The sequence below is a fragment of the Tateyamaria omphalii genome (genome assembly GCF_019802125.1).
Lineage (GTDB): Bacteria > Pseudomonadota > Alphaproteobacteria > Rhodobacterales > Rhodobacteraceae > Tateyamaria > Tateyamaria omphalii_B.
In genome coordinates, this window is sequence record NZ_JAHVHT010000003.1 from 339470 (window position 1) to 396745 (window position 57276).

Below are 57276 nucleotides of genomic sequence, written 5' to 3' on the forward strand. Positions count from 1 at the left end.
AATCGTGCTCGGACCCGCGACCAACCCTGTACCCAGCTTCGTAGCAGGCAGAGAGCAGGCCTATGGCCAGCCGATCATTGCTGCACAGGATCGTGTCCGTGCGCAGTGCATTGCGGGACAGGATGTCGTGGCCGCCCTTCCGACCGATCTCTTCAAATTCCCACCCGGTGCCGTCGATCTGAAGGACATGCGGCTCCAAGCCTAACCGCTCCATCATATCCAGATAGGCTCTGCGTCTCTTGTTCGCATTCGGGTTGGCAGGGTGTTTCATCTCGAAGAAGCTAGGGGGTTCGCCAGTACGGCTGAGATATTCAACGGTTTGGGACACAAAGCTGTAGTTGTCAGAGCCGACAAAGGCTTCGCCCATCCCTTCGATATTGCTGTCAAAGAGTACAGTTGGCACATCGCGACAAAAGGCTTCGATCATCGACTTGTCCGATGTTCTGCCCAGCGGGGCCAGCAAAACCCCTGCGGGTTTCAGAGACCGCAAAGTATCTAGAATATCGCGCTCTTGCTCCGCTTCACCATGAGAGCTGAACAAGGATGGAGAAAAGCCAGCCTCAATGCAGCGCCGTTCGATGACGCGGGCGATCTCTCCAAAGAAGGGGTCTGCCAGATACGGTACGACAATGCCGATATTCTTGGTCAACTGTCGGTTCTGGTTCATTGCATAGATGTTCGGGCGGTAGTCGTATTGTTCGATTGCCGCTTCGATACGTGCGCGGGTTGAAGCGCGCACGCTGGTCGGGTCATTGAAATACTTTGACACGGTTGGGCGGGAAATGCCGCTCACCGATGCGAACTCTTCCATGTTCCGGATTTTACGCTCGTCCATGTCTTGTCCCATCCACGGCCCGTGTGAGTTTGGGAATACGGGCCATATCTGGCCCGACGGTATTCAAAATTTTTTTCGCGCGCAAATTTTTGCATCGAGGATGGAAAATCGTCTGTGAAATTCCCCGTGGTGGTTAGCTTGTAGTGTTTGCTTCACGCGCCGACACCGGAGCAGATATGCGCCTGCGAGTTCATGCCGCGGGTTGCATCCGAGGCGTAAGGTGCACCGTGAGCGTGTAGTGGAAGTCGGATGACGATTGACTTGCGGTGTTCCGTAGCGCCGCGCGGCTCGGTCGAAATTTTGAATGCAACCGGTTGCAAAATGCAGCGACTCGCATATCATCGCCCCCGGTGTCAGTCGAAGACTCAGTCCGAGGAGAGACGGTTTTCGGTCGGCGGTCCGGCAAAAAACGGCGTGATCCGGACACGCAACTTGGGAGGAAACTATGAACAAATTTGTGACAGTGGGCGCGCTTGCCATGCTGATGGGCGGTACGGCCATGGCCGAAACCATCGGCGTGTCCGTGGCTCGTTTCGACGACAACGGCCTGACCATCATGCGCAACGGCATGACAGATCACGTGGAAACGCTGGATGGTGTGGAACTGATCATGGAGGACGCGCAGGACGACGTGGCGCGCCAGCTTGACCAGATCAACAACTTCATCGCATCGGGCGTTGACGCGATCATCGTCAACGCGGTGGACACCAACGCCACCGAAGCGATGAGCCAGGCGGCCGCGTCGGCCGGTGTGCCGATGGTCTATGTGAACCGTCAGCCGATCAACATGGACACGCTGCCCGAAGGCCAGGCCTTCGTGGCGTCGAACGAGATCGAGTCCGGTACGCTTAAAGCGTTCGAGATCTGCAAGAACCTGCGTGCAGCCGGCAAGTCGGGCGGGGCCACAGCCTACATGCTGATGGGTCAGCTGTCGAACCAGGCCGCGGTGCAGCGGTCCAAGGATGTCGAAGACGTGATCGGTATGGACATGTGCAACTTCATCACCCTGATCGACAAGCAGACGGCCAACTGGTCGCGCGACCAGGCGCAGGATTTGATGACCAACTGGATCTCTTCCGGTGAGCCCTTCGATGCCGTCTTTGCCAACAACGACGAGATGGCGATTGGTGCGATCCAGGCGATGAAAGCTGCAGGTATCTCGATGGACGACGTGGAAGTGGGCGGGGTGGACGCGACGCCGGATGCGCTGGTGTCGATGCAGGCCGGTGACATGGACGTGACCGTGTTCCAGGACCTCGCCGGTCAGGGTGCGGGTTCCATCGACACGGCAATCAAGCTCGCCAATGGCGATGATGTCGACAAGACTGTCTTCATCCCCTTCAAGCTGGTCACACCGGACAACGTGTCCGAGTACCTGCAATAAAATCATGATCGGTCGGGCGGCACTTGCGCGGCCCGACCCCCACACACTGACAAAAGAAGCGGCTCAAGCGGCCGCTCAACCGGGAGGCATCCATGGCCGACGCATCGCACGGCACCGGCGGGCTGACATTCGACAGCAAGCGACGAGCCTGGCCAAACGAGCTCAACATCTTTTTCGCGCTGATCCTGATCATCTTCGCCTTCGAGGCGGCGGGGCAGCTTCTGCCCTACATGAACGGGCAAAGCTTTCTGTTCGACACCCGCGATCGGTTTGACAGCATCTTCAACGAAGCACGCCTGCGCATCATCATCCTGCAGGTCGCCATCATCGGGATCATTGCACTGGGGGTGACGCAGGTCATCATCTCGGGCGGCATCGACCTCAGTTCCGGTCCCTTGGTGGGGGCGACGGCGATGATTGTGATGTCCTTTGCCCAGACCGAGCTGGTCAATGGCGGCCCCAACCCCAAGGCGGTGTTCGGTCCGTGGGCCTTTGATCTGCCTGTTATTGTACCGCTGATCGTGGGCCTCAGTTTCGGCGCCTTGATCGGGGCCATAAATGGCAGCCTGATCGCTTACACCAAGATCCCGCCCTTCATTGCGACGCTGGGCATGTTCCTGATCTGCCGTGGCATCGCGCAGGCCTGGACCCGCGGCCAGCCCGTGTCCTTCCCGACCGAAGCTTATGCTGTGATCGGCAAAGGGATGATGCCTGTCTATCTGTTCTTCGCGCTGGCCATCCTGTTCCACTTCATCCTGAAGTACACGGTCTACGGCAAACACACCTACGCCATCGGCTCGAATGAGGATGCGGCGCGCATGTCGGGCATCAATGTGCAGCGGCACAAGGTGCTGGTCTACATGATCGCCTCGATGCTCGCCGCCTTTGCTGCCATTGTCCTGAGTTCCAAGAACCTGACGGCTCAGTCGGGCATGGGCATCTTCTATGAGCTTTATGCCATTGCCATGGCCGTGATCGGCGGCGTTAGCTTGACAGGCGGGCGCGGGTCGATCATCGGGACGGTGCTCGGCGCAATGGTCTTTGGCGTCATTCAGTCCGGGTTCACCTACATCAAGCTCGACGCCTTCTACCAACTGATGGCCATGGGCGCGATCATCATCGGCGCGGTGGTGCTGGACAAGGTCCGGCAGGAACGCGCGGCCTTGCGAAGTTGACGGGGGGAAAGATCATGAGTGACGATATTGTTCTCGAAACACGCGGGCTGACCAAACACTACGGTGGTGTGCATGCCCTCAACGACGCGAACTTTGCCCTGAAGAAGGGCGAGCACGTGGCGATCATGGGTGACAACGGCGCGGGCAAATCCACCTTTGTCCGCCAGATCACCGGGGTCGAACAGCGCACGCGCGGTGACATCATGTTCTACGGTGAGCCGGTGCATTTCGGCGGACCGCTGGATGCCCGAGAGGCGGGGATCGAAACCGTGTTCCAGACCCTCGCGCTCGCCGATGATCTCGACGTGCCTGACAACCTGTTCCTCGGCCGCGAAAAGACGAAGTTCGACTGGCTCGGTCCCTTCCGCCTGCTCGACTACAAGGCGATGCGGCAGGCCACCATGGACGGGCTGGAAAAAACGGCCGTGAAAATCCCCAACATCCGCAACACCATCCGCAACATGTCGGGCGGCCAGCGGCAATGCGTGGCCATTGCCCGGACAGCGACGTTCCACTCACGTCTCACCATCATGGACGAACCCACCGCCGCGTTGGGCGTTCAGGAAACCGCGCAGGTCGAAAACATCATCCGCACGCTGAAAGATCAGGGAGAACCCCTGATCCTCGTCAGCCACAACATGCGACAGGTGTTTGATCTGGTGGACCGGATCGTGGTGTTCCGACGCGGGCGCATTTGCGCGAACTTGGCCAAGGAAGACACCGATGGGCAGGACGTCGTCGCCTACATCACCGGCGCCAAGACGCAGGAAGGGTACGAGGACGCGGCCTGAGGCAATTCGCTGATGGGCCTCGACCACGAATTCTTTGCCAAACCCTGGCGCAGATACCTGACCGTCGCCGTCTGCGTCCTCTGGGGCCTGTTCGAATTGTCCACTGGCGCCGTGGGATGGGCTATGTTCATTCTTGGCATTGGCGGCTATGCGCAATGGCAATTCTCAAAAGTGGATTGGTCCAAATATGACGACGACGGGGTCTGAGCGTTGGCGGTAACCCTTAAAGATGTGGCCGAACGGGCAGGGGTGTCCCGCTCCGCTGTCTCGCGCTGTTTTACGCCCGGCGCGTCGATCAGCGGCAAGACCCGTGAAAAGGTGGAAAAGGCCGCCGCCGAATTGGGCTACAGTCCCAACGCGCTCGCTTCGTCCCTGACCACAGGGCGGACCAAGCTGGTCGGCGTGATTTCAAACAACTTCCACAACCCGATCTTTCTGGAAGTCTTTGACCTCGTCACCCGCGAGTTGCAGAAACGTGGCCTGCGCCCGTTGCTTGTAAACCTGTCAGACGAAACCGACCCATCGAATTCTGTGCGCCTGCTCCGGCAATACTCGGTCGACGCAGTGATCGTCGCATCCTCGACACTTCCGGTGAGCTTTGCCGAGAGTTTCCATGAGGCAGGAATGCGCGTCGTTCATTCCTTTGGCCGGCTCACGGATGCGCCAAAAATCAATGTCCTCGGCATCGACAACATCGAAGCAGGCCGCATCGCGGCGCGTGAGTTGATCAAGCGCGGTTACCGCCATGTCGGGTTTCTGGCCGGGCCGCTCAGTGCCACCTCGACCCGCGACCGTCACACTGGGTTTGTCGAAGAGTTGGGGCGCCACCCCGATGTGTCCCTTTCGGTCAGCTATGCTGCGGCCTACTCCTTTAGCGCAGGTCGTGATGAAATGGCACGCTTGTTGTCGATGGGACCGGCCGAAGCGTATTTCTGCGGTGACGATGTGCTATCCATCGGTGCACTGTCTGCGATCAAAGAGGCCGGGCTGTCCGTCCCCGACGACGTGGGCATTCTCGGCCTCAACAATATGGAAATGGCAGCATGGGAGCTGATAGATCTCACCACGATCCATAATCCCATCGACGACATTGTGCGCACATCCGTCGATCTGGTCGAAGCGATGCTGGATGGCGAGGAAACGGTTGCGCAATCCCTGACCTTTGATTGCCATGTCGTGGAACGTGGGACCCTTCGCCCGCCCGTTACCTGAGAACAGGTTGAACGCGCCCGTTCTGTATCTTTAGGGCGCGCAAAGACTGTTGTCTGCAACCCGCATCGAACCCGCTTCCACTCTTGGCTTTCCCATCTTTATCCGCAGGTCGGCGAACGAGTGCCCAATCGCGGTGCACTTGCACAGGGTGAGCCCTGTTTCCAATTGGATCAACACAAGGTCGTCTTCCTCGAAGCCCAGCCAGAAACCCGTGCGCTCGAGAGCATCCAAAAGCTCACTCCAGCTTTGCGCGGCGCGGAAGGCCGGGGCGAGGAAACAGGCCAACGCCACCGCCGTTTCACAGTCCAGAACCGACGTGCCCTTGCCACGGCTGGAACTTGTCCATCTGTTTGGCCGAATGTCGCCATCAATACAGGCGGGAGGCGGCGGAGCCCCCGCATATGTGTGTTTTGGAAAGTTGGCGTGTTCAAACATCTCACTTACCAATCCTCTTCTGGGCGTCTCTGTTCCAAAAAAGATGGGCGCATGATGTGAAAGTGTTCCGCTTCCAACGATGAACGGCGGCTGAAGGAGCTGTTAATGGCGGATGTCCGACTTGGTTTACATCGAGCCGCAAACGGAGGGGCGTGGCCGCGACCGTCCACACCTTTTGCAATTAACCCCTAGCGGAACATCGGAGGGCGTGCATCCAGCCAGGTACCGTGCTGCTTGCCGCTTTCGGCGACTGCAAAGACCGCCGCCATGGACCGCAGCCCGTCCTCCGCCCGCGGATATAGGTTCGCCGCCGGATCCATCAATCGCCCCTCCTTGCGCGCCCGGATCGCCTCGGCCAGATCGGTGTAGATATTGGCAAAGGCCAGCGGCATCCCCTCGGCATGGCCGATTGTCACGCGCGTTGTGCGGTCAGCCTCAGGCGACAGGTTCGCCTCACCTCGTTCGATAACCTGCAACCGGTCGTTAAGAGGCATGTAGTAAAGCTGGTTGGGTTGTTCCTGCGACCACCGCAAACCGCCCGTCTCGCCAAAGACCTGAATGCCCAGCCCATGCTGCCGTCCGATGGCCACGGACGATGTCCAAAGTCGCCCGACCGCGCCACCATCCATGCGGAAGTTGACCATCGCGTCGTCTTCGAGCGTGCGCACGTCGATGCAGGACACGGTGTCGGCGCTGAGTTTTTCCACCTCTTGTCCGGTCACGAAGGAGGCCATGTGCAGGGCGTGGATGCCGCAATCGGCAAATTGTGCCGACACGCCCGCCTGTGCGGGGTCGTAGCGCCAGCGGACGCGGGGGTTGTCGGCGTCTGTGGCGTCGGCGTGGTGGCCGTGGGCGAATTCCGCCACGACCAGCCGCACCTTGCCGATGTCGCCGCGCGCCACCATCGCCCGCATGTGCCGCACCAGCGAGTAGCCCGTGTAGCCGTAGTTTACCGCGCAGATATTGCCTGTCTTGCGGGCGATTTCGACGATTTCCTGACCCTCTTCGACCGTCATGGTCATGGGCTTTTCGCAGAGCACGTGAAAGCCCCCTTCCAGGAAGGCTTTGGTGATCTCGTAATGGGTGGCGTTGGGTGTGGCGACGGTGACGAGGTCGATCTTGTCGTCGCGTTTGCGCTCGCCTTCCAGCATGTCCTGCCAGGAGCCGTAGGCCCGGTCGCCGAGCCCGAGCCGTTGGCCGTAGTCGCGCCCTTCCTCGGGGCGGTGATCCAGTGCCCCTGCGGTGAAGTCAAAGAGGCCGTCGAGCCCCGCGCCCAGGCGGTGGGCCGGTCCGATTTGGGACCCTTCGCCGCCGCCGATCATGCCCCATTGGAGTTTTTGCATGGTTTACGCCCCTTCGAAGCCAATGGATTGGAGGTAGGCGCGGTTCAGTTTCGCGTCGTCTATGGGGGAGGTGTCGCCCGCCGGGTCGCAATCCTGCTCGACAGTGCACCAGCCATCGAAGCCATGGTCGAGCAGCACTTGCCGGACGGCAGGGAAGTCCACGTCGCCGTCACCTAAGTTGCAGAAGATGCCTTGACCGCAGGCGTCATAGAACCCGGTGCGCTTGGCGATCACATCCGCTTTCACCTTCGGGTCGATGTCCTTGAAGTGCATGTAGCTGATGCGGCCAATGTGCTTTTGCATGAAGGCCACGGGATCGAACCCGGCATAGGAATGATGACCGGTGTCAAAGCAGATCTTGAGAATATCCTCATCGACCTCGTCCAGCAGTCGTTCAAGCTCCGGCTCAAAGTCGATGAACCCGGCAGCGTGCGCATGCATGCCCACGGTCAGGCCGTATTCTTCGGCCCCCATCTTGGCAACAGTCGCGATGCGGTCGCGGAAGGCGGTCCATTCGGCCTTGTCCATCTGTTCCGCCTCACTCGCGCGGCCAGCGGTGGGCGCGCGCCGTTCCGAGATGGAATCGATCAGCACCAAGTGTTGCGCGCCATGCGCCTTCAGCGCTTTGCAGGTCCGAACAGCACCGTCCATCACGTCGTCCCATGCTGCCGGGTCGTGGAACGGGCGAAAGACAACACCGCCCACCAGCTCTTGCCCGAATTCCTCTAGTGCATCACCGAGCACCGCAGGGTCTTCGGGCATGAAGCCCACCGGGCCCAACTCAATGCCGGTGTAGCCCGCATCCGCGTTCTCCTGCAGCACCTTGCGCCAGGCCGGGTTGCGCGGGTCGTCCGCGAATTCCACGCCCCAGGAACAGGGGGCATTGCCGATCTTGATCATGTCTTGAACCTTTCAGAAATCCGCCACGTTGACCCATGTCTCTGCCCGAGACGATGCAAGGGCCGCAGCCACAACTTGATTGACGCGCAGGCCTTCCTCGAACGTCGGCCAGACGGGCTCACCCGTGTGGATCGCGGTCAGAAAGTCCTTGGCCTCGATGATGATCTGGTCCTGGTAGCCGGTGCCATGCCCCGGCCCCTGGCAAAAGGGCAGGTAATCGGGATGCTCAGGCCCGGTTAGGATTTTGCGAAAGCCGCGCTCGGCCTCGGGCCCCTCGGCGGTGTAAAGCCAGAGCGCATTCTGGTCTTCGCCATCAAAGCGAATGGCGCCGCCCGTGCCATAGATGTCATAGGCATAACCCATCTTGCGCCCCGTCGCGACGCGGCTGATGAACAGGCTGCCGTTGATGCCGGAGGCAAAGCGCAGCGTCAGATAGGCCTGATCGTCATTGGTCACCTCAACGCCACCGCGCATGGGATGCACGGTCTCAACACGGGCAAACAGCGCCTCAATCGGGCCCATGAGCGCCTGCGCACAGTTGATGGGGTGGGGGGCCAGATCGCCCATGCAGCCATTGGCGTCCCCTTGGGCGCGCCAGGTGCCGGGATCGTTCGGGTCGGCAAAAAAGTCTTCGGTCATCTCGCCGCGAAAGGATGTAACCTGACCGATGCGCCCCTCGGCCACCAGCTTGCGGGCATACTGCGTGGCGGGGGTCTTGGCGTAGTTGAAGCCGACCATGTTGGCGACGCCCGCGGCCTTGGCTGCCGCCACCATCTCGCGCGCGTGATCCGGCGTTTCGGCCAGCGGTTTCTCGCAGAGCACCGGCTTGCCCGCGGCAAAGGCGACAAAGGCGATGTCCCGGTGCGTGTCCTGGGGGGAGGCGATGACGATGGCCTCGACCTTCGGGTCGTTGACCAGCGCTCGCCAGTCGGAGGTTGCACGTGCAAATCCATAGGTTGCGCGGTACTTTTCTGCCGACGCCTCGGACGTGGCGCACACCATTTCCAATCTTGGGCGCAGGGCCGTGTCGAAAACAGCGGCGACGGCGCCAAACGCCACCGCATGGGCCTTGCCCATATAGCCGCCACCGACGATCCCGATGCCGATCTCTGCCATCCGGGCTCCTCCCCCAAAAAGTGTTTGCAACCGGTTGCAATACCGGTATCGTCATTCCATCGGACGGGTCAATACAGAATCGTCACACCAGCATATCGCGCAAGCCAAGGGAGGATAGAATGGCGGGCAGCGACACCGTGCGTCTGACAACGGCTCAGGCGATCATCCGCTATCTTGCGGCGCAATACATCGAGATTGATGGCCAGGAATGGCGACTGTGCGGCGGCGGTTTCGGCATCTTTGGCCATGGCAATGTGACCTGCCTGGGCGAGGCGCTCTATGACCACCGCGACGCGCTGCCGCTTTATCGCGGGCAAAACGAGCAAAGCATGGGATTTGCGGCGGCTGGCTACGCCAAGACATGGCTGCGCCAGCGTTTCATGTTCTGCACAGCGAGCGCGGGGCCGGGCACTGCAAACCTGCTGACGGCGTCCGCGCTGGCGCACGCCAACCGCTTGCCGATGCTGATGCTATGCGGGGATACGTTTCTCACCCGCCTGCCGGACCCGGTGCTGCAACAGCTTGAGCATTTCGGCGATCCAACCTTCGGCGTGAACGACGCCTTCAAGGCAGTGACCCGCTACTGGGACCGGATCACGCACCCAGCCCAGATCATCCAGTCCCTGCCCAGTGCGATTGCCACGATGCTGGACCCTGCCGATTGCGGGCCTGCGTTTCTCGGGCTGCCGCAAGATGTGCAGGGCTGGGCCTACGACTATCCTGTCGAGATGTTTGCGAAAAAACTGCACCGCATCCGCCGCCAATTCCCCGACGCGGCAGAGGTCGCCGATGCCGCTGCAGCCCTGAAAGCGGCCAAGCGGCCGATGATCATCGCGGGCGGCGGGGTGCAATATTCCGGGGCTGTTGAAGAGTTGACGGCCTTTGCCGAGGCGACAGGCATCCCGGTGGTTGAGACCATCGCGGGCCGGGCCAACATGCTCGACACCCATCCGCTGAACTGCGGCCCCATTGGCGTGACCGGCTCGGAAAGCGCCAACGCGGTGGCCGAGAAGGCCGATGTGATCCTGTCCGTGGGCTGCCGGCTGCAGGATTTCACAACCGGGTCGTGGACCGCCTTTGCCCATGATGCGCAGATCATCGGTCTCAACGCCGGACGGCATGATGCGGGCAAGCACCGCTCACTGCCCATGGTGGGTGATGCCAAGCTGGGCCTCGAAGCCCTAGGCGCTGCCATAACAGGATATACGACACCGTCCGGCTGGGGCGATTTTGCCAAGGAAGAACGTGCCAAATGGGTGGCCTATGTCGCGGACAACGTGGCCCACGGCAACCGGCCCAACTCCTATGCTCAGGCCATCGGCGTCGTGAACGCGGCTTGCGACCCGCGCGACCGGGTTGTGGCGGCGGCAGGCGGTCTGCCCGCCGAGGTCACGGCCAATTGGCGCACGCTCGACATCGGTACCGTCGATGTGGAGTTCGGCTTTTCCTGCATGGGCTACGAGATTGCGGGCGCTTGGGGGGCACGCATCGCCCAATCCGAGCGCGAACCGGATCAGGACGTGATCACCTTCTGCGGTGATGGGTCCTATCTCTTGATGAATTCGGACATCTATTCGTCCCTTCTGTCACAGAAAAAGATGATCGTGCTGGTCCTCGACAACGGCGGTTTCGCCGTCATCAACAAACTGCAGAACAACACCGGCAATGAAAGCTTCAACAATCTTCTGAGCGATGCGCCCACCATCCCGCAGGCCTTTGCCGTCGATTTCGAAGCCCACGCCGCCAGCATGGGCGCGGCAGCGGAAACTGTCGAAAACCCCGCCGAACTGGGCGAGGCGTTCAAGCGGGCCAAGGCCAGCGACAAGACCTATGTCATCTGCATGAAGGTCGACGCCTATGAGGGTTGGACCGAGGGCGGCCATGCGTGGTGGGAGGTCGGCACGCCGCATGTCACGGACAATGACAAAGTGGCGGCTGCCCATGCAGATTGGGAATCCTCCCGCCCGAAACAGCGCAAGGGGGTGTGATGCGGACTTTCACCGCCGACACTGCCGATCCCGTCGCCATCTGTGACGAGATGCTGAATGGCCCCGGAGCCGTGCGCATCACTGGCCTTTTCTCGGACACGCAGATCGCCGATGCCCGCGCGCTGATCATGGCGCATTCGGACGGCGAGGGTGACAAGGTTACCCACTTTCAGGGCGCCGCCATGGAGGAAGGCCGCGCGAACCTGCAACGCCGGGTCTGGAACCTGCTCGCCAAGGGCGAGGTGTTCTCGGACATGGCCACGCATCCCGTCATCATGGCCGTGCTGCGCCGCTGGTTGGGGTCCGAATTCATCATGGGGTCCATCGCAGCCAACCGTATCCTGCCTGGCGGGCCGGGGCAGGAGCCGCATATCGACTTCCCCTATTGGGATTTCCATGCGCCCGACACGCACCCGATAGGCCTGAACGCCAGCTTTCCCATGAATGCGCAGGTCACTATCGCGCTCGACCCGTTCACCGAAGAAAGCGGGGCGACGGCCTATCTGCCCGGCACGCAAAAGGACATGCGCTATCCCACGGCAGAGGATCACGACCATTTCTATGCCAATTGCGCGCGCATGACGGGCGCGCCGGGCGACACGGTGATCTTCTTTGGCGCGGCCTGGCATTGCGCAATGCCCAACAACGCCGACCACGACCGCAACGCGGTTCTCATCAACTACATCCCGAAATTCGTGAAGCCGCTGGAGGATATGCCGGGCGCATTGCCCCAATCCTTCCTTGATGCGGCGCGCCCCGAGTTGCGCCAGCTTCTGGGCTTCAACTACAAATACCCGGAAATTCTGGACGAGGCGGACGCCGTGAACGCCGAGGGCATCACATGAGTGCGCTTCTGGACGGCATCAAGGCCAATGATTTTGTAATCGTGGGCCGCGCGGGCATCGACTTTTTCACCGATGTGGGCGTACGGGCCGAAGATGCCGAACGGTTGACAGTTGACCTTGGCGGATCGGCGGCCAACATCGGGGCAGGCATCTGCAAGCTGGGCGGCAAGGCCGCGCTGGTCACGTCCGTGTCCGACGACTCGGTTGGCAGTTACTGCATCAACCGCCTTCAACACTACGGCGTAAACACCAATCACGTGCAGCGGGTGGGCGGCGAATACCGCAACTCGCTGGCCTTCTATGAAAGTGTGCTCGAGGGGCACCGGAACGTCATCTATCGCAATGGGGCGGCGGACTTTCAAATGACGGTCGCGGATGTCGAGGCGGTAGACTACACCCGTTACGGCGCGCTGATTACCGCAGGCACAGTCTTTGCCGCCGAACCCTCGCGCAGCGCCACGTTCCGTGCCTTCGAACTGGCCAAGGCGGCGGGCCTGCCCATCATCTTCGACGTCGATTATCGCCCCTATTCCTGGCCGTCGCCGGAGGTGGCCGCAGAGGTGCTCAGTCGCGCGGCAGAGACGTCGGACATGATCGTCGGCAATGACGAGGAATTCGGCTTCATGGCGGGCGGTATGGACAAGGGGCAGGCCAAGGCCCGCGCTCTGTCCGAAACAACTGCAGACATCGTGATTTACAAGATGGGCGAGAAAGGGGCCGTCACCTATGCAGGCGGCGAAGAGATCGCCACAGGCATCTACCCCGTCACTGCCGTCAAACCGAACGGGGCGGGGGATGCCTTCATGGCGGGGCTCATGACCGGCATCGCCGACGACAACGACCTGCGCACGGCCATCCTGCGCGGCTCGGCCTGCGCGTCCATCACCGTCTCGCAACCGGGCTGCGCGCCCGCCATGCCAACACCTGACCTGTTGGATGATTTTCTGACCAATCATCCCGGTCCGACACCAGCTTAAAGGAGGCACGCCGATGCATATCGCGCCTTTCGACAACCAGAACAAACCCATCGTGGACGCCGACGACCCGACCGTCCCGCTGAACTACTTCAACATCGTGAAGTTGAAGAAGGGCGAGGCGTTTGAATACTCCGTGCCCGGCTACGAGACATGCATTGTGCCTGCCACAGGCACCGTTGATGTGAACGTCGAAGGGTTCAAGGCCGATGCCCTGGGCGGGCGCGGTGTGGACGTATGGGACGGTGAGCCCGAAGGCGTTTATGTCCCTACCGCTGCGAAGGCCGAGATGGTCTGTACCTCGGACGAGGCCGAAATCTTCGTCGCAGGCGCGAAATACGACAAGGTGCTCGACGCCTTCGCCGTCCGTAATGACGAGCTGGACCTCGTCCAATACGGCTCGGATGACACGAAAACACACCGCAAGATCAAGCACATCCTCGGCACAAAATATCACGACAAGGTCGGCCGCCTGCTGGTGTCCGAACTCTTCACGGTGGGGCAGGGCGGCTGGTCCGGCTTTCCAAGCCACAAGCACGACACCGACCGCTCGAAGGCGGGCGAGATCATCGAAACCCGCCATGACGAGACCTATAACTTCCGCTTCCGGCCCAACCACGGCTCGGGCGTGCAGATGCTGCAGCGCGAGGATGGCAAGGCGGGCGACGCCTATCACATCGTGGATGGCTCCACGATCTGCCTCGACAACGGCTACCATCCCTGCGCGGTGCTGCCGGGCTACGAGATGTACTATTTCACCATCCTTGGCGGGCTCAGCCAGCGCAGTCTGGTGCAGTATTTCCAGCCCACCCATGCCTACCAGATCGAAACGATCCCGGGCATCAAGGACATGATCGCGAAGTTCAAATGACCCTTGCAACGCTGGCAGAGGTGCTGGGCCCGGCCAAGGCCCAAGGCTACGCCGTGGCGGGGTTGGTCACGCTGGGCTGGGAAGACATGTGCGCCTACGTGGCGGCCGCCGAGGCCGAAGGGTGTCCGGTGATCCTGCAAGCCGGGCCATCCTGCCGCGCGCACACGCCGCTGCCCATCCTGGGCAAGATGTTCCGCCATCTGGCCGAACGAGTATCCGTGCCGGTCGTGGCGCATCTGGACCACGGCTATACCTTTGATGAATGCAAAGAGGCGCTGGACAGCGGCTTCACTTCGCTCATGTTTGACGGCTCGCGTAAGCCCCTGACCGAGAACATTGCCGAGACCAAGGCCATCGTCGATATGGCCCATGCTGCGGGCATTTCCTGCGAGGGCGAGATCGGGTTTGTGGGCTACGACAATGGCGAAGCGTCCGCAGGGACTGACCCAACAGAGGCCGCGCAGTTCGCGGCAGAAACGGGCGTCGATGCCATGGCGATTTCCGTGGGCAACGTCCACCTTCAGACGGATCAGTCTGGCGGTCTGGACGAAGATCGTATTGCGGCCATTCAGGCCGTAACAGATGTACCGCTGGTGATCCACGGAGGCTCCGGCGTGCCATCAGCGCAACGCCGCAAGCTCGCCACCCAAACCAATATCTGCAAGTTCAACATCGGGACCGAGCTGCGGCAGGCTTTTGGCCATGCTCTACGCGAGGCCGTCAACGCCGACCCCGACCGCTTCGACCGGGTGCAGATTTTGAAAGACACGCATGACCCTGTCGTCGCGGCCACGCGCACGGTCCTGAAAACAATGAGAGGCTAAGCCCATGATCAACATCGCACTTCTGGGCTGCGGCCGCATCGGGCAGGTCCACGCCCGCAGCGTGATGGGGCTCGACGGCGCGCAGGTCGCTGCAGTGGCAGACGCTATGCCGGAGGCGGCCGAGGCGTTGGCGAAACGCACGGGCGCAAAGGTGATGGAGGTCGAGGATATCCTCGCCGCCTCCGACATCGACGCAGTGGTGATCGGCACGCCGACGACAACCCACTACGACCTGATCCATGGTGCGGCGCGCGCAGGCAAGGCGATCTTCTGCGAAAAGCCCATCGACCTGAACGCGGCCCGCATCCGGGATTGCCTTGCCGTGGTAGAACAGCACGATGTGCCGTTCTTCATCGCCTTCAACCGGCGTTTCGATCCGAACTTCCGCACCCTGAAAACCCAGATCGACGCGGGCCGCATCGGCAAGGTTGAGATGGTGACGATCCTGTCCCGCGACCCATCGCCACCACCCATCGGGTACATCAAGACCTCTGGCGGTCTTTTCCGTGACATGATGATCCATGATCTGGACATGGCACGGTTTCTGCTGGGCGAGGACCCGGTAGAGATCTTTGCCCACGGCTCTTGCCTCGTGGACCCGGCGATTGGAGGGGCGGGGGATGTCGACACGGCGATGGTGAGCCTGCGGACCGCTTCCGGCACGCTGTGCCAAATCTCCAACTCGCGCCGTGCCGCCTATGGCTATGACCAGCGGATCGAGGTGCATGGAGAAGAGGGCATGTTGCGCGCCGACAATGTCCTGACGTCCACTGTCGAAGTCTCCGATGCGAGTGGCTTCACACGCGCCCCGACCGAGCCGTTCTTTCTTGAACGCTATGCCGCCGCCTACACCGCCGAGATGCAGCATTTTGTCGAGGTGCTGACCGCTGGTACCCCGCCGAACCCGAGCGGGATCGACGGCTACAAGGCCCAAGTGATGGCGGATGCGGCGCAGGCCTCTTACGAGGCAGGGACGCCGCAGGCACTGGTATTCGACTAGATCGCTGCGCTGTAGGTCCGCTTGTCGGTCTGTGCGGTCTGTTCCGTAGCAAAGGTGCCGGCGATCATCCGCACCAGCGGGTGTGCCCAGCGTGTGATTGTCAGCGTCTTGCCGTCCCAGGACACGGCATCGCCGAACCGATCAACGATGTGCTGGATGTTGGACAAGATCGTCTGATCGGCCCGTTGTGACAGTGACAAGGTCGCCGCGTGATAGCACATGAGCTGTTCGACGATGTCGGCGCGCAGGTGATCACTTTCCGTCAGCACGTAGCCGCGCCAAAGGGCGGGTTCGTTGGCTTCCACCTGAGCGGCGTACTTGCCCGTGACGGGGATGTTTTGCGCAAACCCCTGCGGATAGGTCGAGATTGCCGATGCGCCGAGCCCAACCAGGTAAGGGGCGGTGTCGTCCGTGTACCCTTGGAAGGACCGTGTGAGGCGCTTGTTGAAAAACGCTTGCGCCAGCGCGTCGTCGGGGCGGGCGAAGTGGTCAATGCCGATTTGCACGTAGCCGCTTCCCAGCAGCGTCCGGCGCGCGAGATCAAACAGCGCAAGGCGTTTTTCGGGCGCAGGAAGCGCGTCGCTGGGGATCAGGGACTGGCGTTTCGACATCCAGGGCACGTGGGCATAGCCGAAAAGCGCGATACGGCCCGGTTCCATCTCCAGCGCGGACTCCAAGGTAGCGGTGAGCGTTTGTTCCGTCTGGTAGGGCAGGCCGTAGAGCAGGTCGAAATTCAACGCGTTCACGTTCAGTGCGCGCAATTGGTCTACGACGCTGGCGGTCAGGTCACGCGACTGCTCGCGCCCGATGGCCTGCTGAACCTGCGGGTCAAAGTCCTGAATGCCGAGACTGGCGCGCGACAGGCCGTGCTGTTTGAGCATGGCAAGGCGTTTAGGACCAACATCTGTCGGGTCCACTTCGACTGAGAATTCGTCGAGCGCGCTGAAGTCCCAGATGTCGTGCAGCCCCGTCAAAAGGTGATCAAGAACAGGCGCGGGCAGGATCGTCGGCGTTCCTCCGCCCAAATGAAGCCGCCGGGTCTGCACCCCGTTTGAAAAGCCGTTGCGCATTTGCCGGGCTTCGGTCAGCACGCGCTCAACATAGGGCGCGAGGGGGGCTTCGCTGCGCGTGCCTTGCGTACGGCAGGCACAGAACCAGCATAGTCTGCGGCAAAAGGGAATGTGGACATAAAGCGAAATCTTTGCATCCTTGGGCGCAGTGGATTGCCAGGTATGGACGCACTCCGCGTCGACCTTTTCACTGAACCAGTTTGCGGGCGGGTAGCTCGTAAAGCGTGGCACCCGTGCGTCGAAAAGCCCATGTCGGCGGAGTTCGGAAACGTGTTTCATGTGGCGAAGTTGAGTGAAGCGCCTGTTGCGTGCATTGACCCAGATCAACGGAGGGCGGGATGAACAAACCGCTGACGGCCATCGAAAATTGCTCAAGCTGCCCGATCCGCCACAGGGCGGTGTGCGCGCGCTGCGATGATGACGAGCTGGTCGAGCTGAACGCGATCAAGTTCTACAAGTCCTATTCTGCAGGCCAGACCATCGCGATGCGTGGGGATGCGTTGGACGTCGTTGCCTCGGTCGTAATGGGGACAGCGACCCTCGAACGCGCGATCGAGGACGGTCGGACGCAGTTGGTCGGTTTGCTTTTGCCATCGGACTTCATTGGTCGTCCGGGCCGGTCCACGCTCCAATATGATGTCACCGCTGTGACAGACGTGACGCTGTGCTGTTTTTACCGCAAACCGTTCGAGGATTTGCTGGTACGTATCCCGCACGTCCAGGAACGGATGCTTGAGATGGCGCTGGACGAACTGGACGCGGCCCGCGACTGGATGCTGCTTCTGGGCCGCAAGACGGCGCGCGAGAAGATCGCGAGTTTCCTGATGCTGATCGCGAAGCGGACCGTGCATCCAGATGGGCGTGTCCTTGGGGATACCTCGCGAATCGAATTGCCGATCAGCCGCGAGGCGATGGCCAATTTCCTCGGTCTGACCATCGAAACCGTCAGCCGACAATTCACAGGTTTGCGCAAGGATGGCGTGATCGAACTGGATGGCAATCGCAGTGTGATTGTGCCCGATCTTGAAACATTGCTTCTGGAAAGTGGTGACGATTCCGATGGTGGCCCGCTGGTCTGACGTGACCACCTCTTGATCCACATCAACGCAGTCATGTGCATTGCGGCCTATCCCTTTTGACCGAAAGGTCGAAGGAGGGCTGTTTCATGTACAAAAACATTTTGATCCCGGTCGCGTTCGGGGAAGATCGCGATCACCAGCGCGCGGAGGAGGTGGCGAAACACCTGTCTTCAGAGGGCGCGCTGATCACGCTTTTGCATGTCTTGGAACAGATCCCGGTCTATGCGGCCGAGTTCGTTCCCTCCGATCTGGTGATCGGCAACCGCGAGCGTCTGGCACAGCGGTTGCAGGTCATGGCGGCCGAATTGCCAAATGCGCAGAGCGCGCTGATCGAGGGCGCCACAGGTCGGAGCATTACCGACTATGCGCAGAAGCATAGTGTGGATCTGATCGTGATTCCGTCTCACCAACCTGCACTTTCGGACATCCTGCTGGGTTCGACTGCGGCCTGGGTGACACGCCACGCGCCCTGCGCGGTGCATGTCATACGGTAAATGCCGGTGTCTTGATCCAGATCAACGCGCGCAAGGCGGCGCGGGCCTAATCCACCAACATACGAACAGGTCTGTTGTCCCCGCGGGGACAGTGCGCAGACGCGCGCAGGTCCCTCAAGCCAAGGTGATCAGTGCGAATTTGCAAAGGAAAGAGAATGTGGGACTACATTAAACTCATTTTGCTTGGCCTCGTCGCCCTGTTTGCTGCCATCGCAGCGGATTGGGGCCACGATCTGGCCTATAAACTGCACGCCGCGCTGATCTTTGTGATCGCTGCGGGCATGTTCATTTGGCAGGTTCGCCAGATCGACAGCGACAAGCCCCAAGTCGACACGTCCGGTTACATGGACGGTGTGATCCGCGCGGGCGTGATCGCCACGGGGTTCTGGGGCGTCGTGGGCTTTTTGGCCGGGGTGTTCATCGCCTTCCAACTGGCCTTTCCCGCGCTGAACTTCGATTGGGGACAGCCTTTCACAAACTTCGGACGCCTGCGCCCGCTGCACACCAGCGCGGTGATTTTCGCGTTTGGGGGCAACGCGCTGATCATGTCGTCATTCTATATCGTGCAACGCACATGCGGCGCGCGGCTGTGGGGCGGCAACACGGCGTGGTTCGTGTTCTGGGGCTATCAGCTGTTCATCGTGATGGCGGCGACCGGCTACCTGCTGGGCGCGACGCAGTCCAAGGAATATGCCGAGCCTGAGTGGTATGTGGACATTTGGCTGACCATCGTCTGGGTCGCCTTTCTGGCGGTCTACATGGGCACGATCTTCAAGCGGCAGGAAAAGCATATCTATGTCGCGAACTGGTTCCTGCTCGCCTTTATCATCACCGTGGCGATGCTGCACATCGTCAACAACCTGAGTATTCCGGTCTCCCTGCTGGGCTCCAAGTCCGTGCAGGTCTTTTCGGGCGTGCAGGATGCGATGACGCAGTGGTGGTATGGCCACAACGCGGTGGGCTTCTTCCTGACCGCCGGTTTCCTCGGCATGATGTATTACTTCGTGCCGAAGCAGGCGGGCCGTCCCGTTTACAGCTACAAGCTGTCGATCATCCACTTCTGGGCGCTGATCTTCCTCTACATCTGGGCTGGTCCGCACCACCTCCACTACACCGCGCTGCCCGACTGGGCCTCGACCTTGGGCATGGTGTTCTCGATCATCCTGTGGATGCCGAGTTGGGGTGGCATGATCAACGGTCTGATGACGTTGCAAGGCGCGTGGGACAAGCTGCGCACCGATCCGATCATCCGGATGATGGTGATCAGTCTGGCGTTCTACGGCATGTCGACCTTTGAAGGGCCGATGATGTCCATCAAGGCGGTCAACAGCCTCAGCCACTACACCGACTGGACCATTGGTCACGTGCACTCCGGTGCGCTGGGTTGGAACGGCATGATCACCTTTGGCGCGCTCTACTTCCTGACGCCGCGCCTGTGGGGCCGCAAGCAGATGTATTCGATGGCTGCCATCGACTGGCACTTCTGGCTCGCGACCATTGGCATCGTGCTTTACGCGGCATCCATGTGGGTGACCGGTATCATGGAGGGCCTGATGTGGCGCGAAGTCGATGCCCAAGGGTTCCTGGTGAACTCGTTCGCAGATACCGTGAGCGCGAAATTCCCGATGTATGTGGTGCGTGGATTGGGCGGGGTTCTGTACCTGACCGGCGCCTGCATCATGATCTGGAACATGTGGATGACCATCCGGGGCGGCGCGCCCGTCCGTGTGGCCCCGCCGGCAGCCCCTGTTGCTGCGGCTCAACCTGCACAAGCTGCGTAAGGAGAAACAACCATGAAACAAGGATTTCTTCAGCGCCACCAAGTGCTTGAACGCAGTCCGACGCTTCTGTTCGTCTTCTCGCTGCTGACCGTGTCCGTCGGCGGGATCGTGGAGATCGCACCGCTTTTCTACCTCGAAAACACGATTGAGGAGGTGGAGGGCGTGCGGCCCTACAGCCCGCTGGAACTGGCCGGACGCGATATCTACATCCGCGAGGGCTGCTATGTCTGCCACAGCCAGATGATCCGCCCCATGCGGGACGAGGTTGAGCGCTATGGTCACTACTCGCTGGCGGCGGAGTCGAAATACGATCACCCGCACCAGTGGGGGTCAAAGCGGACAGGGCCTGATCTGGCCCGCGTGGGTGGCCGGTACTCGGATGCATGGCATGTCGATCACCTGATGGACCCGCAGTCCGTGGTGCCGGAATCGATCATGCCGAAATATGCCTTCCTTGCCGATGCGGTCATAGATGGCGAGCGGATAGAGGATCTGTTGCGCACCCATCGCTTCGTCGGCGTACCGTATACCGACGAGATGATCGCACAGGCCTCTGCCGATTTCAGGGTGCAGGCCGATCCGGATGGCGACTGGGATGGTCTGGTCGAACGCTATCCCGGAGCCGTGGTGTCCAACTTCGATGGCCAGCCCGAGCTGACCGAGATGGATGCGCTGATCGCTTATCTGCAGATGCTGGGCACGTTGGTCGACTTCTCGACCTTCACCCCGGACCCGACCCGATAGGAGGCTGACATGGAAACGACATATTCCATTCTGCGAGAATTTGCGGGCAGCTGGGCTTTGGTTGCAATGATGCTCTTCTACATATCGGCCTGCCTTTATGCGGTCCGACCTTCAGCCAAGGCGGCCAATGACGAGGCCGCTGGCATCCCCCTGCGAAACGACACTGACGCGCACCTGGATGCGCAAGAACCGGAGGCCAAGCAAGATGGCTGATGAGAACAAAGACATTGATCAGGTCACCGGGACGGACACCACCGGACACGAATGGGACGGGATCAAGGAGTTGAACAATCCTCTACCGCGCTGGTGGCTCTGGACCTTCTACGGCACGGTGGCCTGGGGTCTCGCCTATACAATCGCCTATCCGGCATGGCCGCTTGTCAACTCCGCGACGCAGGGATTGTTGGGGTATTCCACCCGTGCAGAGGTTGCCGAACGGATTGCCGAGGTTGACGCCCGAAATGCCGAGGTGTCGGAACGTCTGGCGGCTGCCGATCTGTCGACGCTGGCGCCGGACGATCCGGCCCACCGCTTCGGTGTTGCCGGTGGCGCATCTGTGTTCCTTGCCAATTGCTCGCAATGTCATGGTCAAGGTGCGGCCGGTGTGCAGGCGGCGGGCTATCCCAACCTGCTGGACGACGCATGGCTGTGGGGCGGGACGCTGGAAGAGATCGAGTACACGGTCCGCCACGGTATCCGGAACGAGACCGACCCCGACGCCCGCTGGTCCGAGATGCCTGCCTTTGGCGACATCCTGTCTGACGAGGAGATCGGCCAGACAGTCGAATACGTGCTTGCCATATCAGGTCAGGAGCATGACGCGGCCATGGCTGAGCAGGGCATGGTCTGGTTCGAAGAACAGTGCAGCGCCTGTCACGGTGTCAATGGTGAAGGGGACCGGTTGCAGGGCGCGCCGACGCTCAACGATGCCATCTGGCTCTATGGCGGGGATCGCGAGACCCTGACCGAGACGGTCACTTACTCCCGCTTCGGCGTGATGCCTGCCTGGGGCGAGCGGCTGGACGAGTACGAGATCAAAGCCGTCACGCTCTACCTGCACCAGTTGGGAGGCGGCGAGTAACCCTCGCGGTCTTCTCACCACGCCGCGCGTCGGGCGCATTTACGCCCCTTTGGAGGCGATGCGCGGCGGTCCCGGTCTCTGTCCTGTTCGTACCATGCAGAGACCGGGATTTCCCTTTCATGCTTGATCCAGATCAAGGCTGTGCGACCCGGCGATGTGCAGGGTACGCTTACGAACAGGACAACCGAAAATGACACAGTCTCCGGCTACTCCGCCGCCGCTCTATGCGCCGCGCGAACCGATCTTTCCCCGCAGGGTGAAGGGCACGTATCGCACGCTCAAATGGTGGATCATGGGCGTGACCCTGGCCATCTACTACCTGACCCCCTGGATCCGTTGGGATCGTGGCCCGAACCTGCCTGATCAGGCGGTTCTGGTCGATCTGGCGGGGCGGCGTTTCTATTTCCTTTGGATCGAGATCTGGCCGCATGAATTCTATTTCGTGGCCGGTCTGCTGATCATGGCGGGCCTTGGCCTGTTTCTTTTCACCTCGGCCTTGGGTCGTGTGTGGTGCGGTTATACCTGCCCGCAGACCGTGTGGACCGACCTGTTCATACTGGTGGAGCGCTGGATCGAAGGCGACCGCAACGCCCGTGTGCGCCTGTGGAACGCTGAGTGGTCTTTCACCAAGTTTCGCTTGCGCATGACCAAGTGGATCGTGTGGTTTTTCATCGCGCTCGCTACCGGCGGGGCCTGGGTGTTCTACTTTGCCGATGCGCCGACGCTGGCGCGGGATCTTGTCACCTTTGACGCACCGCTGGTCGCGTATTCGACCATTCTGATCCTGACCGCGACCACCTTTGTCTTTGGTGGGTTCATGCGGGAACAGGTCTGTAACTACATGTGCCCCTGGCCGCGTATCCAAGCGGCCATGATGGATGAGAGCACGCTGACCGTTGCCTATCGCCACTGGCGGGGCGAGCCGCGCGGCAAGCACATGAAGGCCGAGGATGCTGATCAGCGGGGCGACTGCATCGACTGCATGGCCTGTGTGAATGTTTGCCCTGCGGGCATCGACATCCGCGACGGGCAGCAGATGGAGTGTATCACCTGTGCCCTCTGTATCGACGCCTGCGACGAGGTGATGGAGCGGATTGGTAAGCCGCGTGGTTTGATCGACTATCTGGCGCTTTCGGATGAAGAGGCCGAGACCAACGGAGCGCCGCCGCGGCCGATTTGGCAGCACGTTCTGCGCCCGCGCACGATGCTGTATACCGCCATGTGGTCGCTGATTGGCGTAGCGCTGGTCTACGCGCTGTTCATCCGTTCCGACATCGACCTGACGGTCGAGCCGGTGCGCAATCCGCAATTCGTGACCCTGTCGGACGGGTCGGTGCGCAACGCCTATACCCTGCGTATCCGCAACCTGACGGCAGAACCGCGAGAATTCCGGGTCATGCTAACCTCGGAAGACATTCTGCGCATCGACGTGGAAAGCGACGGAGCCGTCGCCAACCATGTAACCGTGCCTGCAAACGAAACGCTGCAGGCACGCGTGTACGTGATTGCTCGGTCGCAAGACCCGGCTGCCGATGCCGAAACCACCGACCTGCGTCTATGGGTCGAAGACGTCGAAACAGACGACCGTGCTGGCGTTGCCACCATATTCAACGGAAAGGGCTGAGACATGATCAAGGAACTCAAGGGCTGGCACGTGCTTGCAATCTTCTGCACCGGTTTTGCCATCATCATCAGCGTGAATCTCACGATGGCTTTTCAAGCGGTCAGCACCTTTCCGGGGCTGGAAACCAAGAACTCCTACATGGTCAGTCAGGTCTTTGACGAAGAGCGGGAGGCGCAAGAGGCGTTGGGCTGGGATGTCCGATTGGAAACCAACGGTGACATGTTGGCTCTGTATATCGACGACGACATAGGGCCGGTTGTTCCGACCCTCAAGGCGGCCACGCTGGGCCGCGCCACTCATGTGGGCGAGGACATGATCCCTCTGTTCCGCCATGACGGAACGCGGTTTGTTGCAACCATTCCCGAATTGGCACCGGGGAACTGGAACCTGCGTCTGGCCGCCGTGGCGCCTGATGGCACCGACTTCCGTCAACGCGTTGTGCTGCGGGTGCGTCAATGACGGTCGCATCCTGCCCCGGCTGCGTTGCCGCAGGTCCCGTTGCCGAAGGGGCCGGGCGTGACGCAGGCCTGCCCACGCACGAGCTGATCCTGCCCGGCATCCATTGCGCGGCTTGCATCCGCTCGGTCGAGGGGTTGCTGAACACCCGCACTGACATTGCCGCAGCCCGTGTGAACCTGAGCCGCAAGCGCGTCGCCATCACCGCTGAGCCCGGGCTGGACCCATCCCCGTGGATCGCGGCCCTGGCCGAGATCGGGTTCGAGGCGCATGAGGCCCGCGATGCGGGCCGTCATGCCCAGGACGATGGGCTGACCATGCGCCTTGGGGTTGCTGGCTTTGCCATGATGAATGTCATGTTGCTGTCCGTGGCCGTCTGGTCCGGCGCGACCGATGCAACGCGCGACTTTTTTCACTGGATTGCCGCCGCGATTTCGTTGCCGGCCGCTGTCTATTGCGCCCAACCGTTTTTCTGGTCGGCCTGGTCGGTCCTGCGTGTCCGACGTCTGAACATGGACGTGCCGATTTCGCTGGCGATCCTGCTGGCCTGTGGCCTGTCGCTTTACGAGACAACCCAGGGCGGGGAGCACGCATATTTTGATGCCGCGTTGTCCCTGACCTTCTTCCTTCTTGGCGGGCGGGTGTTGGAAAAACGTATGCGGCAGGCGGCACGCTCAGCGGCTGCGGATCTTGCCGCTTTGGAACCTTTGCGCGTCACGCGGTTGGAAGGCGACAAGCGTGTGACGGTGGCAGTCGATGAAGTGGCAGCGGGAGACACGCTTTGGCTTGCCGCCGGATCGCGGGTGCCTGTCGACGGTGTGCTGGATAGTACTGGCGCGCAGGTGGATCGCAGCGCGCTGACCGGCGAAAGCGACGAGATTGCCGTTGCACAGGGAGAAGCGCTGACCGCAGGGGAGGTCGTGTTGACTGGTCCGGTGACCATGCACACGACCGTGGCGGCCAAAGGGTCGACCCTGCGTCGTCTGATCCAGATCGCAGCACAGGCAGAGGGCGCGCGGAGCCGGTATACGAGCCTTGCTGACCGCGCAGGGGCGATCTATGCCCCGCTGGTCCATGGTTTGTCCTTCGCTGCCTTCGTGGGCTGGTCGGTTGCGACGGGGGATTGGTACAACGCGCTGAAGATCGCCATCGCCACGCTGATCATCACCTGCCCGTGTGCACTGGGGCTGGCCGTGCCTGCCGTGGCGACGGTCGCCACAGGCCGCCTGTTCCGCATGGGGCTGTTGGTGAAGTCCGAAACCGCGCTGGAGCGGTTGGCGGAGGTAGATACCATCGTCCTCGACAAGACCGGTACGCTTTCGGCAGCCGCTTTGGTTCCACCAGCTACCATGCAGGACGATGCGCGCAGTGTTCTGAAGGCGCTTGCACAAGCATCGGCACACCCGCTCAGCCGGTCGGTCCTGCCACTGTTTAAGAGTGTTACGCCTGCGAAGCTGGAACAGGTGTCGGAGCATCGTGGGAACGGTGTCTCTGGCGTTTGGCAAGGCACAGAAGTCCGCTTTGGCAATGCGGCCTGGGCCGGTGTGGGGCAGGGGACTGTTTTGCGCATTGGTGATGTGCATCACTTGCTTGAGCGCCGGGAGCAGGTCTTTGACGACGCGGACGAGACGCTGGTGCGATTGCGCGCGATGGGGTTGGAAGTCCACATGCTGACAGGCGACAGCGCGCAGAACGCATCGCGCGTCGCTGCCGAACTGGGTGTGGACCATGTTCATGCCGAAGTAGATCCAGAAGCGAAGCAGGACCTGATAGAAGCGCTGCAAGCCGACGGGCGCAAAGTGGTCATGGTCGGCGACGGGTTGAATGACACGCTGGCCTTGACTCGCGCCTGGGCCTCCATGGCGCCGGGCAACGCGCTTGAAGCAAGCCAGAACGCCGCCGATGTGGTGCTTCTGGGTCAACACCTGTCTGGTATACCCGATGCCATCGGCATTGCCCGCAGCGCGCGGCGTCGGATTCTTGAGAACTTCGGGCTTGCGGCGTGCTACAATGCTGTGGCGATCCCGCTGGCGCTGGCTGGCTTTGCCTCGCCCCTGATGGCGGCGCTGGCCATGTCCACCAGCTCGATCACGGTGACTGTCAACGCCCTTCGCACAAAGGCAAAAACATGAACGTGCTTGTCATACTTGTTCCGTGTTCGTTGATCCTGGGTCTTGGGGCGCTTGTCGCCTTTGTCTGGACGCTGAAAAACGACCAGTATTCAGATCCCGATGGAGACGCACATCGCATCCTCCTGGATGACGACTAGAACGCGACCTTGTCGCCGCCCTTGAGGTCGAGCATCTCGCGGGCCTCGTCCGGGGTGGCGACTTCGCATCCGAGGTCTTCGATGATCCGGCGAATTTTGGTGACCTGCTGGGCATTGTTTTTGGCAAGTTGCCCGCGGCTGATGAACAGGCTGTCCTCCAGCCCCACGCGGACATTGCCGCCCATCTGGCTGGCCGTTGTTGCCAGCGGCATCTGCGCCGCCCCGGCGCCGAGCACCGACCAGCGGTAGTCGGTGCCGAACAGGCGGTCCGCGGTACGTTTCATGAAGATCAGGTTGTCTACCTCGGCCCCGATCCCGCCCAGCACGCCGAACACGAACTGCAGGAAGATAGGGGCTTTGAACAGACCTATCTCCATGCAGTGTTTCAGGTTGTAGAGATGGCCCACGTCGTAGCACTCGTGCTCGAACTTGACGTTATGCGGCGCGAGCGCGGTCGCGGCTTGCTTGATGTCGGCGAACGTATTTCGAAAAATGTTGGCTTCCGACCCGGCGATATAGTCCTTTTCCCAATCGTGTTTCCACGTGTCGTAGCGATCGGCGAGCAGGTGGAACGCAAAGTTCATCGACCCCATGTTGAGCGAACACATCTCCGGGCTAAAGCGTAGGGCTGCCTGAATGCGCTCTTCGATCCGCATGGTCGGTGCGCCGCCCGTAGTGATGTTCAGAACGGCATCCGTCGATTGCTTCACCCGTGAGAGGATGCCGCTGTAGTGATCCGGATCGACCGACGGACGGCCATCCTCAGGATCACGTGTATGCAGGTGGAGGATTGCCGCACCTGCATCGGCGGCGGCGATGGCGTGCTCTGCGATCGCGTTGTGTGTTGCGGGTAGGTGGTCGGACATGGTTGGCGTGTGGATGGCCCCGGTGACCGCGCACGTGATGATTGTCTTTTGCTTGGCTATCTTTGGGTCCTCCGGTTCAATCGGCCCGCCGCGCAACCTGTGCGATTGGGACCAATGTCTTGCTGTTCACTGATCCAGGCTGCTTTGGACGCGCCAAGTAAGTGCACGATGACAACCCGGTCCGCATGCATCAAGCCTTGGACAACTGCTTTCAGTGCAGTTCGGAGGAGTATTTGCGCATTCAAATGGGTTTTCGTGACAGCGGTGTCGCGCTGCCAAGTTGGCCGATTGTTCCAACTGGGCACGCTCAAACTCATGGCTGAGGCGCGAATGTCTGAACTGTTTTGGTGCCGCTGAAGGGACTCGAACCCCCGACCCCATCATTACGAATGACGTGCTCTACCAGCTGAGCTACAGCGGCCTGAGCGCGCGTTATACTGAATGCCGGGCGCAGGGCAAGTGTCATGCGACCGAAAATGAAGCAGCCGTCTTAAGGCGCCCTTAAGCCCCTTTGCCTTATCCGATGATGCAGAGCAGGCTTGGAGTAAGGCGTGAAATTTCCGGTTCATCTGATCATGATGCTGCCGTTGGCGTTCGCTGTCTGTGGACCGGCGTCAGGTGCGGATCGTGTGACTGTCAGGGATTGGGCAGACCAGGCGGTGCTGGTGCACCGCGTGACCAAATCCGTTTGCCTGCTGTTTGTTGGAGCGAGCACCTCGGTTCACTTGGATGATGTCGCGGAGTCCTCCGCCCGCCTCATGGCGCGGTCAGGAACTCTCGGAGTTGTTGGAGCCGTGGACCTGGCATTGGCGCAAGACGTGGCGACCATTACGCGATCCGCTCGACAAATCGCGGCGGGTGATCGCCACACCGTGGCGGTATCTCTCATGCTTCGGACAAATCCGGTACTTTCATCCAGATACCGGCAAAAGCGCGAGAATGCGCCGGCCAGTGTTGGGTCGGAATTTCGCGGGTCTTATGCGCTTGTTCAGGAACTGCGGGTGCTGTCGCAGAAGTTCCAGCGGGACCTGTGCCTGTTCTTGACCGAGCTTGCCCCGGACGATGCACACCATGCGCTGGCAGATGATATCGTACGCTTTGATCAAGCCATTGAACAGTTGATCAGCGGTGATACTGCTGCTGGGCTGGCCGCCGCGCCCAACATTCATATCAAGGTCGGACTGAGGAAAGTTGCGGCCAAGTGGGCAACATTGAAACCCATTCTGTTGACGGCGGCGGATGGCGATATGCCGGACCCGCGCGATGTCCAGCTTGCGTCGGTATTGGGCGACGCCATGCTCACAAACTTCGATGACGTATCTGACCGGTTTCAGGCCCTGTGAGGTCTAGCCCTGCAAAGCTTTGACGCCTACGTCACCTTGCGCCTGCTCTCGAATGGCGAGGGCCGCTGCGTACGCGCCAGCTGCCGTGGTGAAGTAAGGGATCTTGTCATAGAGCGCGATGGAGCGGATCGACTTGCTGTCCTCCACCGCCTGCGCGCCTTCCGTCGTGTTGAAGACAAGCTGTATGCCATTGTCCTTCATCATGTCGGTCACGTCCGGGCGCCCTTCATAGACCTTGTTCACCACGCCACAGGGCACACCGTTTTCTTCGAGCCATGCGGCTGTCCCCCGAGTTCCAACGGAGCTGAACCCAAGGCCGTGGAGGATCCGCGCCGCTTCCAGCATCTGGGGTGTCTTGTCCATGTCTTTGATCGAGATGAAGGTGCAGCCTGCATCCGGCAGCACCATGCCAGCACCCATCTGCGCCTTGAGAAAGGCTCGGGCAAATGTGCGATCCCAGCCCATGACCTCGCCCGTTGAGCGCATCTCGGGGCCAAGAATGGTATCGACGCCCGGGAACCGGGCAAAGGGAAGCACGGCCTCCTTGACCGAGAACCAAGGCATGTTCGGGTCTGCCAGTGTCATCGGATCTGCCAGTGGCAGAACGCTGTCATAACTGGCATCTGCGTCATATGCGGGGCGTTGCGGGAAGTTCGACAGCGGCTCACCTGCCATGACGCGTGCAGCTATGGATGCGATGGCGCTGTCTGTGGATTTTGCCACGAAAGGTACGGTGCGCGATGCACGCGGGTTCACTTCGATCAGGAAGATGTCCTCATCCTTGATTGCGAATTGCACGTTCATAAGCCCAACCACGTTCAGTGCTTTGGCCAGCGCATGGGTTTGCTTCTCGATCTCGGCAATCACATTGGTCGAAAGGGAGTAGGGGGGCAGGGAACATGCGCTGTCGCCCGAATGCACGCCAGCCTCTTCAATGTGCTGCATGATGCCTGCAACATGCACGTTTGTGCCGTCACACAAGGCGTCGACATCCAGTTCGACCGCGCCTGCTAGGTAGCTGTCGAGCAGAACCGGACTGTCGCCAGAGACGACCACAGCCTCGGAGATGTAGCGCTCCAGGCTTGCCTGATCGCGCACGATTTCCATGGCACGACCGCCCAGGACATAGGAGGGGCGGATAACCAGCGGGAATCCGATATCACCTGCGATTTCAAGAGCTTCTGCATCGGAATGCGCAATTCCGTTCTTGGGCTGTTTCAAACCCAGATCGTTGACCAGCGCCTGGAACCGCTCACGATCCTCTGCCAGGTCGATCGCGTCGGGCGTGGTGCCCAGTATCGGAATGCCTGCATCCTCAAGCGCGTTCGCCAGTTTGAGCGGTGTTTGTCCGCCGAACTGTACGATGACGCCGTGCAATGTGCCGTTGTCCTGTTCCACCCGCAGGATTTCCATGACGTGTTCAAAGGTCAGCGGCTCGAAATACAAGCGGTCCGAGGTGTCGTAGTCGGTCGAGACCGTCTCGGGGTTGCAGTTGACCATGATGGTTTCGTAGCCCGCATCCGTCAGCGCAAAGCAGGCGTGACAGCAGCAGTAGTCGAACTCGATCCCTTGGCCGATCCGGTTGGGACCACCCCCTAGAATGACCACTTTTTTGCGCTCGGATGGGCGTGCCTCGCACTCGACCGCGCCGAAGACTGGCGTTTCGTATGTCGAGTACATGTACGGCGTTTGGGCTTCGAACTCGGCGGCGCAAGTGTCGATCCGTTTGAACACGGCGCGTACGCCCAGATTTTCGCGCGCCCGGCGCACCTGCGCTTCGTCTCGTCCGGTCAGTTGGCCCAGCCGCGCATCGGTAAAGCCCATCATCTTGAGCGCGCGTAAACCTTCTTCGGTCACCGGCAGACCGGTGTCGCGCATCTGTGCTTCTGCGTCGACGATTTCGCGAATGCGGGCAAGAAACCAGGGGTCGAATTTGGTCGCGGCGAAAATGTCGTCATCGCTCAGCCCATGACGCATGGCTTGCGCGATCAGACGCAACCGATCCGGGGTCTGGGCGGAAATGGCTTTGACCACTGCCGCCTTGTCCGGTGCGCCGGGGATGTCGATGTCATCCAGACCTACAAGACCGGATTCCATTGACGCCATCGCCTTCTGCAGCGACTCGTGGAAGGTGCGGCCAATCGCCATGACCTCGCCCACTGATTTCATCGCCGTAGTCAGCGATGCTTCGGAGCCAGGGAATTTTTCGAACGCAAATTTCGGGATCTTTGTGACGACATAGTCGATTGTCGGCTCGAAGGACGCTGGTGTCACCTTGGTGATGTCGTTGTCGAGTTCATCCAGCGTGTAACCAACGGCCAGCTTGGCCGCGATCTTGGCAATCGGGAAACCCGTGGCCTTTGATGCAAGGGCCGAGGACCGCGATACGCGCGGGTTCATCTCGATCACGACCATGCGCCCGTCTTCGGGATTAATCGCCCACTGCACATTCGATCCGCCGGTTTCCACGCCGATCTCGCGCAGTACCGCGATCGAGTGGTTGCGCATGATCTGGTATTCTTTGTCGGTCAGCGTCAGGGCAGGGGCCACGGTGATGGAATCGCCGGTGTGCACGCCCATCGGGTCCACGTTTTCGATGGAACAGACGATGATGGCGTTGTCGGCGGTGTCGCGCACCACCTCCATCTCGTACTCTTTCCAGCCCAGAAGGCTTTCATCGACCAGGATTTGCCCGACCGGAGAGGCGTCCATGCCCGACCGGCAGATCGCTTCGTAGTCATCGCGGTTGTACGCCACACCGCCGCCCGTGCCGCCAAGGGTAAAGGCGGGGCGGATGATCGCCGGCAGGCCAATCTCTTCCAGCGTTTCGAGTGCGATGGCGACGCCTGCACTCAGGTCCTTGTTGCCGTTGTCGTCCTTGGGTGCGGTCACGATGGCGGCACGCGGGTTTTCGATTCCCAGCCGGTCCATCGCCTCGCGGAACAGCTTGCGGTCCTCCGCCATCTCAATGGCGTCGCGCTTCGCGCCGATCATTTCGACCCCGAACTTGTCCAGCACACCCATTTCTTCGAGCGCGAGGGAGGTGTTGAGGCCGGTCTGCCCACCCATCGTGGGCAACAGCGCATCAGGGCGTTCTTTCTCGATGATCTTGGCAACGACTTCGGGCGTGATCGGCTCGATATAGGTGGCGTCGGCAAGGCCCGGGTCGGTCATGATGGTGGCCGGGTTCGAGTTGACCAGGATCACCCGGTATCCTTCTTCCCGTAGTGCCTTGCAGGCTTGCGCGCCTGAGTAGTCAAACTCGCATGCTTGCCCGATCACAATGGGACCCGCGCCGATGATCATGATCGACTTGATGTCGGTACGCTTTGGCATCGTGGCCCCCCAAATATGCAAATTGTCCTGCCTTATAGGGATGGCGAACAAAGGTGCAAGAGGGTGCAGGCATGCGTTCGTTAAAAAGCGCGCGGGGTGGTGGAACTCTTTGGCCGGCGCAACAGTTTCCGGGATGTGCGCGGCCACAATCACTCACAAGGGAAAACAGATATGTCCTATTCTGCACTGCTTTTGGGTTCTATCGGCGTTTTGGCGGAAACGTCCGACATGCAGCGGCGCGCCTTTAACACCGCGTTCGAGATGAATGAAATGGACTGGCACTGGGATGAAGAGGCGTATCGCGCCTTGCTGGAAGTGCCTGGCGGGAAGGCCCGCTTGAACTACTATGCAAAGGCCCAGTCGGTCGAAGTTGATATCGACGCGATTTACGAAGCGAAGCTGGAAGTCTTCGAAACCGTGCTGGCCGACGGCGTGGATCTGCGCCCCGGCATCGCCGATCTGATCGCTGAGGCACAAACCCAGAAGATGAAAATCGGGTTCGTCACCGCAACTGATCCACGTCAGGTCGCAGCGCTTCTCAAGGGGCTGCAATCTACGGTTGACCCGTCCATATTCGACTTCATCGGCGACAGGACAATCGCGGCCCGCACCAAACCTGCGCCCGATATCTACAATGAGGCTTTGCGCCAATTGGATGTCACGGCAGGTGACGCGCTTGCCATCGAAGACATGCCGGAAAGTGCGCAAGCGGCGGTCGCGGCGGGCATTCGTACCTTGGCCTATCCGGGTGAGCCGGCGCGCAACCGGTCGTTTGGTGACGCGGTTGAAGTCATAGACTTTCCGCATGCCTCACTTCTGCGCGGTGCCGCTGTCGCGGCCTAGGCATCTTCGGTTATCCGCGACCTTGCAGCAGTGGAATCTGGTGACTCCGCACCATACAGATAGTCGCGGATCAACGGCACCGCGTCGCGCCGATGCGCCAGTTGCAGATGATAGACGGCCTGCATCTGGTGCTCGAACGCTAAAATACAAACGGTCAGGTAGTAGCGGAACATGCGCACGAAGCGGTCGTCATAGGTTTGCGCGATCTCGTCTAAGTGCGCCTCGAACCGCTCACGCCAATGGCGGATGGTCTTGGCATAATGCAGGCGCCACACCTCGATATCGGTCTGCCACAGGCCGGACCGTTCCATCGCAGGCGCCAACTCGGACAGCGACGGGACATAGCCACCGGGGAAGATGTATTTGTTGATCCAGGATGAGTGCGCCATAGGCGGTGCGGACCGACCGATGGTGTGGATCAGCGCCACACCATCCTGGTCCAGCAACTCCGCGACGCGCCCGAAATAGGTGTCGAAATTCGGCACGCCAACATGTTCAAGCATGCCCACCGACACAATCCGGTCAAAGGTACCCGTTGTGTGGCGGTAGTCTTCCAGCCGGAACTCGATCTGATTTGACAGCCCGGCCGTTTCGGCGCGTCGACGGGCCGTGGCCAGTTGGTTCTCACTCAGCGTGATGCCGGTGACATGGCAGCCATGGTCACCTGCCAGCGTCAATGCCATGCCGCCCCACCCGCAGCCGATGTCCAGCACCCGCATCCCGGGCTCCAAGCGCAACTTGCCTGCAATGTGCGCCTTCTTGGCCACCTGGGCGTCTTCCAGCGTCATGGCGTCGTCGCGGAAATAGGCGCAGGAGTACTGCATGTCCTCGTCCAGAAACAGCCGGTAGAGATCGTCGGAGATGTCATAATGATGCGCCACGTTCTTGCGGGCTGCGGCGGGGGCGTTGTTCTGGATGAAGCGGCGCATATGGAACCGGACGCGGTTCGCCATCACGACCCATGAAGGAATATGACCCTTGAATCGGTTGCGCACTATAATCGTCAGCGCGTCGTCGAGCGTGCAATTCCGAGGCGTAATCGTGCCGTTCATGTACCCTTCGCCAAGGCCCAGATCGGGGTTCACGATCAAGGCGCGCAATGTTGCTGTATCAGCGATGGCCAGATGCGCGGAACCGCCCGTATCCGGCCCATAGTCGCGTGTCGTTCCATCCGGATAGGTCAGGCTCAAACGGTCCTCGACCATCATGCCGGTTAGAAAACGGTCAAGCAGCGTATCCCACATGATCGCACCCTTGCAGTCACTCCCTGCATAAAATCTGGGGCGGGCACTGGGGTTACGTCAAGGGTCAGGCGCCTGGGGCGTCCAGATAGGCGCGCACGGTGCCCTCGAATGCCCGCGGATCGTCCGCATGCAACCAATGCCCTGCACCGGGGATCTTGACGAAACGGGCAGCGGGAAAGAGCGCGCGTATGGTGGGCCGACGCTCGGCTGTGACGTAGTCACTCTGCCCACCAGACAGGAACAGGGTGGGGCCGTCGAAGTGCCCCGATACCTCTGGAAAACCAAGGATCGCAGGCATGTTTGCAGCCAGCGCGTCGATGTTCAGCCGCCAGCGTTGCTCGGTCACGTCGAGCGATTGGGTCAGAAAACTGCACAACGCGGGCTCGATGCCTTGTGCAGCCAACTGCGCATTTGCGTCGGACCGGCGCGTGACCGAACTCAGATCAACGGCCCGCATTGCCTCAATATATTGCATCTGGCTGTGGCCGTAGCTGACCGGCGCAATATCGCCGACAACCAGCCTGTGCACCGTTTCCGGTCGCGACAGCGCCAGCATCATAGCGGCCTTGCCACCCATGGAATGGCCCACGACATCCATCGGGCCGCCCAGCGTGTCGATCACCTCGGCCAGATCAGCAGCCAGATCGTCATAGCCATGAGCATCGGACCAAAAGCTGTGTCCATGATTGCGCATGTCCACGGTGATAACGCGGCGGGTGTCGGCAAGGCGCTTGGCGATCACGCCCCAGTTTCGCCCTGAACCATAAAGGCCATGGGCAATCAAAAGCGGGATCCCGTCGGCGTCCCCATGTTCGGAATAGCTGAGCATGGGCCAAGGCTTAGCGACATCGCGCCGCCCATGCCAGAGGCATTGAGCACCGGCGGGCGCCGGGATAGAAAACCGCATGGAAACACAAGACAGTATCCAGGCGCGCGCCGACCGTATCCAAACCGCGCTGCATGCCGCTTTCGGTGTGCGTGGCAAATCGCTGTCCGCCGCATTGCGCAAAACGGGTCGTCGCCTGCCCAGACGCTTGCAGGCCGACGCGCGCCAGATCCTTGATGCCCAAGGGTTCGGCGGGCACCCAAAGCTCATGCGGCAGGTGGATGGGTCTGCGCTGAAAGCGGCCGAGGATCGCGTGCTGACCTATCTCGACGGGATCGACCGGGCGGACCGACGCAAGGGGTTCTGGCTGGGTGTTGCTGGTGCCATCGCCTTTAACATCCTTTTGGTGCTGGCGGGCGTCGTCTTCTGGATGTGGTGGGCCGGTCATGTCTGAGCGGCGGAGGACGCCTTGACAGGCGGCGACGTGTCGATCCGAAGCGGCTCCAAACGGGTTCTGGTTTTCGGCGCCACGGGAACGATTGGTCGGGCCACAACAGCCGCACTGATCGCCCAGGGCCACGAAGTGACCTGCTTTCTGCGCAAACGCTCCGAAGCTCCTGCGTCGCTATCGGGTGCGCTGCTGCGATACGGTGACGTGATGGACCAGGCGTCAATCTGCGACAATGGGTTTGGCGACGTGCCATTCGACGCCGTGATCTCCTGCCTCGCCTCCCGCACCGGGGCACCGGCCGATGCGTGGGCCATCGACCACCGCGCAACCGTCAACATCATCGAAGCTGCAAAGGCAGCAGGAACGCCCCAGATGGTGCTTCTCTCGGCCATTTGTGTCCAGAAACCGCGCCTCGCATTCCAGCACGCCAAATTGAAGGCCGAGGCTGCGCTGGTGGAAACCGGCCTGGCCTATTCGATTGTGCGCCCCACGGCCTATTTCAAATCGCTGGCTGGACAGATCGCGCGCGTGCAGCAGGGCAAGCCCTACCTGCTGTTCGGGGATGGCGAATTGACGTCCTGCACTCCGATCAGTGATCGCGACCTGGGCACTTACATGGCCGACTGTCTTACCAAGCCTGAACGATGGAACCGGATCCTGCCCATAGGCGGCCCCGGCCCTGCGCTGACGCCGAGGGCGATGGGGCAGCATCTGTTTGACCTGTTGGGTCAAAAGCCACAGTTCAAACATGTGCCCGTCGGCATGATGCGTACCATTGCTGGCGGGCTGGGTGCCGCGAGCCGGATTGTCCCGCCGCTAGCGGCAAAGGCTGAATTCGCGCGGATCGGCCTCTACTACGCGACCGAGTCCATGCTGGCGCTCAATCCGGACACTGGCGAATACGACAGGGATGCCACGCCCGTGACCGGGAGTGACACGCTCTTCGACTATTACGCCGCTGTCTTGCGTAGCGATGCGTCGGTCGAGCGTGGGGATCACAGCGTGTTCTGAGACCTCCGGCCGCTTTTAAAGGTTAGGATACAGCGGGAAGCGGGCGCACAGCTCGCCGACTTCTGCCTTGACCTTGGCTTCGACTGCGCTGTTGCCGTCCTCGCCGTTCGCAGCTAGCCCATCGACCACCTCGATGATCCAGTCGCCAATCTGGCGGAATTCCTGCTCACCAAAGCCGCGGGTCGTCCCGGCGGGGGAGCCAAGACGAATGCCCGACGTAATTGTCGGCTTTTCGTCATCAAACGGCACGCCGTTCTTGTTGCAGGTGATGCGCGCGCGGCCCAGTGCCTTTTCGGTGGCATTGCCCTTCACACCCTTGGGACGCAGGTCCACCAGCATCACATGCGTGTCGGTGCCGTGGGTCACGGTATCAAGCCCGCCTTGGTGCAATTGATCGGCAAGCGCCTGAGCGTTCTTGATCACTTGCTGCTGGTAGAGCTTGAACGACGGGTCCAGCGCTTCACCAAACGCCACAGCCTTGGCCGCGATCACGTGCATCAACGGGCCGCCCTGAATGCCGGGGAAGATGGCGGAGTTGAACTTTTTCGCCAGTGCCTCGTCATTGGTCAGGATCATGCCGCCACGCGGGCCGCGCAGCGTTTTGTGGGTCGTGGTCGTTGCCACATGCACATGCGGGAAGGGCGAGGGGTATTCACCCGCCGCGATCAGACCTGCAAAGTGTGCAACGTCGGCGAGCACATAGGCACCCACCTTGTCGGCAATCTCGCGGATGCGCGCAAAGTCGATGACGCGCGGGATGGCCGAACCACCGGCAATGATCATCTGCGGCTTGTGCTCAAGTGCCAGTTCCTCGATCTGGTCATAGTCGATGTCGAGCGTATCGCGACGCACACCGTACTGAACGGCGTTGAACCATTTGCCCGACTGGTTGGGGCGCGCACCGTGGGTCAGGTGACCACCGGCATCCAGCGACATGCCCAGGATCGTGTCGCCCGGTTGCAGCAGCGCCTGGAACACACCTTGGTTAGCTTGGCTTCCTGAGTTCGGCTGAACGTTCGCAAACCCGCAGTTAAAAAGCTGCTTGGCCCGCTCGATCGCCAGGTTCTCGGCGACGTCGACGAAATGGCACCCACCATAATAGCGACGGCCCGGATAGCCCTCGGCATACTTGTTGGTCATCACGCTGCCTTGCGCCTCCAGCACGGCGGCAGACACGATGTTCTCCGACGCAATAAGCTCGATCTCGTCCCGCTGGCGCCCCAACTCGTCGCGGATCGAGCCGAACAGTTCGGGATCACGGTCGGCCAAGGACTGGGTGAAAAAGCCGTCGGTGCGATGGGGCGCATTCATGGGAACTCTCCTACGTGGACTGAGTCGATTTGGTTGGCCGTTTCGTATCGGAAACCGACCGTTTGAGCAAAGGATGTATCCCGACCATTCGCCCACCGCCAGCGACAAAGCACGCTGGGCGCTGGTAAGGGGTGAAAAGATATGGTTCTTTCGGCGCAGAACGCACGCCATAGGAAACTGTAATGTCTATGAAGATCGCCTTTGCGGCCAGCCGCGCGCCCGTGGCCCAAACCGCGCGGGCGGCGTTGATCGGGCGTTATGGCAATGCGGAGCCCGACGAGGCCGACGTCATCGTGGCGCTGGGCGGGGATGGGTTCATGTTGCAGACCCTGCATGGGACCCAGCACCTGAACAAACCGGTCTACGGCATGAACCGTGGCACCATCGGCTTTCTGATGAATGAATATAGCGAATCTGGCTTGGTCGCTCGGCTCGAAGCGGCAGAGGAGGCAGATCTGAACCCGCTGTCCATGACGGCGTGGACGCCAGAGGGTGAAAGCCACAAGGCACTTGCCATCAACGAAGTGTCCCTGCTGCGCGCGGGCCCGCAAGCTGCAAAGCTGCGGATCACCGTAGACGGACGGCTGCGCATGGACGAGTTGGTGTGCGACGGCGCGCTGGTCTCTACCCCCGCAGGCTCTACTGCTTACAATTACTCGGCCCACGGCCCGGTTTTGCCCATCGGCTCGGACGTGCTGGCGTTGACGGCTGTCGCCGCCTTTCGTCCCCGCCGCTGGCGCGGTGCGCTTTTGCCCAAGATGGCAAAGGTCCGTTTTGACGTTCTGGAAGGGGACAAACGCCCGGTGATGGCCGAGGCGGACTCGCGATCATTTTCGAATGTGTCGGCAGTCGAGATTGAATCCGAGCCCTCGATCGTGCACCGCATTCTGTTCGACCCAGGCCACGGGCTTGAGGAACGGCTGATCTCCGAACAGTTCAACTGACCGCCGCCCCACCGGTCAAATCACGCCGCCTGCAAGCGGTCCTCCGTCATCGCTTGGCGCGGCATGAGCGGTCTGTTATCGTTTCGCCCACTCAAGAGGCAGAAAACAAAGCCCGCAGACCCACAGGTATGACTGCACTAAGCAAATACGACCGGCTCGAAGCAACGGGCCTTTGGCGCGCATCTGCGGAAGCCCAGCGGCGCGAGGTGATCGTGTCCGTGGGTGATGCCACGCTCGTGATCTCCGATCTGAACGACCGTGCGATCACGCACTGGTCGCTGGCTGCCGTTGAAAAAGGCGATCCACCGAGCAAGGGGGGCGCAACCTTTCATCCGGACGGCGATCCGGATGAGGTGCTGGAGCTTGGCCCGGACGAGGCGGCGATGATTGACGCCATTGACACGCTCCGCCGCGCGGTTGAGCGCGCCCGGCCGAAACCTGGCCGCTTGCGATGGCTCGGCGCGGCGATTTCGGTGTCTGCCGTTGCGGCGCTCGCCATTTTCTGGCTTCCGGGGGCGTTGGTAGATCATGCCATGCGCGTCGTGCCTGCCGTGAAAGAGGCCGAGATCGGCACGGCACTTCTGGCGCAGATCGAACGGGTGTCTGGTCAACCGTGCAGCAGCATCGAAGCACGGCCAGGTCTGGTCGCACTGGCCGGTCGTACGGGCGCGGCGCGCGTCGTGATCCTGCCCGGCGGCGTCCGCGAGGCACTGTTGTTGCCCGGCGGCACGGTCCTTTTGAACCGCGCGCTTGTCGAGGATTATGAAGAACCGGACGTGGCTGCGGGCTACATTCTGGCGGAACAGGCTCGCAGCGCGGCCAAGCCTCCGCTGCGGAAGCTTTTGGAACATGCAGGCTCGCGTGCGACGGCCACGTTGCTGACAACGGGGTCACTGCCTGCGCACACGCTTGAAACCTATGCAGAAGATCAGCTTTCAAACCTAGCGCGCGAGGTTCCGGCTGAAGCCCTGTTGCCGATATTTGCGGCGGCGAGCGTGCGCAGCACGCCTTACGCCCGGGCGCGGGATATTTCGGGCGAAGCAACGCTGTCACTGATCGAGGCGGACCCAATGGGCGCACAGACACCACCCCCGATCATGGTCGACCGGGACTGGCTGCAACTTCAGGCCATCTGCGGGAACTGACCAGAGGCTACCGCACAAAAGCGTCCGAGAAACCCGCTGCCCGGCTGCGCTGCAATCCGCGTGACAGGTCACCGGAAGAGGTAAATGGCCCGGCCAGAACCACTTGGTAAGATTTGCCTCCCCGTGTGACCCGACCGATCCGCGCAGGCAAACCAGCGTTGGCAATGCGCCGAGCGGCTGCTTGGGCGTTCGACGGTACTCCGAAGGTGCCAACTTGAACGTAGCGTCCCTTGGCTGACGCAGTGGGCGCCTTCGCCGCCGTTTTCGGCGCAGCTCGTACCGGCGTCTTTACAACAGGTGCAGCCGCAGATCGGGTCGAAACAACCGGCGCGCGCGCCTTTGCGTTCGTCTTTCGCTGCACCCGCTTCATCAATTGCCCGTTCCGCCGCACCAGGGTTACCGTGCCAAGTTCACGTTGCTGGGTCGCGATGTCCGTGTAGGGATAAACCAGCGGGACCGTAGCGGTCACATCGCGTCCGGTGCTGCGATCAATGAGGCGGCGCGGTACGGTTTGCGTCCAGACCATGCGCGTTTGCGCAATGCCGTTCAGCGACTGTTCCGCCCGGCGTGGGTTTAGGCGATCATCCTTCCAGACCGGGACATATCCTTCCGGCACGCGCGCGGCACGCTGCAAGGTACGCTGTTCGTATACATGCTTGGGAAGAACCCGTGTTTCAGGGCCGACAGCGGCTGAGCGTTGCGGTCTGACGACAACTGTTCGGGCCTGCGGTACGTCGATGCGCTGTACCGTGGGGCCTTGCGTCGTCACCGCCGACCGTTGTGCCGTGCTGCGCGCGAGCGGCTGCGGTCCGCACCGTACAGGTCCATGCTGACCGGAGTTGATGTAACGCGAACTAATGGGCGAGGCCCCTCGGCATGAGGGCGTTGCGCGCTGCGTCGTCACGGTGCGTGCCGGCGCAGGTGCAGGACGCGGCGCAGCTTGTACGACAGTCGGTTGTGCAGGCGGCGGTGCGACGCGGCGCACGACCGGAGCCGGTGCCACCGCGGCCGGTCGTCGAACGACGACGCGTGGCGCGGGTTCAGTTGCCGGTGCAGTCGTTGCCGCAGGCCGTGCCGTTCGCACCGTCGGCCGCGGTGCCGCGGTCGGGGCTGGGGCAGGTGCGGCCTCTGCCGTTGCCGTTGGTTGTGCGGGCGGCGCCACGGTGATCTGCTCGGGAGCGCCCCGTGTTGTACGGGTCGGTGTCGTGCGCGCAACGGCGGCAGCATTCGCCGACAAGCTTGGCGTCTGCCCGCAGATCAACTGGCGTTGGCGATTGACCCGAGGCACCCAGGTCACATTGCCATCAATGCCCGCTCGGATGAAAACGCACCCTTTGCTGTCGATATATTGGGTTCCGTTGAACGAAGCGGGCGGAAACTCCGCCGGTGTTTGCGCATTCCGCAAGGACTGCGCCTGGCCCATACCAACGGACAAAGACGCAGCAAGCACAGCCAAGGCTGCAATTCTGGTAAAACTCATCATATCCCCCACAAGATATGGGAGGCACGATGCCCGAACGCCGACGCTGAGTAAAGCAGCGATGCCCGCTATTTGGTGCCAAACATTCGATCACCCGCATCCCCAAGGCCGGGGACGATGTAACCGATGTCGTTCAAGCGGTCATCGACGGCGGCCGTAACGATCGGAACATCGGGGTGCGCCTCTTTCATCCGGGCGATTCCCTCAGGCGCGGCCAGCAAACACAGGAAGCGGATGTTGGTCGCGCCCGCCTCTTTCAGCTTATCGATGGCAGCAGCCGACGAATTGCCGGTGGCCAGCATCGGATCGACCGCGATGACCAGCCGATCTTCCAATGCTTCCGGCACCTTGAAGTAGTACTCGACCGGTTGCAGGGTCTCTTCGTCCCGGTACAGACCGACAAAGCCGACACGGGCCGATGGGATCAGTTCCAGAACCCCGTCCAGCAACCCGTTGCCCGCCCGCAGGATCGAGATCAGCGCCAGTTTCTTACCATCCAGCGTCGGTGCGTCCATCGCCTGCATCGGCGTTTCGATCCGCTTCGTGGTCATGGGCAAACCGCGCGTCACCTCGTAGGCAAGAAGCTGCGAAATCTCGCGCAAAAGCTGCCTAAACACCGCCGTCGGGGTGTCCTTGTCACGCATGATGGTCAGCTTGTGCTGGACAAGTGGGTGGTCAACGACGGTCAGATGATCGGACATGTGGCAGCTCCTTGAAACGCATCCTCTTTCTGCAACGCGGCGTCGTCGGGAACAATCCCTGTTTCTTCTGGCTGCAAATACTTCGGGGTTTGGGGCAGCGCCCCAACGCGTGTCAGCGCAGGAAAAATCGTGTGCGCCGCCAGGCGCTCATTCTGGTGACACGTCCAGATGCCGTGCCACCAGATGTGCGACGTCCTGAAAACCGATCAGCCCCAATTCCGCACCGTCGCCACCGTGCACAAGCACCGGCACCCGCTCGCGCGTATGATCGGTGCCAACCCAGGTCGGATCGTTCCCGTGATCCGCGGTCAGGATCAAAAGATCACCTTCGCGCAAGCGTGGCAGCAAACGGCCGATTTCGGCATCAAACCACTCCAGATGGCGGGCATATCCCGAAACATCCCGGCGATGACCGAAAAGGCTGTCGAACTCCACGAAATTGGCAAAGGTCAGGCTTCCGTCCTCGGCGGCGTCCACAAGGTCCGAGAGGTGCCCCATCAGATCGACGTCCGTCCCTTTTCGCACCTCGTCAAAGCCTTGCATGGAAAAGATGTCGCCGACCTTGCCGACTCCGTAGACGCGCCTGCCGGCATCCCGGACCCAGTTCGTCAGGATCGGCGCGGGCGGGGCAATGGCAAAGTCGCGGCGATTTACGGTTCGCTCAAACGCACCGTTGGTTCCGACAAAGGGGCGTGCGATCACCCGCCCGACGCGCATCTCGTGCAGCACGGGGGCCACACCGCGGCACAGGTCCAGCAAGCGCTCCAGCCCGAAATGCTCTTCATGCGCTGCGATCTGAAACACGCTGTCTGCGGAGGTGTAGCAAATCGGCTTGCCAGTCCGCACATGTTCCGCGCCAAGTTCCGCAATGATCGTGGTGCCGGAGGCATGGCAGTTGCCCAGGATTCCGTCCGTGTCGGCGGCCGCGCAAACGGCATCCACCACGCTGTCGGGAAAGGCAGGTGTTTCGTCGGGAAAATAGTGCCAGTCCCAGGGCACGGGCACACCTGCCAACTCCCAATGGCCCGATGGCGTATCCTTGCCACGTGACACTTCGGTTGCCGCCCCCCAAGTGCAGCCTGCGGAGCGCTGACCATTGGCAAGCGCCATCGCATCAAACAAACCCAACCGTTTCAGGTGCGGCACAACCAACGGTCCGCTGCGCCCATCTTCGGCCTTGCCTGCCGCGCAGGCTTCGGCAATGTGGCCAACGGTGTTGGCCCCCGTATCCGGCACGTCCCCGTTGAAATATGCACCGGCATCCGGCGCTCCGCCAATGCCGACGGAATCCATCACTACGAGAAACACGCGCGCCATCAGCCGATCCGCTCGGCAATCAGTTCGGGCAGGGTTGGAGGTTGCGCACCCACCCGGATCGCGGCCCGCACCGCCGCCTCTGCCCGGTCAGCGTCCGCAAAACGGGCCGCATGAATGACACAGAGCGGCTGGCCCTTCGACACCTTGGCTCCCAGACGCACGACATCCGACATCCCAACCGCCGGGTTAATGACATCGCTTTCCACCTTGCGACCCCCGCCCAGATCCACGACGGCCAGACCCAGCGCCTCACCGTTGATGGCAGTGATGTATCCCGACCCTTGTGCGGCAATCTCGCGAATGACGGTCGCTTCGGGTAAGAAGCGCGGCCAGTTTTCCACAAACTGCATCGGCCCGCCCTTGGCCGCGATCATGGCGCCGAAGCGCTCTGCAGCCCGCCCGTCTGCGATTGCCGACACGATGGCGTCTGCTCCGCTTTGAACATCCTTGGCCAGACCGCCATTCGACAACAGTACGCCCCCCAAGGCAGCACAGATCTCGACCAGTGGGCCCTGTGCCACGCCCGTCAGCACCCGCATCACTTCGGCCACTTCCAGCGCATTGCCCAGTGCAGGGGCCAGTGGCTGCGACATGTCGGTGATCAGGGCTGTGGTCTTGCACCCGGCCGCATTGGCCGTCTTTACCAGGGCATCCGCCAATGCGCGCGCATCCTCGGCGTCTTTCATAAAGGCGCCTGACCCCACCTTGACGTCCAGCACCAGCCCGTCCAGTCCGGCGGCAAGCTTTTTCGACAGGATGGAGGCCGTGATCAGGTCCATGCTTTCGACCGTTGCAGTCACATCGCGGACGGCGTAGAGCCGCCTGTCAGCTGGCGCGACTGTCGCGGTCGCTCCGACAATGGCGCACCCGGCACGCGCCATCACGTCCCTGAACCGCCGTTCGCTCAGCTGTGTCGACACGCCGGGAATGGCATCGAGCTTGTCGAGCGTGCCACCGGTGTGTCCAAGACCCCGGCCGGAAATCATCGGAACATATGCACCGCAGGCGGCGAGGGCAGGGGCGAGGACAAGGCTCACGCAATCCCCGACGCCGCCGGTGGAGTGCTTGTCGAGCACGGGGCCGTCCAGATCCCAATCTAGCACCTGACCGCTATCACGCATCGCGATGGTCAGGGCCACCCGGCCCACATCACCCAAGCCGTTCAGGCACACGGCCATGGCAAAGGCGCCCGCCTGCGCATCGCTGACAGAACCATCCGCCAGCCCCTGGGCAAACCATGCCAACTCATCCCGCGACGGCGTCTGGCGCTGGCGCAGCTTTGCAATAATCGACCGTGCGTCGCTCATGCGTCGCCGTCCATATGCGCCGCGCCAAAGGCACCGGGCAGCAACTCGGCGAGGGTCATCACCTGTTCGATCCCGCCCGTGGTCGCCATGGTGACCTTGACGTCACTGTCACCGAACTCGGCCAGTTTCTGGCGGCACCCGCCGCAGGGTGTCACGGGCATCGGGCTGCCCGCTACGACATAGGCTTCTATGATGCGGGTCTGCCCAGCGGCCACCATTGCCGCGATCGCGCCCGCCTCGGCGCATGTGCCTTCGGGATAAGCCACGTTTTCTACATTACAGCCCGAAAATACGGCTCCGTCGCCCGCCCGCAATGCCGCGCCAACCTTGAAATTCGAATAGGGCGCGTGCGCGTTTTCCCGCACCTTCAGCGCCGCCGCTTTCAACTCGTCCATGACCACCCTCGATTCCGGACCCTGACACTAGCCAAAGGGCGTTGCCTTGACCACTGCATAAAACAGCAAGGTCAATCCCGATGAGCGACGATGACACAGCGCAAGGAAACCTCCTGAAGTTCAATGTCATCTGGCGGATCGGTATCGCACGCGCGCATCTATGGCTGCCAAGGCAAAGGGAGGCCGCCCGCCATCTCAAAGCGTCCTTGTGCTGTCCGTTGTAAAGGTGAATGGGATGTGGCTTCTGTGGCTGGCGGAGCTCGATACACTTGCACCACGCCAAGCAGCGGACACTCTTACAACTCCGTTCCATCCGTCAGAAATTCCAGTGTTCTGCGCGGCAAAGCTCTGCAGCTCGGAACGCGCCTCCACCTTGCACGCATGCCATGGAAGAACGCTAGGGAAGCATCTTCAAAGGGCACCGTGGTCAGTGCGCATTGGGTCACGCCCTAATAAAAAGTGTCGTGCGCGCAGCGCCCTAGGGGATCACATCTGCCCATGTGACCAAACGTCAATTGGCGCGCCTGAAAAAATAGTTTAACGCTAAACCAAATTTGAAACACCTCAGGGGGAAATATGTCCGACACACCGAACTTGCGGGACGCAGCACTCGCCTACCACGAATTCCCCAAGCCCGGAAAACTCGAAATCCGCGCCACCAAACCCATGGCAAACGGCCGCGATCTGGCGCGCGCCTACTCCCCAGGCGTCGCCGAAGCCTGCATCGAAATCAAAGACGATCCCGCCAACGCTGCGCGATACACCGCACGCGGCAACCTCGTCGCGGTTGTCTCGAACGGCTCGGCCGTCTTGGGCCTTGGCAATATCGGCGCGCTGGCCTCCAAACCGGTGATGGAGGGCAAAGCGGTGCTCTTCAAGAAATTCGCCTCCATCGACTGTTTCGACATCGAGGTGAACGAAAGCGATCCCGAAAAACTGGCTGACATCGTCTGCGCGCTGGAGCCCACCTTCGGCGCCATCAACCTCGAAGACATCAAGGCGCCCGACTGTTTCATCGTCGAAAAGCTGTGCCGCGAGCGTATGAACATCCCCGTGTTTCATGATGATCAGCACGGCACCGCCATTGTGGTCGGCGCGGCAGCCAAGAATGCGCTGCACGTTGCAGGCAAAAGCTTCGAGGACATCAAGATCGTCAGTACCGGGGGCGGGGCCGCCGGCATCGCCTGCCTGAACATGCTGCTGAAACTTGGCGTCAAACGGGAAAACGTCTGGTTGTGCGATATTCACGGCCTTGTTTACGAGGGCCGAACAGAAGACATGAACCCGGCCAAGGCTGCCTTTGCCCAGACCACGGACAAGCGGATGCTCGATGATGTCATCGCAGACGCGGATATGTTTCTGGGTCTGTCGGGACCCGGGGTACTTAAACCTGACCATGTCGCACAAATGGCAAAGCAGCCGATCATTTTTGCACTCGCCAATCCGACACCGGAAATCCTGCCTGACGACGCCCGCAGCGTCGCCCCCGATGCCATCATCGCCACAGGCCGCAGCGACTTCCCCAATCAGGTCAACAACGTCCTGTGCTTCCCCTTTATTTTTCGCGGCGCGCTCGACGTGGGCGCAACAACCATCAACGACGAAATGCAGCTCGCCTGCATCGACGGCATCGCCGCGCTTGCCCGCGCAACCACCAGCGCCGAGGCCGCTGCCGCCTATCAGGGTGAGCAACTCAATTTCGGTCCTGAATATCTGATCCCCAAACCGTTCGACCCCCGCCTTGTGGGCGTGGTCAGCTCGGCCGTGGCCAAGGCCGCTATGGAAACAGGCGTGGCACAACGCCCGATTGCGGATCTTGATGCCTACAAGACCTCGCTTGATGGCTCTGTCTTCAAGTCCGCCCTGCTCATGCGGCCAGTCTTCGAAGCGGCACGGGCCAAGGCACGGCGCATCGTTTTTGCTGAGGGTGAGGATGAGCGGGTTTTGCGCGCCGCTCAGGCGATGCTGGAGGAAACAACCGAACGTCCCATCCTGATCGGACGGCCCGAGGTGATCGAGGCGAGGATCGCCCGCGCTGGTCTGACCATCAGGATCGGGGACAATGTCGATCTGGTGAACCCCGAAAACGACCCGCGCTATCGCGATTACTGGGGGACATACCATGACCTGATGTGCCGCAGTGGCGGCACGCCCGACATCGCGCGGGCCATCATGCGGACGAACACAACAGCCATCGGCGCGGTGATGGTGCACCGGGAAGAGGCAGACAGCCTCATCTGCGGCACCTTTGGTGAGTTCAGGTGGCACTTGAATTATGTGACGCAAGTGCTTGGCCGAGATAGTTATAATCCCGTCGGTGCGCTCAGTATGATGATCCTGGAAGACGGGCCACTCTTTGTCGCGGACACCCAGGTACACTTGCACCCACACCCCGGCCAGATCGCCGAAATCGCCATTGGCGCCGCCCGCCATGTGCGTCGCTTCGGGATCGAGCCCAAGATCGCATTTTGCTCACAAAGCCAGTTCGGCAATCAGGGGAACGGATCGGGCAATCGGCTTCGTGAAGCGATCCGGATGCTCGACGCCCAAGGCCACGACTTCTGCTACGAGGGCGAGATGAATATCGATACCGCCCTCGATCCGGAGCTGCGCGACCGCCTGTTCCCGGGCAACCGGATGGCTGGGGCAGCCAATGTGCTGGTCTTCGCCCATGCAGACGCGGCATCCGGCGTGCGCAACATTCTCAAGATGAAGGGCGGCGGGCTCGAGGTCGGCCCCATCCTGATGGGCATGGGCAACCGCGCCCATATCGTGTCGCCGTCGATTACCGCGCGCGGTCTTTTGAATATGTCCGCTGTCGCGGGCACCCCAGTCGCGCATTACGGTTAAGCGCGGAGTGATAAAGGTTGGGGGCTCTGTCCCCAGCCCGTGGCCTCCCCCCGAGATTTTTTGAAACAGCGAAGGGGACTTGGGGTGAAGTGCGCCACAGGCATCCTATATCGACATAAGACTGTCACAGGAGCCCGAAGCACCATGAAGTCCCTCGCCCTTTTTTCTGCTTGCTTGCTCTGCCTCGCCGCTTGCGCCGAGACTGTGAGCGAGACCGGTGGCACATTCACCTACCGCGGTGAAACCTACCCCACCACAACCCGTCAATTTCAGCGCTCCGATGGCAGTACCTATTCCCGCATGACCATCCGGGCCGGAGCCGAGCGCGTCAGCTGCATGCCGGACGATCCTAGGGACTGCGAAAGTGCCTTGCAGCAAATCGATTTTCGTCACGGTCTGGGGGTTTGACCATGAAGTGGCGCCGTTTCTTCGTGCCGTTCCTGCTGTTACCCGCTTTGGCGGCGTGCACCGAGATCGTGTCGGAACAGGACACCAGTTTCATATACCGAGGCGACACCTACCGCGCTGTCATCCGTGAATACGATGCCAACGGTCGCAGCTTTACCAAACGGGTTGTCTATGACGGCAATCGCGCCGTCAGCTGCTCGGCCACGGACGATCTCGACTGTGCGGCGGCCATTTCCTACGAACGTCTGGACAGCAACGACTGACAAATTGACCCGCTCGACGTGATATTCTGCCACTGTTGGCGCTCACGGCCCTTGCCCCTCCTGCCTGTCGCCGCGTAACCCTGCGCAGGAAGATGACGGAGGACTATGGGCCATGGGCTATCGCGCGGAATATGACAGCTGGAAAGCCGACCCCGAGGGGTGGTGGATGCAGGCGGCTCAGGCCATCGACTGGATCAAACCTCCGACCAAGGCTCTGAGCCAGCGGGGCGAACATCTTTATGAGTGGTTCGCCGATACGGAGGTGAACACCTGCTGGAATGCCGTCGACCGGCATGTCGAGGCTGGGCGCGGCGACCAGACGGCCGTCATCTACGACAGCCCGATCACCGGCGCGAAGTCCAAGACGTCCTATGCCGAACTGCAGACGCAAGTCGCCTCGCTCGCCGGAGCGCTGACCGCGCAGGGTGTGACCATGGGCGACCGGGTCATCATCTATATGCCCATGGTGCCCGAAGCGCTGGTCGCGATGCTTGCCTGCGCGCGGATCGGTGCCATCCACTCGGTCGTGTTCGGCGGATTTGCGGCCAACGAACTGGCCGTCCGCATCGACGATTGCACGCCCAAGGCGATCATTGCCGCCTCCTGCGGGCTCGAGCCGGGTCGCACGGTCGAATACAAACCTCTGCTCGACGGCGCCATCGATCTCGCTGATCACACGCCCGACGTCTGCCTGATCCTGCAACGCGAACAATGCCCCTGCGAACTCGGCCCCCGCGACGTGGACTGGCACGCGGCACAAGAGGGCGTCACCCCCGTCGACTGTGTGCCCGTCCCAGGCAACCACCCCGCCTACATCCTCTACACTTCCGGCACGACCGGCGCGCCCAAGGGCGTCGTGCGAGCCACGGCAGGTCACCTCGTGGCGCTGAACTGGACGATGAAGAACATCTACCAGATGAACCCGGGCGAGGTGTTCTGGGCCGCCTCCGACGTCGGTTGGGTCGTGGGCCATAGCTATATCTGCTACGCGCCGCTGATCCACGGCAACACCACCATCGTGTTCGAGGGAAAGCCGATCGGCACCCCCGATGCAGGCACCTTCTGGCGGGTGATCGAAGAACACGACGTCAAATCCTTCTTCACCGCTCCTACGGCGATCCGCGCGGTCAAGCGCGAGGATCCCAAAGGCGAATACCGCGCCAAGTACGACCTCTCCGGCCTGCGCGCGCTGTACCTCGCCGGTGAACGCGCGGACCCTGACACCATCGAATGGGCGGGCGAGCTTTTGGGCGTGCCGGTCTATGACCACTGGTGGCAGACAGAAACCGGGTACACCATTGCGGGCAACCCCGCGGGCCTCGAAGCGCTGCCGGTCAAGATCGGATCGCCCACCGTCGCCATGCCCGGTTACGACGTGCAGATCCTTGATGATGCGGGCCACCCGGTCGCGCCGGGCGAGTTGGGCGCCATCGCGGTCAAACTGCCACTGCCGCCCGGCACACTGCCGACGCTTTGGAACGCAGAGGATCGGTTCATCAAATCCTACCTCCACACCTTCCCCGGCTATTACGAGACAGGCGACGCCGGAATGATGGACGAAGACGGCTATCTCTACATCATGGCGCGCACGGATGACGTGATCAACGTCGCGGGCCACCGGCTGTCCACCGGCGCGATGGAAGAAGTGCTGGCCGGCCACCCCGACGTCGCTGAATGCGCCGTTGTCGGTGTCACCGACCAGCTCAAGGGGCAGTCGCCCGTGGGCCTGCTGTGCCTGACAAGCGGCGTGGACCGCGCGCATGACGAGATCGTCAAGGAATGCGTCAAACGGGTGCGCGACCAGATCGGCCCTGTAGCCGCCTTCAAACAGGCGGTCGTGGTGGACAGACTGCCCAAGACGCGCTCGGGCAAAATCCTGCGGGGCACCGTGGTTAAAATTGCCGACAACGAAGAGTACAAGATGCCCGCCACCATCGACGATCCGGCCATCCTGGACGAGATCAAAGAGGCCTTGCAAACCATCGGCTACGCCAAGGGTTAGACGCAGGCGGATCGGGATCCGCCTTACGAGGCGTCCCCGAACACGTGGACCGGTGCGCTCAACCCGCGCAATTCCACAGGGCCCAGATCGGCAAGCCCGGTCTGGCCCGATGCCACTTCATCCGTCACCATGATCGCGCGCTCACGGGTTTTGCCGGCATCGCACAGCCTGGCCGCAACATTGGCGGCCAACCCGATAACGGTGAAATCCAGTCGCGTGCTCGACCCGATGTTGCCATAGGTGACGCGGCCAAAGGCGATGCCGATGGCGCAGGACGTCCGCGCCGTCACCTCATCGCCTGCGACCTGATCGACGACCGCGCGCGCTGCATCCAAAGCCGCGGCACAGGCCGCCGCTGCATCCGCGCCCGCCGGAAACACGGCCAGCACCGCATCCCCGATGAATTTCAGCACTTCGCCGCCGCGCTGATCCACGATGGTTGATGTGATCTCCAGAAACGCATTGAGCAGCGCGATATACTCGTCCCTCGGAAGCTCCTGCTCCAACCGGGTCGAACCGCGCAAATCACAGAACATGATCGCGGCATCAATCTCGTCCCCATCACCGCGCCTGATCTCGCCGCCCAGCACCCGCGCGCCCGACCGCTTTCCCACATAGGTCTCCAGCAGCGCCTGCGCATTCTCGCGCTGCATGAACACCTCGTAATATCGGCTGATGACGGTGGCACATTCAAAGACCAGCCCAAGGTTCTCGGTCGTGAACCCGTCCGGATGGTCCGACGTCAGGGTCAGCACGTTCGTCCGCCCATCGGAAAAGGGCAGGGGCATGGCGACGTAGTCTGTCGCCCCCTCGGCCCGCAGATCATCCATGATTGGAAAGGCCGATGCTTCGTCCATATCCGCCAACCGCTGCCGCACCCCGCCCAAGCCGTTCGACACATGCTGCAGCGGGCTGTTCACGAAGCCCGGAAACTGGTGAATGTCATAGGAGGGGCTGAACGTCCGCACCTCGTCCGTGTCGGCCCGCCAGATGTAATTCTTGCCCGCAATCATCGGGTGCAGCGACCAGATCAGGATCGACATGCGCGACACCGCGATCCCGTTCTCGCGCATCTTGGTGGCGACCGCTCGCGTAAAATCTTCGGGGCTGGGCAACGTACCAGCTTCGCGCATCAACCAGTCAACAAGCGGCCCGGTGATGTTGGGATCGCGGCTCGTCTGCGTTTCGTTCCTGCCAAGATCAACGCGGGTCTCGGCATGCGGCATGAAACCGACATAGCCCTGTATCGCCTTGCTTTCCGGCAGGGCCGACACATAGCTCCACACTCCGTTGTCGATGGTCTTGCCGTCCAGCAGCACATCGTGATAGCTCGCTGTCCCCTTGAACGGGCAAAAGGTCTGAAGCGCGGTCTTCGGGCCAAGCCGCACGCGGATATCATCGCGCGGAACATAGACCGCCATGGGCAGCCGCGTCTCATACATCGCCTGCGCACGGGTCGTTTCGACAAGCAACGTATCATTGTGAAAAATCCGCACCGGATGCGGCAGCGGTACGACATCAATACAGTAGCCCGGTGGGGCAAGGGTGTCGTCAAGGCTCATCAGCGGTCCCTTTCTGCACCCATTTAACATGGGCGAACGCCAGTGGACCACCAAGAGCGTTCAACGCATACCAGACACCCGCAGGCCCTTGGCCGTCAGCATGTTAATTTTTCATGGAAATTTAGTAAACGCACCGCGCATTGGCGCAAGGCATTGAAAAGCGGTGTAAATCACGGAACGGTAAAGGTCGGGCAAACAGCCCGAACAGCTTGTCCCCGCGGGGACAAATCCCGCGGGGACAAAAATCAAGCGTCAAAACTTGGCCTTGCTCTCCGCCACGAAGGCGTCAATCTGCTTCTCAGCCTCGTCCTTGGCCACGCCGTAGAGCTCCTGGATCTTGCCCGCCAATTGCTCGCGGTTGCCCTCGGCCTCTTGCAGATCGTCATCCGTCAACTCGCCCCATTTCTCCTTCATGGAGCCTGTCATCTGTTTCCAGTTGCCCTTGATCACATCCCAGTTCATGGTCGGTCTCCTTTGCGTTTGCGGTTCACTGACCCAACGCAAAGACACCGTGCCCGTTCCGAAAAATCACAGATCAGCGGCGGTCTTTCTCAGCTCGAATTTCTGGATCTTCCCGGTCGAGGTTTTTGGCAGTTCCTGAAACACCACCTTCTTCGGCGCCTTGAACCCGGCCAATGTCTCGCGGCTGAAGGCAATCAGGTCCGCCTCGCTGGGGCTGGTCCCGGGCTTCAACTCCACAAACGCGCAGGGCACTTCGCCCCACTTCTCATCGGGTTTCGCCACCACTGCCGCCAGGTTCACATCCGGATGCGCCATCAGCACGCCCTCCACTTCGACGGAGGAGATATTCTCGCCCCCCGAAATGATGATGTCCTTGGCCCGGTCGGCAATCTGGATGTAGCCGTCAGGATGCTGGATCGCGATGTCGCCGGAATGGAAATACCCGCCTTCAAAGGCTTCCTCGGTCGCAGCAGGGTTCTTCAGATACCCTTTCATGACCGAATTCCCCCGGATCATGATTTCACCCTGCGTGGCACTGTCCATTGGCACCTGCGCCATGTCCCCATCCATGACGGTGATATGCTCCATCATCGGAAAGGCCACACCCTGTCGCGCCTTTATCGCGGCGGTGTCCTCGGTGCCGTCCCACTCGCTTTTCCACAGGCATTCCGTGACGTGGCCGTAAGTCTCCGTCAACCCATAGACTTGGGTGACATTGAACCCCAAAGCCTCGATCTTCGCCAACGTCGCGGGGGCAGGGGGCGCGCCCGCGGTGAACACCTCGACCCGGTGGTCAAAGGTGCGGCGGTCCTCGTCCAGCGCATTCACGATCATGTTCAGCACGATGGGCGCGCCGCCGAAGTGGGTGACGCCTTCGTAGTGGATGGCGTTGTAGATGGCCGTCGCCGTCACATCCCGGCAGCACACCAGCGTGCCGCCCACCAGCGGCATCATCCATGTATGGTTCCAGCCGTTGCAGTGAAAGAGCGGCACAATCGCCATGAATACCGGGTGCAGCACCATGCGCCACGACACGACTGTGCCCATGGTCATCAGATAGGCGCCACGGTGGTGGTAGACGACACCCTTGGGTCGCCCCGTCGTGCCCGAGGTGTAGTTGAGCGACAGGCTCTCCCACTCGTCCTCTGGCATGATCCAGTCAAAGGACGGATCGCCGCTCTCCAACAGATCATCATAGGTCTGATGCCGCCCCGAGGCCGGAAAACCCGCATGCGGGTCCGGGCATTCGATCAGCGTGGGGGCAGCACCCTCCATCGCCTGCACCGCCGCTTCGGCCAGCTCCAGAAACTGCGGATCAACCAACACGACCTTGGCGCCGCCGTGGTCAAAGATATAGGCGACCGTGTCCACGTCGAGGCGCGTGTTGATCGTGTTCAGAACGGCGCCGCACGCAGGCACACCAAAATGCGCTTCGGCCTGTGCTGGCAGGTTCGGCAGAAGGGTCGCCACAACGTCACCGGGCTCAACGCCCAGCCCGACCAAGGCGGACGCCAAACGCGAACACCTTGCGTGATACTCCGCATAGGTCACGCGATGCGCGCCATAGATCACCGCCGTCCGTTCGGCAAAGACCGAGGCCGCCCGCTGCAAATGCGATAGCGGCGTCAAAGGGACGTAGTTTGCAGGCGTCTTGCCGAGGCCCGTCTCATCTGCCATCCAACCCATATCTGTCCTCCCCATGACCCGACGCGCAGTGATGTTGCGCAGTTATGGCGAGAGCCGCAAGCAATGGAAAGACCCGATGACACCCACAGCACCCCACCGCCCCACCGCGGCTGCGCTGAACATGGTGGGCGCCATGGCCGTGATCGGTGCCATCGACATCTACGTGGCCGTCATCGCGCAGACGATCTCGCTCTGGCAGTTCCTGATCATGCGGCTTCTGCTGGCCGCCCCCATCGTGCTGGCACTGTCGGCCATGGGCTTCGGCACGGTGCGTCCCCGCAGGGTCGGGGCGGTGGCGTTCCGCTCCACCCTGATTGCCACGGGCATGTTCTGCTACTTCGGCGCGATGGCGTTCATGCCCATCGCCATGGCGTTGGCCGGGCTCTTCACCTCGCCCATCTTCGTGCTGCTGCTGACCGCGTTCATTCTGCGTCAGCGGATCGGCCCGTGGCGGATCACCGCGGTAGCAGTCGGCTTTGCAGGCATCCTCGTCGTGCTTGGCCCATCTGGCAGCAGCCTTGGCTGGGTAATCGCGCTGCCGGTGCTGGGCGGTGTGCTCTATGCCTCGGGCGTCGTTGCCACGCGGGCCATGTGCGAGGGGGAAAGCACGCTGACACTGCTTCTGGGCATCTTCATTGCACAAGGAACATTGGGCACCGCCGTCCTCGCCCTCATCACCCTGACAGGGGCAGAGGCGGCACCCGGCGGGATGGCGTTTCTCACCCGCGGATGGATCTGGCCGATGGAGGAGGCGTGGCCCTACCTCCTCTTGCAGGTTTTTGGCTCGGTGCTGGGTGTCGGCATGCTGAACCGTGCATACCAACTGGGTGAGGCCAGCCACGTGGCCGTATTCGAATACTCCGTGATGATCTTCGGCCCATTTTTCGGCTGGTGGCTGCTGGGCCAACCTGTGACATGGGTGCAGGGGGCCGGGATTGTACTGATCGTGCTGGCTGGCGTGATCATCGCGGTGCGCAGCCGGGATGCGGTTGCAGAGCCCATCCAGTCGGGGGGCCAGCGCCCACCCGACCTTCCCCCGGAGGGCGGGCGCTGACCGCGCCACAATGGACACGCGATCGCGCTCCGGGCATCTTGCCCACATGATCCTCAGCACCGGCCGTAAATACGTTTTCATCCACGCACCCAAGACCGGTGGCACGGCCATGGCGCTGGCCCTCGAAGACCGCGCGATGAAAGACGACATCATGCTCGGCGATACGCCCAAGGCGCTGAAGCGCCGCCGCCGGGTGCAGGGGATTGAGACGCGCGGGCGGCTGTGGAAACACTCCACGCTTGCCGACATCGAGGGGCTGGTGCCCAGCCTCGAGGGGCTGTTCGCCTTCACGCTCGTGCGTAACCCTTGGGACCGTATGGTGAGTTATTATCACTGGCTGCGCGATCAGGACTTCGACCACCCTGCCGTGGCGTTGGCGCGCCAGATGGACTTTAACGACTTCGCCTGCTCTGCCCACACACAGTCTTCCATGCGAGCCAGCCCGGCGCGTCACTACATGACCGATGCCCGGGGACAGGAACGCTGCGACCTCTATATCCGGCTCGAACACCTGCAAGACGACGGGGCGCCGCTGTGGGATCACCTCGGCTTCACCCTCACATTGCCGCAGGCCAACCAATCCCGCCGCGAAGCGGACCATCGGCAATACTATACGGATGATGCACGTGCAGCCGTGGCCGAAGCCTGCGCCGAAGACATCGAAAGATTCGGCTACAGCTTCGACTGATTGCTTGTCTTCTCTCGCATGTGTCGAAAATTGTCTTCAAATTCGCGGCAATTCCGGGACTTGCAGAGCATTGATGCAAGCGTGGGCCACAATGCCCAAATTCAGCCGCGTTCGCGGCCCGCATTGGCCGCGGGAATCACTTCAATTGTGTCCATCGAATGCAAACCGGTGCCTGCCAGCGCCGCACCATGGGGATGGATGATATGTTTGGATGGAAAGGGGCGCGTGCGCCGCAACGGATGCCGGAAATGTCGGCGGCATGGGACGGTGGCGTGATGACCACGCGGGGGCTGCTTGCGGGAACGCGGGTCGCGACCGCGATGGGCTGGCGTGTAGTCGAAGCGCTGGCGGTTGGCGATCTGGTCCTGACATTCGATGCGGGCCTGCAGCGGCTGGTCGAATTGCGCCGCGACACGTTCTGGGCTGCCGAAGCCACTGTGCCTGCCGCTTACCATTCGGTCTTTGTTCCAGCAGGTGCGCTGGGCAACTCTGCCGACCTTGAATTGCTGCCGGATCAGGGGGTTCTGGTTGAAAGCGACGCGGCGTGCGACGCCTATGGCGATCCGTTTGCCGTGCTGTCGGCCAAATCGCTCGAAGGGTTTCGCGGTATCCGTCGTATGGCGCCGCGCACCCGGATCGAGGTGATGACCCTCGTCTTTGCGGAAGAGCAGGTGATCTATGCCGAAGGGGGCGCTTTGGTGCATTGCCCGCCTGCCACACGGCCCATCGACGCGCTGGGCGTTGTCGGCGCAGGCTATGATGTTCTCCCGGCGCGCGACGCGGCGTTTCTGGTCGAATGCATGAAGGTCGAGGATCAGACATACGCCTGTGCCGCCTGACACCTGCGTAGCCGGTCAAGTGCCTAGGCGTTTCCAGATTTTCATATCGCACCAATCTTGCAGGAAGTTGTACGGGTAGGGCAGAGCAGGCAAGGCTGATGCAGTGGTCAGGTTTTCTATTTGCCGATCCGTCAATGTCAGGTCTGCGGCAGCCAGATTATCCTTGAGCTGCACAAGCGTCCGCGCACCCAGCAGGATAGAGGACACGCCCGGTCGCGCCGCGAGCCAGGCCAGTGCCACATGCGCCGCCGGCCGCCCGGTTTCCGTCGCCACGCCAGATACGGCCTTCAGCACAGCATGGGTCCGGCCGGTGTTGCGCAAGTCATAGGCTTCGACCCCGCGCGCCGGGTCCTCGCCAAGGCGGGTGGCGCCCACGGGTCGCGCGTCTGCCGAATACTTGCCTGTCAGCCAACCGCCCCCCAACGGAGACCACGGCACCAGTGCAATGCCCTCCTCGAGACAACAGGGCATCAGTTCCAGTTCGATCCCGCGCTCCAGCAGATTGTATTGCGGCTGCACCGCGATGGGTTTGGGCAGGTTGTAGCGATCAGCCACGGCCAGCAGCTTTTGCAACTGCCACGCGCTCAGGTTCGACCAGCCCACATGGTGCAGCTTGCCCGCCGCGCGCAGATCACCCAACGCACCCAGCGT

The 57276-nt window shown here is 61.5% G+C and carries 54 protein-coding genes and 1 tRNA gene (2 of these 55 only partly in view); 34 read left to right on the forward strand and 21 right to left on the reverse strand.

Annotated elements, in window-relative coordinates; all coding sequences use genetic code 11:
* Window positions 1-835, reverse strand: partial view of a LacI family DNA-binding transcriptional regulator gene (locus KUV51_RS14055; protein ID WP_222522262.1) — the 5' portion only. Its footprint begins 197 nt before the window's first position; 835 of the gene's 1032 nt are visible here — the first part of the coding sequence; the start codon lies at window positions 833-835; the stop codon falls past the left edge of the window.
* A gap of 445 nt (window positions 836-1280) precedes the next feature.
* On the opposite strand from KUV51_RS14055, the gene KUV51_RS14060 reads away from it, so the two are divergent.
* The 5 genes from KUV51_RS14060 (at window position 1281) to KUV51_RS14080 (ending at window position 5397) form a co-directional block, all read left to right on the forward strand.
* The gene (locus tag KUV51_RS14060) at window positions 1281-2219 is read left to right on the forward strand and encodes a sugar ABC transporter substrate-binding protein (protein ID WP_222522263.1); all 939 of its coding nucleotides are present in this window, start codon (window positions 1281-1283) and stop codon (window positions 2217-2219) included.
* 92 nt (window positions 2220-2311) lie between these two features.
* On the forward strand, window positions 2312-3394 hold the full coding sequence (locus tag KUV51_RS14065) for an ABC transporter permease (protein ID WP_222522264.1): 1083 nt from the start codon (window positions 2312-2314) through the stop codon (window positions 3392-3394).
* Between the two features lie 14 nt (window positions 3395-3408).
* Window positions 3409-4185 carry an ATP-binding cassette domain-containing protein gene (locus KUV51_RS14070; protein ID WP_222522265.1) on the forward strand — a complete coding sequence of 259 codons (777 nt, stop codon included), beginning with the start codon at window positions 3409-3411 and terminating at the stop codon, window positions 4183-4185.
* A 12-nt stretch (window positions 4186-4197) separates the two neighbouring features.
* Window positions 4198-4392, forward strand: a complete 195-nt coding sequence (locus KUV51_RS14075) for a hypothetical protein (RefSeq protein ID WP_222522266.1) — start codon at window positions 4198-4200, stop codon at window positions 4390-4392.
* Window positions 4393-4395: 3 nt separating this feature from the next.
* On the forward strand, window positions 4396-5397 hold the full coding sequence (locus KUV51_RS14080; RefSeq protein ID WP_222522267.1) for a LacI family DNA-binding transcriptional regulator: 1002 nt from the start codon (window positions 4396-4398) through the stop codon (window positions 5395-5397).
* A gap of 30 nt (window positions 5398-5427) precedes the next feature.
* Here the strand turns inward: KUV51_RS14080 and KUV51_RS14085 are convergent, their stop codons facing one another.
* The 4 genes from KUV51_RS14085 to KUV51_RS14100 form a co-directional block, all read right to left on the reverse strand.
* A complete protein-coding gene (locus KUV51_RS14085) occupies window positions 5428-5682 on the reverse strand; it encodes a hypothetical protein (protein WP_222522268.1) in 255 nt (84 codons plus the stop codon).
* Between the two features lie 338 nt (window positions 5683-6020).
* On the reverse strand, window positions 6021-7175 hold the full coding sequence (locus KUV51_RS14090) for a Gfo/Idh/MocA family protein (protein ID WP_222522269.1): 1155 nt from the start codon (window positions 7173-7175) through the stop codon (window positions 6021-6023).
* A gap of 3 nt (window positions 7176-7178) precedes the next feature.
* Window positions 7179-8075 carry a TIM barrel protein gene (locus KUV51_RS14095; protein ID WP_222522270.1) on the reverse strand — a complete coding sequence of 299 codons (897 nt, stop codon included), beginning with the start codon at window positions 8073-8075 and terminating at the stop codon, window positions 7179-7181.
* Between the two features lie 12 nt (window positions 8076-8087).
* Window positions 8088-9191: a Gfo/Idh/MocA family protein gene (locus KUV51_RS14100; protein WP_222522271.1), complete on the reverse strand. Its 1104-nt coding sequence runs from the start codon at window positions 9189-9191 to the stop codon at window positions 8088-8090.
* 119 nt (window positions 9192-9310) lie between these two features.
* Here KUV51_RS14100 and iolD point away from each other — a divergent pair, with 119 nt between their 5' ends.
* The 6 genes from iolD to iolG are packed head-to-tail and all read left to right on the forward strand — an operon-like array spanning window position 9311 to window position 15693.
* The gene (gene iolD / locus KUV51_RS14105) at window positions 9311-11179 is read left to right on the forward strand and encodes a 3D-(3,5/4)-trihydroxycyclohexane-1,2-dione acylhydrolase (decyclizing) (RefSeq protein WP_222522272.1); all 1869 of its coding nucleotides are present in this window, start codon (window positions 9311-9313) and stop codon (window positions 11177-11179) included.
* A complete protein-coding gene (locus tag KUV51_RS14110; protein WP_222522273.1) occupies window positions 11179-12024 on the forward strand; it encodes a phytanoyl-CoA dioxygenase family protein in 846 nt (281 codons plus the stop codon). Before iolD ends, KUV51_RS14110 begins: the two co-directional genes overlap by 1 nt.
* On the forward strand, window positions 12021-13001 hold the full coding sequence (gene iolC / locus KUV51_RS14115; protein ID WP_222522274.1) for a 5-dehydro-2-deoxygluconokinase: 981 nt from the start codon (window positions 12021-12023) through the stop codon (window positions 12999-13001). The genes KUV51_RS14110 and iolC overlap by 4 nt, the downstream gene beginning before the upstream one ends.
* A 13-nt stretch (window positions 13002-13014) precedes the next feature.
* Entirely contained in the window at window positions 13015-13869 is an 855-nt protein-coding gene (locus KUV51_RS14120; RefSeq protein WP_222522275.1) for a 5-deoxy-glucuronate isomerase, read from the forward strand.
* Entirely contained in the window at window positions 13866-14693 is an 828-nt protein-coding gene (locus KUV51_RS14125) for a class II fructose-bisphosphate aldolase (RefSeq protein ID WP_222522276.1), read from the forward strand. Before KUV51_RS14120 ends, KUV51_RS14125 begins: the two co-directional genes overlap by 4 nt.
* Before the next feature lie 4 nt (window positions 14694-14697).
* Window positions 14698-15693, forward strand: a complete 996-nt coding sequence (gene iolG, locus KUV51_RS14130; RefSeq protein ID WP_222522277.1) for an inositol 2-dehydrogenase — start codon at window positions 14698-14700, stop codon at window positions 15691-15693.
* On the opposite strand, the gene hemN is transcribed toward iolG, so the two are convergent.
* Window positions 15690-17042 (reverse strand): oxygen-independent coproporphyrinogen III oxidase, encoded by a 1353-nt coding sequence (gene hemN / locus KUV51_RS14135; protein ID WP_222522278.1) that lies wholly within the window; start codon window positions 17040-17042, stop codon window positions 15690-15692. The two genes, iolG and hemN, sit on opposite strands and share 4 nt — an antisense overlap.
* Window positions 17043-17101: 59 nt before the next feature.
* Between hemN and fnrL the strand changes: the two genes are divergently transcribed.
* The 10 genes from fnrL to ccoS all read left to right on the forward strand — a co-directional run bounded on the left by fnrL (window position 17102) and on the right by ccoS (window position 26291).
* On the forward strand, window positions 17102-17842 hold the full coding sequence (gene fnrL / locus KUV51_RS14140; RefSeq protein WP_222522279.1) for a transcriptional regulator FnrL: 741 nt from the start codon (window positions 17102-17104) through the stop codon (window positions 17840-17842).
* An 86-nt stretch (window positions 17843-17928) separates the two neighbouring features.
* Complete coding sequence (locus tag KUV51_RS14145) at window positions 17929-18336, forward strand: universal stress protein (protein ID WP_222522280.1); 408 nt, start codon at window positions 17929-17931, stop codon at window positions 18334-18336.
* Between the two features lie 155 nt (window positions 18337-18491).
* Complete coding sequence (gene ccoN / locus KUV51_RS14150) at window positions 18492-20117, forward strand: cytochrome-c oxidase, cbb3-type subunit I (protein ID WP_222522281.1); 1626 nt, start codon at window positions 18492-18494, stop codon at window positions 20115-20117.
* 12 nt (window positions 20118-20129) lie between these two features.
* On the forward strand, window positions 20130-20861 hold the full coding sequence (ccoO, locus tag KUV51_RS14155) for a cytochrome-c oxidase, cbb3-type subunit II (protein WP_222522282.1): 732 nt from the start codon (window positions 20130-20132) through the stop codon (window positions 20859-20861).
* Window positions 20862-20870: 9 nt separating this feature from the next.
* The gene (locus tag KUV51_RS14160; protein ID WP_222522283.1) at window positions 20871-21074 is read left to right on the forward strand and encodes a cbb3-type cytochrome c oxidase subunit 3; all 204 of its coding nucleotides are present in this window, start codon (window positions 20871-20873) and stop codon (window positions 21072-21074) included.
* The gene (ccoP, locus tag KUV51_RS14165; RefSeq protein WP_222522284.1) at window positions 21067-21942 is read left to right on the forward strand and encodes a cytochrome-c oxidase, cbb3-type subunit III; all 876 of its coding nucleotides are present in this window, start codon (window positions 21067-21069) and stop codon (window positions 21940-21942) included. The genes KUV51_RS14160 and ccoP overlap by 8 nt, the downstream gene beginning before the upstream one ends.
* 190 nt (window positions 21943-22132) lie before the next feature.
* The gene (gene ccoG / locus KUV51_RS14170) at window positions 22133-23566 is read left to right on the forward strand and encodes a cytochrome c oxidase accessory protein CcoG (RefSeq protein WP_222522285.1); all 1434 of its coding nucleotides are present in this window, start codon (window positions 22133-22135) and stop codon (window positions 23564-23566) included.
* A 3-nt stretch (window positions 23567-23569) separates the two neighbouring features.
* Window positions 23570-24025 carry a FixH family protein gene (locus tag KUV51_RS14175; RefSeq protein ID WP_222522286.1) on the forward strand — a complete coding sequence of 152 codons (456 nt, stop codon included), beginning with the start codon at window positions 23570-23572 and terminating at the stop codon, window positions 24023-24025.
* The gene (locus KUV51_RS14180; RefSeq protein WP_222522287.1) at window positions 24022-26154 is read left to right on the forward strand and encodes a heavy metal translocating P-type ATPase; all 2133 of its coding nucleotides are present in this window, start codon (window positions 24022-24024) and stop codon (window positions 26152-26154) included. The genes KUV51_RS14175 and KUV51_RS14180 overlap by 4 nt, the downstream gene beginning before the upstream one ends.
* The gene (gene ccoS / locus KUV51_RS14185; RefSeq protein WP_222522288.1) at window positions 26151-26291 is read left to right on the forward strand and encodes a cbb3-type cytochrome oxidase assembly protein CcoS; all 141 of its coding nucleotides are present in this window, start codon (window positions 26151-26153) and stop codon (window positions 26289-26291) included. Before KUV51_RS14180 ends, ccoS begins: the two co-directional genes overlap by 4 nt.
* On the opposite strand, the gene KUV51_RS14190 is transcribed toward ccoS, so the two are convergent.
* Both KUV51_RS14190 and KUV51_RS14195 read right to left on the reverse strand, forming a co-directional pair.
* Entirely contained in the window at window positions 26288-27217 is a 930-nt protein-coding gene (locus KUV51_RS14190; protein WP_222522420.1) for a 3-keto-5-aminohexanoate cleavage protein, read from the reverse strand. The genes ccoS and KUV51_RS14190 overlap by 4 nt on opposite strands.
* 285 nt (window positions 27218-27502) lie before the next feature.
* Window positions 27503-27578: transfer RNA gene (locus KUV51_RS14195), tRNA-Thr, on the reverse strand.
* 130 nt (window positions 27579-27708) lie between these two features.
* On the opposite strand from KUV51_RS14195, the gene KUV51_RS22285 reads away from it, so the two are divergent.
* Window positions 27709-28500: a type IV pili methyl-accepting chemotaxis transducer N-terminal domain-containing protein gene (locus KUV51_RS22285; protein ID WP_222522289.1), complete on the forward strand. Its 792-nt coding sequence runs from the start codon at window positions 27709-27711 to the stop codon at window positions 28498-28500.
* Between the two features lie 3 nt (window positions 28501-28503).
* Here KUV51_RS22285 and carB read toward each other — a convergent pair whose 3' ends face one another.
* Window positions 28504-31836 (reverse strand): carbamoyl-phosphate synthase large subunit, encoded by a 3333-nt coding sequence (gene carB / locus KUV51_RS14205; RefSeq protein ID WP_222522290.1) that lies wholly within the window; start codon window positions 31834-31836, stop codon window positions 28504-28506.
* Window positions 31837-32007: 171 nt separating this feature from the next.
* Here carB and KUV51_RS14210 point away from each other — a divergent pair, with 171 nt between their 5' ends.
* Window positions 32008-32679, forward strand: coding sequence for an HAD-IA family hydrolase (locus tag KUV51_RS14210; RefSeq protein ID WP_222522291.1), 672 nt, complete (start codon window positions 32008-32010; stop codon window positions 32677-32679).
* Here the strand turns inward: KUV51_RS14210 and KUV51_RS14215 are convergent.
* Together KUV51_RS14215 and KUV51_RS14220 are read right to left on the reverse strand one after the other, a co-directional pair.
* Window positions 32676-33923: an SAM-dependent methyltransferase gene (locus tag KUV51_RS14215; protein WP_222522292.1), complete on the reverse strand. Its 1248-nt coding sequence runs from the start codon at window positions 33921-33923 to the stop codon at window positions 32676-32678. The genes KUV51_RS14210 and KUV51_RS14215 overlap by 4 nt on opposite strands.
* A gap of 64 nt (window positions 33924-33987) precedes the next feature.
* Complete coding sequence (locus KUV51_RS14220) at window positions 33988-34752, reverse strand: alpha/beta fold hydrolase (RefSeq protein ID WP_222522421.1); 765 nt, start codon at window positions 34750-34752, stop codon at window positions 33988-33990.
* Window positions 34753-34828: 76 nt separating this feature from the next.
* Here KUV51_RS14220 and KUV51_RS14225 point away from each other — a divergent pair, with 76 nt between their 5' ends.
* Both KUV51_RS14225 and KUV51_RS14230 read left to right on the forward strand, forming a co-directional pair.
* Complete coding sequence (locus KUV51_RS14225; protein ID WP_222522293.1) at window positions 34829-35203, forward strand: hypothetical protein; 375 nt, start codon at window positions 34829-34831, stop codon at window positions 35201-35203.
* Window positions 35204-35218: 15 nt separating this feature from the next.
* Window positions 35219-36211: an NAD(P)H-binding protein gene (locus tag KUV51_RS14230; protein WP_222522294.1), complete on the forward strand. Its 993-nt coding sequence runs from the start codon at window positions 35219-35221 to the stop codon at window positions 36209-36211.
* A gap of 15 nt (window positions 36212-36226) precedes the next feature.
* Here the strand turns inward: KUV51_RS14230 and glyA are convergent, their stop codons facing one another.
* Window positions 36227-37522: a serine hydroxymethyltransferase gene (gene glyA / locus KUV51_RS14235; RefSeq protein ID WP_222522295.1), complete on the reverse strand. Its 1296-nt coding sequence runs from the start codon at window positions 37520-37522 to the stop codon at window positions 36227-36229.
* A 182-nt stretch (window positions 37523-37704) separates the two neighbouring features.
* Here glyA and KUV51_RS14240 point away from each other — a divergent pair, with 182 nt between their 5' ends.
* Both KUV51_RS14240 and KUV51_RS14245 read left to right on the forward strand, forming a co-directional pair.
* Window positions 37705-38466, forward strand: a complete 762-nt coding sequence (locus KUV51_RS14240; RefSeq protein WP_222522296.1) for an NAD kinase — start codon at window positions 37705-37707, stop codon at window positions 38464-38466.
* Between the two features lie 128 nt (window positions 38467-38594).
* A complete protein-coding gene (locus KUV51_RS14245; RefSeq protein WP_222522297.1) occupies window positions 38595-39611 on the forward strand; it encodes a hypothetical protein in 1017 nt (338 codons plus the stop codon).
* Window positions 39612-39618: 7 nt separating this feature from the next.
* Here the strand turns inward: KUV51_RS14245 and KUV51_RS22290 are convergent, their stop codons facing one another.
* The 5 genes from KUV51_RS22290 to KUV51_RS14270 all read right to left on the reverse strand — a co-directional run bounded on the left by KUV51_RS22290 (window position 39619) and on the right by KUV51_RS14270 (window position 44811).
* The gene (locus KUV51_RS22290) at window positions 39619-40380 is read right to left on the reverse strand and encodes an SPOR domain-containing protein (RefSeq protein WP_315898832.1); all 762 of its coding nucleotides are present in this window, start codon (window positions 40378-40380) and stop codon (window positions 39619-39621) included.
* Window positions 40381-41159: 779 nt separating this feature from the next.
* A complete protein-coding gene (gene upp, locus KUV51_RS14255; RefSeq protein ID WP_222522299.1) occupies window positions 41160-41792 on the reverse strand; it encodes a uracil phosphoribosyltransferase in 633 nt (210 codons plus the stop codon).
* A 147-nt stretch (window positions 41793-41939) separates the two neighbouring features.
* Window positions 41940-43109, reverse strand: coding sequence for a phosphopentomutase (locus KUV51_RS14260; RefSeq protein ID WP_222522300.1), 1170 nt, complete (start codon window positions 43107-43109; stop codon window positions 41940-41942).
* The gene (locus KUV51_RS14265; RefSeq protein WP_222522301.1) at window positions 43109-44416 is read right to left on the reverse strand and encodes a thymidine phosphorylase; all 1308 of its coding nucleotides are present in this window, start codon (window positions 44414-44416) and stop codon (window positions 43109-43111) included. The genes KUV51_RS14260 and KUV51_RS14265 overlap by 1 nt, the downstream gene beginning before the upstream one ends.
* Window positions 44413-44811, reverse strand: coding sequence for a cytidine deaminase (locus KUV51_RS14270; RefSeq protein WP_222522302.1), 399 nt, complete (start codon window positions 44809-44811; stop codon window positions 44413-44415). Before KUV51_RS14270 ends, KUV51_RS14265 begins: the two co-directional genes overlap by 4 nt.
* Before the next feature lie 576 nt (window positions 44812-45387).
* Here KUV51_RS14270 and KUV51_RS14275 point away from each other — a divergent pair.
* The 4 genes from KUV51_RS14275 (at window position 45388) to KUV51_RS14290 (ending at window position 50334) form a co-directional block, all read left to right on the forward strand.
* Window positions 45388-47661: an NADP-dependent malic enzyme gene (locus KUV51_RS14275; protein ID WP_222522303.1), complete on the forward strand. Its 2274-nt coding sequence runs from the start codon at window positions 45388-45390 to the stop codon at window positions 47659-47661.
* Window positions 47662-47805: 144 nt separating this feature from the next.
* A complete protein-coding gene (locus KUV51_RS14280) occupies window positions 47806-48069 on the forward strand; it encodes a hypothetical protein (RefSeq protein ID WP_222522304.1) in 264 nt (87 codons plus the stop codon).
* Window positions 48070-48071: 2 nt separating this feature from the next.
* The gene (locus KUV51_RS14285) at window positions 48072-48332 is read left to right on the forward strand and encodes a hypothetical protein (RefSeq protein WP_222522305.1); all 261 of its coding nucleotides are present in this window, start codon (window positions 48072-48074) and stop codon (window positions 48330-48332) included.
* Window positions 48333-48444: 112 nt separating this feature from the next.
* Window positions 48445-50334: a propionyl-CoA synthetase gene (locus KUV51_RS14290; protein WP_222522306.1), complete on the forward strand. Its 1890-nt coding sequence runs from the start codon at window positions 48445-48447 to the stop codon at window positions 50332-50334.
* 23 nt (window positions 50335-50357) lie between these two features.
* Here KUV51_RS14290 and KUV51_RS14295 read toward each other — a convergent pair whose 3' ends face one another.
* The 3 genes from KUV51_RS14295 to KUV51_RS14305 all read right to left on the reverse strand — a co-directional run bounded on the left by KUV51_RS14295 (window position 50358) and on the right by KUV51_RS14305 (window position 54044).
* A complete protein-coding gene (locus KUV51_RS14295) occupies window positions 50358-51896 on the reverse strand; it encodes a DUF427 domain-containing protein (protein WP_222522307.1) in 1539 nt (512 codons plus the stop codon).
* Between the two features lie 252 nt (window positions 51897-52148).
* Complete coding sequence (locus KUV51_RS14300; RefSeq protein ID WP_222522308.1) at window positions 52149-52358, reverse strand: CsbD family protein; 210 nt, start codon at window positions 52356-52358, stop codon at window positions 52149-52151.
* Between the two features lie 66 nt (window positions 52359-52424).
* The gene (locus KUV51_RS14305) at window positions 52425-54044 is read right to left on the reverse strand and encodes an AMP-binding protein (RefSeq protein ID WP_222522309.1); all 1620 of its coding nucleotides are present in this window, start codon (window positions 54042-54044) and stop codon (window positions 52425-52427) included.
* A gap of 13 nt (window positions 54045-54057) precedes the next feature.
* Between KUV51_RS14305 and KUV51_RS14310 the strand changes: the two genes are divergently transcribed.
* The 3 genes from KUV51_RS14310 (at window position 54058) to KUV51_RS14320 (ending at window position 56625) form a co-directional block, all read left to right on the forward strand.
* On the forward strand, window positions 54058-55098 hold the full coding sequence (locus KUV51_RS14310; protein ID WP_261385850.1) for a DMT family transporter: 1041 nt from the start codon (window positions 54058-54060) through the stop codon (window positions 55096-55098).
* A 46-nt stretch (window positions 55099-55144) separates the two neighbouring features.
* Entirely contained in the window at window positions 55145-55786 is a 642-nt protein-coding gene (locus tag KUV51_RS14315; protein ID WP_222522310.1) for a sulfotransferase family 2 domain-containing protein, read from the forward strand.
* A 158-nt stretch (window positions 55787-55944) separates the two neighbouring features.
* Window positions 55945-56625 carry a Hint domain-containing protein gene (locus KUV51_RS14320; protein WP_222522311.1) on the forward strand — a complete coding sequence of 227 codons (681 nt, stop codon included), beginning with the start codon at window positions 55945-55947 and terminating at the stop codon, window positions 56623-56625.
* A gap of 15 nt (window positions 56626-56640) precedes the next feature.
* Here KUV51_RS14320 and KUV51_RS14325 read toward each other — a convergent pair whose 3' ends face one another.
* A protein-coding gene (locus tag KUV51_RS14325) for an aldo/keto reductase (protein ID WP_222522312.1) crosses the window boundary here: on the reverse strand, window positions 56641-57276 show its 3' portion. 411 nt of this gene lie beyond the right edge of the window; the window shows 636 of its 1047 coding nt (coding positions 412-1047); the start codon falls outside the window, past its right edge; its stop codon occupies window positions 56641-56643.

Coding starts and splice junctions, on each gene's coding strand:
- KUV51_RS14060 (WP_222522263.1), top strand. CDS start 1,281: ATGAACAAATTTGTGACAGTGGGCGCGCTTGCCATGCTGATGGGCGGT.
- KUV51_RS14065 (WP_222522264.1), top strand. CDS start 2,312: ATGGCCGACGCATCGCACGGCACCGGCGGGCTGACATTCGACAGCAAG.
- KUV51_RS14070 (WP_222522265.1), top strand. CDS start 3,409: ATGAGTGACGATATTGTTCTCGAAACACGCGGGCTGACCAAACACTAC.
- KUV51_RS14075 (WP_222522266.1), top strand. CDS start 4,198: ATGGGCCTCGACCACGAATTCTTTGCCAAACCCTGGCGCAGATACCTG.
- KUV51_RS14090 (WP_222522269.1), bottom strand. CDS start 7,175: ATGCAAAAACTCCAATGGGGCATGATCGGCGGCGGCGAAGGGTCCCAA.
- KUV51_RS14095 (WP_222522270.1), bottom strand. CDS start 8,075: ATGATCAAGATCGGCAATGCCCCCTGTTCCTGGGGCGTGGAATTCGCG.
- KUV51_RS14100 (WP_222522271.1), bottom strand. CDS start 9,191: ATGGCAGAGATCGGCATCGGGATCGTCGGTGGCGGCTATATGGGCAAG.
- iolD (WP_222522272.1), top strand. CDS start 9,311: ATGGCGGGCAGCGACACCGTGCGTCTGACAACGGCTCAGGCGATCATC.
- KUV51_RS14110 (WP_222522273.1), top strand. CDS start 11,179: ATGCGGACTTTCACCGCCGACACTGCCGATCCCGTCGCCATCTGTGAC.
- iolC (WP_222522274.1), top strand. CDS start 12,021: ATGAGTGCGCTTCTGGACGGCATCAAGGCCAATGATTTTGTAATCGTG.
- KUV51_RS14120 (WP_222522275.1), top strand. CDS start 13,015: ATGCATATCGCGCCTTTCGACAACCAGAACAAACCCATCGTGGACGCC.
- KUV51_RS14125 (WP_222522276.1), top strand. CDS start 13,866: ATGACCCTTGCAACGCTGGCAGAGGTGCTGGGCCCGGCCAAGGCCCAA.
- iolG (WP_222522277.1), top strand. CDS start 14,698: ATGATCAACATCGCACTTCTGGGCTGCGGCCGCATCGGGCAGGTCCAC.
- hemN (WP_222522278.1), bottom strand. CDS start 17,042: ATGAAACACGTTTCCGAACTCCGCCGACATGGGCTTTTCGACGCACGG.
- fnrL (WP_222522279.1), top strand. CDS start 17,102: ATGAACAAACCGCTGACGGCCATCGAAAATTGCTCAAGCTGCCCGATC.
- KUV51_RS14145 (WP_222522280.1), top strand. CDS start 17,929: ATGTACAAAAACATTTTGATCCCGGTCGCGTTCGGGGAAGATCGCGAT.
- ccoN (WP_222522281.1), top strand. CDS start 18,492: ATGTGGGACTACATTAAACTCATTTTGCTTGGCCTCGTCGCCCTGTTT.
- ccoO (WP_222522282.1), top strand. CDS start 20,130: ATGAAACAAGGATTTCTTCAGCGCCACCAAGTGCTTGAACGCAGTCCG.
- KUV51_RS14160 (WP_222522283.1), top strand. CDS start 20,871: ATGGAAACGACATATTCCATTCTGCGAGAATTTGCGGGCAGCTGGGCT.
- ccoP (WP_222522284.1), top strand. CDS start 21,067: ATGGCTGATGAGAACAAAGACATTGATCAGGTCACCGGGACGGACACC.
- ccoG (WP_222522285.1), top strand. CDS start 22,133: ATGACACAGTCTCCGGCTACTCCGCCGCCGCTCTATGCGCCGCGCGAA.
- KUV51_RS14175 (WP_222522286.1), top strand. CDS start 23,570: ATGATCAAGGAACTCAAGGGCTGGCACGTGCTTGCAATCTTCTGCACC.
- KUV51_RS14180 (WP_222522287.1), top strand. CDS start 24,022: ATGACGGTCGCATCCTGCCCCGGCTGCGTTGCCGCAGGTCCCGTTGCC.
- ccoS (WP_222522288.1), top strand. CDS start 26,151: ATGAACGTGCTTGTCATACTTGTTCCGTGTTCGTTGATCCTGGGTCTT.
- carB (WP_222522290.1), bottom strand. CDS start 31,836: ATGCCAAAGCGTACCGACATCAAGTCGATCATGATCATCGGCGCGGGT.
- KUV51_RS14210 (WP_222522291.1), top strand. CDS start 32,008: ATGTCCTATTCTGCACTGCTTTTGGGTTCTATCGGCGTTTTGGCGGAA.
- KUV51_RS14215 (WP_222522292.1), bottom strand. CDS start 33,923: ATGTGGGATACGCTGCTTGACCGTTTTCTAACCGGCATGATGGTCGAG.
- KUV51_RS14220 (WP_222522421.1), bottom strand. CDS start 34,752: ATGCTCAGCTATTCCGAACATGGGGACGCCGACGGGATCCCGCTTTTG.
- KUV51_RS14225 (WP_222522293.1), top strand. CDS start 34,829: ATGGAAACACAAGACAGTATCCAGGCGCGCGCCGACCGTATCCAAACC.
- glyA (WP_222522295.1), bottom strand. CDS start 37,522: ATGAATGCGCCCCATCGCACCGACGGCTTTTTCACCCAGTCCTTGGCC.
- KUV51_RS14240 (WP_222522296.1), top strand. CDS start 37,705: ATGTCTATGAAGATCGCCTTTGCGGCCAGCCGCGCGCCCGTGGCCCAA.
- KUV51_RS14245 (WP_222522297.1), top strand. CDS start 38,595: ATGACTGCACTAAGCAAATACGACCGGCTCGAAGCAACGGGCCTTTGG.
- upp (WP_222522299.1), bottom strand. CDS start 41,792: ATGTCCGATCATCTGACCGTCGTTGACCACCCACTTGTCCAGCACAAG.
- KUV51_RS14260 (WP_222522300.1), bottom strand. CDS start 43,109: ATGGCGCGCGTGTTTCTCGTAGTGATGGATTCCGTCGGCATTGGCGGA.
- KUV51_RS14265 (WP_222522301.1), bottom strand. CDS start 44,416: ATGAGCGACGCACGGTCGATTATTGCAAAGCTGCGCCAGCGCCAGACG.
- KUV51_RS14270 (WP_222522302.1), bottom strand. CDS start 44,811: ATGGACGAGTTGAAAGCGGCGGCGCTGAAGGTGCGGGAAAACGCGCAC.
- KUV51_RS14275 (WP_222522303.1), top strand. CDS start 45,388: ATGTCCGACACACCGAACTTGCGGGACGCAGCACTCGCCTACCACGAA.
- KUV51_RS14280 (WP_222522304.1), top strand. CDS start 47,806: ATGAAGTCCCTCGCCCTTTTTTCTGCTTGCTTGCTCTGCCTCGCCGCT.
- KUV51_RS14285 (WP_222522305.1), top strand. CDS start 48,072: ATGAAGTGGCGCCGTTTCTTCGTGCCGTTCCTGCTGTTACCCGCTTTG.
- KUV51_RS14290 (WP_222522306.1), top strand. CDS start 48,445: ATGGGCTATCGCGCGGAATATGACAGCTGGAAAGCCGACCCCGAGGGG.
- KUV51_RS14295 (WP_222522307.1), bottom strand. CDS start 51,896: ATGAGCCTTGACGACACCCTTGCCCCACCGGGCTACTGTATTGATGTC.
- KUV51_RS14300 (WP_222522308.1), bottom strand. CDS start 52,358: ATGAACTGGGATGTGATCAAGGGCAACTGGAAACAGATGACAGGCTCC.
- KUV51_RS14305 (WP_222522309.1), bottom strand. CDS start 54,044: ATGGGTTGGATGGCAGATGAGACGGGCCTCGGCAAGACGCCTGCAAAC.
- KUV51_RS14310 (WP_261385850.1), top strand. CDS start 54,058: ATGACCCGACGCGCAGTGATGTTGCGCAGTTATGGCGAGAGCCGCAAG.
- KUV51_RS14315 (WP_222522310.1), top strand. CDS start 55,145: ATGATCCTCAGCACCGGCCGTAAATACGTTTTCATCCACGCACCCAAG.
- KUV51_RS14320 (WP_222522311.1), top strand. CDS start 55,945: ATGCAAACCGGTGCCTGCCAGCGCCGCACCATGGGGATGGATGATATG.